Consider the following 56,739-nt stretch of genomic DNA (forward strand, 5'->3'; position numbering starts at 1 on the left):
GTTTGTGAGCTTGGCGGTTGGCAGCAGTATGCTGGAGGCGCGAGCGATTAATTTGCAAGAAGCAGCTGCGGCGAAATTGCATAGCGCTGAGCGGCGGCTGAAACACGGCGCGGCGAAAATTGTGCCGCGAAAGCGACGGTAATTAGTATTTGGATTTTTATTTTTGGGCGGGAGCGTTTACTATTGCGACATTGTTGCAATAAGCATTTTTGATTTCGCAGGCGCAATGGTGTAGTGATGTGCCGGGGGGGTTAGAGCTTGACGCTTATGGCTGAAATGTGATCGGATAAAAAGTCATGAATCATTGTTTGCGCCGTTGGGATGGTCCAATTTTTCAAAATAGTTAATTCATCGCTATTAAAATTCATCATAACAAAACGGTCGGTTGAGACTTGCCGCCGCAGTAGATTGTCTGTACCGATACGAATATGCCAAAAGTCAGAACCAATGTGAGCATGAAGCGATTTTAAGCCGTTGCTGCCAGCGTCGCGCCCGCCTTTACGGACGCGGATTTTACCAAAATCAAGGTCGGTGTCATCGTGAATAATTAGTAAATCATCCAGTGTCAGTTTATAAAAATCCATGATCGCCCGCGCGGAAATACCGACGTTATTGTAGTACGTGGTTGGTTTGACAAGGAGGACTTTTTCTCGTGGAATAGTAACAGGTAGTTTTGTGCTAGCGGCTGAATCGACCGTAAAACTGTTTAATTCGGCAATATCCGCAAAGAATTTGGGCTTGTTGCTAAAATGTGCACTCTGTCCTGCCGCCAACTGGTTAACCACCAAAAAGCCAGCATTATGCCGCGTGTGAACGTACTTTTCGCCAGGATTGCCAAGGGCCAGAATTACTTTCATAGCCTTAGTATAGCACCTTGGCTGTGATGACGTATAATAGATGTATGGCGAAACGCGATGATGATTTGGAATTTAGTGTTAATGCGGCGTTTGACGAGGCGCGGGCGGTTGTTGACAAAGTGCCGCTATATTTGGTGAACGGCTCGCTGGGTGCTGGCAAGACCAGCGTGTTGGAATTCTTATTGCAACAAAGTGACTATAAGGGCGCGCGGGTGATTGAAAATGAATATGCCAATGAAAATGTCGACGGCTATCGGCTGGAGGGATTGGCGGAGATGGTGACGACGCTGGCTGGCGACTGCGTCTGCTGCTCGTCGAAACACGCGCTAACGCGGATGCTGCTGGACTTTTGCCGGAATTCGCCGGCGCCAGTGTTTATCGAGGCGACGGGCGTGGCGCGAACGATGAACTTGGTCGAGAAATTGATTAATGCACAAATCTTCAATAAGTATGAGTTGATGCAGAGTTTTTATGTGATCGATGCGCACGAGATTTTGCGCGGGATTGAGCCAGCGCACGAAGTTGAACTGCAAGCAGCAGACGTGATTTTGGTGACCAAGGAAGATTTATTGAACGATAGCGAGCTGGCTGAATACGAAGCAAAACGCCGCGCCCTACCCTACGCCAAGGTGTTCAGTGCGCCGCACGGTCGGTTTGAACTCAGTAAATTAACCACGCCGTCGGGACTGCTTGCGTTTTTTGATACGTATGATGGCGAGCTGGCGGTGCCGGATAATCCGACGTATGCAGTACTGGATGTTTCGGGCATGAATATCGCGGCGTCGGCGCTAGAAAACATGTGGCTGGAGTTGTTCAGGGCGTATGGCCTACGACGGATGAAGGGGTGCTTTATTAGTGACAACGGCGCGCACCAGCATGTGGAGGCGACCGAGCAGCAAATTCAGATAACTCATGCCAAGCCTGAGGAGGCAGCAAAAATCGTGCTAATCGGCGAACGGGCGGATGAGATTACCCGTGAAGCTTTGGCGGCGCAACTAGTGATGTTTGAATAAATTGTTCGCTTTCGTCGTTTCCGACTCATCAGCATAGACATGCATCTATGGAGCGAACTGACAAGCAGAAGGTGGAGGAAAGTTAACTTTGCCCGCCAGTTCGTAAATGGTGTGTATTTATCAATCACCCCCCTTGGTGTGATTACGAATGGTTTAGACAGGGTATGGACCTATTGGGATATTTCTGTCTGTTCCGTATGCTTTACGGTATGCCTCCTCAATCCACGCTGGGTCAGAGTCGTGGTGGACTCTTATGGTGTACCCGTTGAACTTGAAGGTGACGAGCACCTTCTCCTTTACTGCTGCGGTCCAGCCATTGGACCGCTCCAGCCGCTCAGCCAACTGGATGGCCATCCATGCCGCATCAAGAACAAGCGTTCTTGATTTGACGATGAGTTCAACTGCTACGATACAGTAGTCGTCTGTCATAATGTTCTTCCTCCCCACCCGAGCGGATGCTCATGTGAAAAACACTGGTCGACACTCGGATGGGTCGACTCGAGATGGGGTGTTTTGGTGCTTCTTATGATACACCACGACATCCCACCTCAAATCGAAACTTTCTCTGCTTGTCAAACTACACTTTCGGACAAGGATGTACTCAACTCGTCAACAAAAGCTGATATATATATATCACTAATAGAACAAAATGTCAATGGATTTTGTCAAAAATGTGGTGTAATATTTTTTCTCACCCCTGTTATGATCATAGATAACTTTTTATAGAAAATAGTAGCCGGTGCTTTCTGATAACAGTAACTTGGCGCAGCATGATAAGAACGGGTCGGAATGTTGGTATTTCAAGAACATCAAAACGCCGACAGGTACATAAGCGCGTCGGCGTTTTGTTAGGATTTTTATAGCCTAGAAACACTTGATATCAAGCGTACAATTGTTACTGGGCTTCAGGCGGAAGAGGTGAGCGGTATCCACTTTGTCGCTCGCGTACTTCGTTATACCATCCTAATAGCTCTTGACCATGATCCCAGCCCCACGCTGAGTCTGGCAATAAATAACCAGTTACTGCATTAAACAATGGATCTGAGGTATTTACCCTGATATCCAATATTCTTAGGGCCTCTCCGGCAATATCTGCTACGGTTGCAGTCTCGTTATTGTTGAGATGATCTTGCATGAGCTTTGCCAATAGGAATGTGTAAGAGCTGTACATGACTCCTCTTGCCTCAAACTCACTCGTAAATGGCTCTGCTTGTATTGGGTTATCTCTGTCGCCATAGATATTAGGTGGTAGCTGCGCCGCCGCTGCTCCAGCAAGGCGTATTTCTACGTCCCAGAGTTTTTCTTTTAGCCCCTCATATTTTTCTTGTCTGTTGATAATGATATCTGCCCGCTGAATATCATAATCGTCTTCATCGTTGCGCCGAGCTTCATCTTCCCGCGCCTCAGCGGCAAGGACTTTTTCTGGTATATCGTCCAGAGTTTTTATCACGAGTGGATATGTCTCTGCCATTACAGGATGCTCGCTATACGGATCAGGAACTTTTATCTGCTGATCACAGTGTCCGCGCATAACTCGCGCCCAAGCTGCCTCTAGTTTTTCGGGATCAGAATTTTCATATACGGGAACACAAACACCACCGAAAATAAGTAGCACCGGCTGGCCTTCTTCTGGTGCTTCTGGGCCGTTACTGATAGCATATTTGGCTATATCTACTGCATCAGAGAAAAATATTCTGGCATCAGCAAGGTCGTCGCCCAGCGCAAGTAATGGAGCTTTTTCTAGTGGCCCATGATACATTTCAGGCTCGCTAGGCTCGAGGGTGACTTCGGCAGGAGTTTCTGGGTCTTCCTGAACTTCTTCCTTGATACCCGCAGGATTTTCCTGAAGCGTGTCCCAGCGGGTTGCAGCATTATTTTGCCCTTCGCTCGGCATTCCCTCAGGTGGCTTTGGTATTCCTGTCATAGTCATAACTCCTTTCACATGGATTTTAGTGTGCTGAGATTATATCAGCAGTGTAGCACTATGTCAAGGTTATGGGAACTCAGCTCCAGTTATTAATACGCCGTTGAGTTGGTTCACTTCTTGTCAAGAACAACCAAGTGCTCACTATGCGGCGTGCGCGGGAAAAAGTTGTAGCCGCGGTGATGGACGATGCGGTAGTGCTGCTGGAGCAAGGCGACATCGCGAGCTTGGGTGACGGGGTTGCAGCTGAGATAGAGGATGCGCGGCGGTAGCTGTTGCAACAATGTCGCAATAACGTCAGGATGTAAGCCAGCGCGCGGCGGATCAACGATGACGATTTCCTTGCCTGTAATGTGGTCGAGGGCTTGTTCGCTGGGGGCGAGGACAGCGCGAGCGTCGGTGCGGTCAAGTTCGGTGATGTTGCGCTGCATTTCGCGGACAGCGTCGGTGTTGATTTCCACCAGCGTGACGTTGCCGCCGCCAATGGTCAGACCAATAGTGCCGACGCCAGCATAGAGGTCGAGGGCTGGCTCGCCCGTCTCGCAAACATCTTTTTCTTCAGGCCGGCGCGCCGCTAACTGATCTAGCTGGCGCTCTTGGCGCGCCTTTGCCGGAAAGGCAAAGCCTTCAGAAAAAGAGTTTGACGAGTCGTGCTGCTTGCTTTCTCTATGTTGCCCAGATTTTTTCTGAGATATTACTCGCTGTTGACTATCAATGTCGCCATGTGCCGCCAACTGAGCCCGGCGCTCTTGGCGCGCCTTATTGTACGGCATCCACTCCTTCATATCGCGCAGCGCCTGCTCGTAAACCGGGATGTTGACTTGGAAAAAGCCTTCGCAGGCGTAGCGGAATGGTATGCCAAGGATAGCGTCAGTCAAGGTGGTGTTACCGAAAAGCGCCAAGCGCTCGGTGATGCGGCTGGCTGGCGAGCGCGGGTCGGAATAGATAATTTCCCCGCCCTGAGCTGGTAGCTTGGCGGCTTCAGTAGCGGTAATTATTTCGGGCAAGCGATCTTTAACATACAACTGCCATACGCAACTTCCCGATTGATCGCAGCGGACGAGCAAGGTCTTGAGCTGGCGAGCCGCGACGCGTTTATGGCGCAGCAAATTGCGGATCGCCCGCGCCAGGTTATTGATTGCAGGGTGCGCCAAGCTCGTGCCATCGATGACAATCTTGCCTTTGCTGCCGCGGCGAAAAAATGCTAAATCAAGCGTATCGCCAGATGATTCTTCACGGTCGCTATCCGCGTCTATATCTTGGTTATTATCAGAAAATAATTCGGGACCCGAGACAAGCCCAGATTTTTTCTGAGATACCGCTCGGGATACCACCGATTCGCTGTACCAGCTAAATTCAACTTTGTTGCGATAACCATATGCGACATTGTCGCAATAAATGTCAATCGCCGCCGGTAATGTAACATTGTGCAGTGTAAAGGCGTCGTCGATCAGTTGCCTTTTGTATATCTGCTCTATCTCGAGCGGCATAATTTGCCAGGGGCTGGTCGACAGGTAACTATCTGGATCGCGCGGCTGGATGCGGTCGGGGCTTGGCAAAATTACCTCCTCGACAATCGCTTCGACGAAGTGCGATTTCTTTTTAGTAATGCGAACAGTGACCGTCTCGCTGGGCAGTCCGCCCCATACAAAACATTTGCGGCCGTCGGTCAGCGTCCCTAGTGCTTGCCCGCCGCCAACGACCTTCTCCAGTGTCAGCGTCTCAAAACTCTGTCGTTTCATCAAGAGTTATTATAACAGATTAGAAATTACACTCTGGCACGCCGCCAAACCAGCCGTTCTGCATATTGCGGCCAGTGCGGCAGGTGGTGCCATCTGAGAGCAGCACCTTTATGGCGTAGCGGGTCGGTACGACGCTGGAAGCGTGGGTCGTGTCAGTGGCTGCGAGATACCAATAATCGCGGCCTTCGTGGTCTTTCGGCAGCTGCTTGATGTAGCGTGGAATGAGAAGTGCGCCGAGCTCACCACCATTACAAATCTTCATATTAGCGGTGTTATAAATGGTGCAGGCGCTCGTCGGCCATGGATATTCGCCGTTGTCCGAACGATATTTCTCGATCGCCTCTTTGAGCATTGAAATATTTGACTTGGTTTCGTTGTCGCGAGCGGTGTTGTAGGCATTGCGCCAGACGAGGCCGCCCAAGGTAGCGAGGATCGCGATAACCACGATAATGATGATAACCTCAACGATAGTAAAGCCATACTGCTTATGCATATGACGATTGTAGCGCGTTTTGAGCCCGATCGCAAGGCTGGTAATTGCGTAATTGTTATGATACACTAATCCTTGGTATTGGGCCGTCGCCAAGTGGTAAGGCACCAGGTTTTGGTCCTGGCATTCGGGGGTTCGAATCCCTCCGGCCCAGCCAAGCAAAGACACGTAATTATTCTAAATCTCCTCCGGCTTCCGGTTCAATCGACGCCGTGCATTATTACGCCGGCTACCACGGGTCGTTCCTATATATAAAACTGATCTATATTGGCCGACAGTGTCGAGTCAAGCTCAACCTGCCCCAGCTCATCGGCCCCAATATACCGCAGCTCGCTGACATCTGTCGTGGTTGTGGGTGGTGACACGGGGCGAACTTGATAGGCGATGATAAGCACCGGGGTGTTGAACTTTTTGCTCCATGTCGGGATGATGATTGGCGCTGCGCTTGCAATTTCTATCTCAGCGCCCAGCTCTTCTCGGCACTCACGCCGCAAGGCCTCGGCTATGCCCTCGCCGTGTTCCAGCCCGCCGCCGGGTAAATCCCATGTATCGCTCCTCTCGCGGACGAATAGTAACTTTCCGTCCTCATAGATCAGTCCCTTGACTGACACGCGATAGGCGGCTCGGATATGTTTGAGCTCAGGCATGGTCATTCCTCCTGCTTCGCCATTTGTGTATCTCGCAGGTGGTGATCGGGATAATGAATGAGGCGAGGCCGATGAGTGCGCCGTGCCAGAAGTTGATCGGCGTGATGTGGAGGATTGTGCCAAGCGGGCCGAAGAAGACGAGTAGCTGTAACATGACCGACAGGCCGATGCCAGCGTAAAAACTGGCGTTCATAACCTTGAGGCGAGTGAAGATTGACTCACTGTCAGAGCGGGCGTTAAAGGCGTTGGCCCACTGGCTGACCACCAGCGAGATAAAGGCCAGTGTTTGCGCGTAGTCGTGGCCATAATGCTTCTCGAAAAAGATATAGACCGCCAGCGCCATGACTGACATGGTGGCGGCGACGATGACCATCCGCCAGATCATTTGACGGCTGAGAATCGGTGCGTCGGGGCGTTCCGGCGGACGGTTCATGGCCTGCTTTTCGCCTGGCTCCAGGCCAAGCGGAATGACCATCGAGGTATCGGTCACCAGATTGACCCAGAGGATTTGCACTGGCTCCAGCGGCGTCTTGATGCCGATGAGCAGCGCGCCGAGCATGGTGATCAGCTCGCCGGTGTTAGTCGACAGTAGATAAAACAGCATGCGGCGAATGTTGGCGATGATGGTGCGGCCCTCGCGCATGGCGTCGATGATGGTCTTGAAATTATCGTTGAGCAGGATAATATCGCCAGCGTCTTTGGCGATGTGCGAGCCCGACCCCATGGCCACGCCGACATGGGCGTTGGTCAGTGCCGGTACGTCGTTGACGCCGTCGCCGGTCATGGCGGTGATGTGGTGCTTTTTGAGAATGGTCAGTAGGCGGTATTTTTGCTCGGGGATGACGCGAGAGAAGACCTTGGTTTTGGTGACGATGGCGTCCAGCTGATCATCGGACAGCTTGGTCATATCACGGCAGTCAAACACCTCATCGCGGCTCTCGACCATGCCAAGCTCTCGGCCAATCTGATAGGCCGTCTCGAAGTGATCGCCAGTGATCATCCGTACCGACACGCCCGCTTTCAGAGCAGCGCGGATGGCCCGCGGCGCCTCTGGTCGCAGCACGTCAGCCACGGCCACGAAGCCAGCAAGTGTCAGGCGCTGCTTGCCCAGTTGATCAAAGCTATCAATTGCCTCGTCCAGTTCGCCCGTCGCCAGCCCAATTACTCGGTAGCCGCGGGCGGTCATCTCATCAAGCATTTGCTGGGCGCGCTTTTTGGTGCGGGCCGACACGCGACAGGCCGCCAGGATGGCTTCGGGCGCACCCTTGACGTACAAGCGGAACTGCCGGCCGTGATGCCAGATGGCGGCGGACATGGCGTGGGCTTGACTGAATGGCAGGTCGCGAACTGGTGCGTGGCGCGGGCTGGCGCTCTGCTTGCGGGCGTATTCATTGAGGGCGATATCCAGCGGATCGTGGCTCTTGGCGTGAGCGCGGTTGACCACCAGCCCGATGATGCGGTCGATGTTCTCTGTCGCCTCGTCCGGCGTCCAAGTTTGCTGAACGGTCAGCTTGTTCTTGGTCAGCGTGCCCGTCTTGTCGGTGGCGATGGTGGTGATGACGCCGATGGTCTCGATGGCGCGCATCTGATGTACTAGCGCCTTTTTAGCGGCCATCCGCCGCATTCCTAAGACTAACACCACGGAAATCGCAATCGGCAAGCTCTCCGGCACGGCACTTACCGCTAGGGCCATGACGAAGCGCAGGCTCTCCAGCACATCAATGCCGCGCAGCAAACTCAGCCCAAAGGCAACGAGGGCGATGGCCGAGACGGCGGCGATGACTTTGGTGATGAGGGTGTCGATTTTTCGCTGGACTGGGCTTTGGGTTGATTCACGCTTGGAGAGCATGGCGAGATTGCCGAACTCGGTCTGATTGCCTGTGGCGACGACCACGCCGGTGCCGGTGCCGCTGACGACGAATGAGCCTTGAAACAGCATGTTGGTTTGCTCGTACATTTCTTTGGTGCCGGTGAGGGCGTCGGTTTGTTTGGAGATTGGCAGTGATTCGCCGGTCAGTTGCGCCTCGTCCACCCGCAAGTTGGCGCTACGAATGAGGCGGATGTCGGCGGGAACTTTCTCGCCCTCAGCCAGCGAGACGACGTCGCCCGGAACTAGCTGGCTGGCGTCGATGCGCGTGGTACGATTGACTCGGTGGACGTCGACTTTTTGGGCGTCGTGACGGGACAGGCTGCGTAGCACACGGTCAGTTGAGAAGCGCTGAATGTAGAAAATAACGGCCGAGATGGCGGCGATGACAAAGATGATGATGGCGTCAATGGCCTCGCCGTGCCAGAGGCTGATGATGGCGGCGATGAGCAGGACGAGCATAAAAATGTCGAGGAATGGCTCGAGAATGATGCGCCAGAGCGGTTCGGATTGGATTTTGATGATGTTGAGGCCATAGCGTTTTTGGCGGCGCTGGACTTCGGCCGCGCTCAGGCCGCCATCCGAGGAACTAAGTCGCCGCAGCGCCTCGTCGCTTGATGATTGATAAAAATGCATAAGGTTATTATAGCGTGAAGTGCTGTTTGGGGGAAATGGTAGCAAGCGGCTTGGGGTATAGCTTGAAATGGTGGGTAATCATCGTACCTAGTTATAGCTGAGGTCGCTATTCTGCAACAGTTAACTACAGGCAAAAAGGTGCGCCTCCGGCTTCTGCCTCGCGCACCTCTTGCTTGAGATGGGGGTTTTATGATTCTATCATCGTCGGTCGACCCGGTCGCTCCACGTACCGTAAGTGACGTGGGCTGCACCAGGCCTGACGCTATGCCCGTAGCTTCTTATCCTTCAGCTTCAACACCACATCGGCCTGCTTAGCCAGCTGTTTGCTGTGGGTGACGACTCTATTACTTATAATTATCAATGCGTTGAATCTCCATCTTTATCTGCGATTAAATCTATGATTTTACGAATCTCCCTTGCTCTGTCGTCATCGCTGTTTAGAAAATGATCCATCTCATTTTCACAAAAATCAATTACATGATCAATTCTTTTTTCCTTTCCAGTATACTGTTCGATGGCTCCTTTCTTTAGATAAAACTCATAAGATGGATATTTCGATTCTATTTTCTCATCTAGGTCAGGGTGCTCGTTTCTATATGCAATTATCTGCTCGTCTGTTTTTACTGGCGGTAGGCTCTTCTTTTGACTTCTGTAAAAGCCTCTATAGAAATCCGTTTTTGTAGTATCTAAATCCTTAATAAAATAGACTTTTAGTCCAAAAGATTCAAAAAATGATTTAAATGAGAACATGCTCCTCTCGCCATTCACACCGTATACAGTAATACATTGACTGGCTTCTTGATGCAGTATCTTTATAGCAGCCCTAAAGAAATACTCATCATCTTGACCTTCAACCAGCAATACTCTATCTAGAAATAGCACTCGAGCTGCCCAAGTATTGTTTAGGATTTCTATCAACTTTTTTTGATCTTCCCTAATATCGGGAGTACGCACCACGGAATTACGCTCTTCATTTAGCGAGAATCGTTTTATGTATCTTATCGTGTTATCGTTTATGAAACCTTCGGAATGCGTTACAAGAATGCACTGAATTTCTTGTTCTTTTGCTAAATCTTCAAGAATTTTTAGATATTTAGATTGGAACTGATAGTGTAAATGAATCTCTGGCTCGTCAATAATAATAAGACCACCTTTTACGTCATCTCGACCATACGCTTCAAAGATTAAGTGTATAATCGATTTTTGTCCAGCGCTAAGACTGTTTATGTCACCCAGCTCTCGGTCATTTTTTATATCACGGAATTTAAACTCGTACGACCATCTTCGTATACTTACTGGTTTTACAGATAGCTGTAAATTTAATATTCTAAGCTTTTCGTTTATCTTTTTGATTATTGGAGAATTATTGATTGTAGCTGTGGCATCATTAATATTTTTACCCTCTTTTACTCGCTTAAAGTGATCTTCACCGAGCTTTAATTTTATGAAATCAAAGATAGCAGGCATGCCTGAGGAGTGCTCGTTAATACTATGGGGGATTAGCCTATTTTTTACATTCTGAAATACATCACCCGAAGGACCATCGCCATTATATAAGTGTATCTGAGAGTTATCATTGCCGTAGTCACGGAAAGCTGATAGCATAGAAAAAGTATTTTCAAGAGGTGCTATGTGGTCGGTGTTATCTTCATTGTATACTGTTATAGCCTCATTAATTGCGTGGTAATATTCTAAATAGAATTTTATATAATCCGGCACTGGATCACGATAGTGGCTCTTATACGTATTATCTTCGTCGTATTTGGCTTGTTTAAATGTAATATCTATTTCTATATCCATATCACTATCTAGCGCACAAAACTCAGGCATTGGTATAATTGAGTAATTTTCAAGAGTCTTTTTTATGTGGCTATAGTTATCTACAATATGATCTATATTAGCCCTATCAATATTATCAAGCTTAATTGATACTCTTACTCTCTGCTGTGCTTCTTCTGAACTCCAATTAGGTTGGAGCCTAAGACCTAATGTTCTATTGGAGTAATTATCATCAATTTGAAGCATGTTCTTTCTATCTGTATAATATGAGCGATGACTGCTGTAGCTATTTGTTATGCGCTTAAATAAAGCTCTCGTAAAGACAAGATTCATAGCCTCTAAAACCGTTGACTTGCCAGATCCGTTTTCTCCAATAATGATATTAAGATCTGGGTCAAATTCAATCTTAAAGGCGTTGTTTATGTCCTCCTCATATTTAAAGCTAAGGATATTTGATAATTGCAAATAATTAACTCTCATGATGCTAATTATTATACACTTATCAGCTTTATTTATGGGTTTGGAACTATAAAAATATAGCTCTTTCGAGCTATATTTAAAACGTGTATTTTTTGGAGACTATTTTTACGCTTTCAGTTTTTTATCCTTCAGCTTCAACACCACATCCGCCTGCTTAGCCAGCTGCTTGCTGTGAGTGACGACGATGACGCATTTGTCATTTTCATGGGCGGCCTGGCGCAGGATATCGATGATGTCAGCAGCGGTAGTTTCGTCCAGGTTGCCAGTCGGCTCGTCTGCCAAGACGATCGGCGCGGAGGACACCAGCGCTCGCCCGATCGCCACACGCTGTTGCTGACCGCCAGACAGTTTCATAACATTGCGGTGAATGTGATCGTCGTCCAGACCCATGGTGTGCAATGTTTCGTTGGTGGCTTTAGGATTAACTAATTTCAAGTTTTCTAGCGGCGTCAAGTAGTCAATCAGGTTATAATTCTGAAACACCAGCGAGATATTGTGTTTACGATGGTGCGAATAACCCTGCTCGGCGATATCCTCGTCGTTGAACAAAATCTGCCCGCCAGTTGGCGTGTCCAATCCCGCTAGTAGCCCGAGCAGTGTCGACTTGCCGGCGCCAGAACTACCAACGATGGCGTAGAACTTGCCCTTTTCAAATTGATAATTGATGCCGTTGAGCACATTGCTGGTGCCATCAGCGTATGAGTAAATGATATCGCGTAACGTAAGTATTGACATAATAACTCCTAACTTAATTTTGCTAAAATTTGCTTTGGTGATTGGCGCATAATCGGCGCGGTGGCAGCGATGGCTGACAGCAGAACGACCATGTAGCCGAAGGTGAAAGCCTGTAGATAAGTTGCTATTGGCGCGGCTTGCACCACAATCTTTTCTACGCGCTGGCTTTGGTCGGTTTGCGCCGTCAGGGCAGTAGAAATCTGCGACGAGGCGACCGAACCGATAGCGAGCGCGAACACCGAGCTAACTAGAGCGGTGATCGCCAACTCTGCCAAGAACTGCCCGATAATCTGCCGCTTCGACGTGCCGATAGACAGCAAGATGCCAATTTCATGCAAGCGGCCGCGCACCCAGAACACCAGCACCAGTGACAAAACCGCCAGCCCTGCGGCGGCTGCACCGATGGTGGCAATCGTCAAGATATTTTGAATGCCAGCGATATTTTGGAGAACTCCAGCGAACACGGCCCCGTTGTCAGTCAGGCTGAATTTCTGCCAATCAATGTTTGGCAAGTTTTTGACGCGGTCTGTCAGCGACTTCAGCTGGTGCGGATTTTCGGCGAAATACGTCGCTCGCGTCAACTGCTGGCTGCCCGCTAGCTGCTGCGCCACGGCTAGATTGGTGATGAGATGATTCTCCGCCATGTCGGACTGCAAGACCGCTGGCTTTTCGCCTTTGCCGCTGAAGATACCAGCGACAGTCACCGTCACCCGCCGGCCGTCTTTGGTGATGTCCAGCTTGTCGCCTGTCTTGATACCGTTTTTCTCGGCAAACGCTTTGTGGATCAGCGCCGCGTTTTGATCGCGCTTGGTCAAGTGCTTGCCCTGCTCTAGTTGGTAAAATTTACCAGTGAACTCGCCGAGCAGATCGCTCTGTGTCGCGCCCGTCACCTTCGCCTCGCCAGCCACGTTAGAGTCCAGCTGCACGCCGCTGCCTGCCACGTCAATCAATTGCTTGCTTGGCAGTCCCGCAGTAGTTTCTGCCTGGAAATTGTGCGCTTTGACTTTGTCCAGGCGCTGCACCCGCTGCGCGATATCCATCGGCACCTCGCCCGACGGTTGCTTGTTAGCGATGCTAAAGCCAGCACGGATATTCCGCTCGACCGATTGCTTCAGCTGCGCCATCGTCTGCTGCACCGTCAGCGTGCCGATCAGCAGCGTGAAAATCAGCGTCATGATCAGGGCGATGGTCAGGCTGCGACGCCGCCGCCGCGCCACAGCCGTCCAGGCTCGTTTGATAATCGTCATCATTTGCCCCTAGTCCACTTCAGTTAGTAATTCTTTTGGCGTCGACTGGGTGATAGGCCGCGAAGCCAGCAGCACCGCAATGATAATCACCGCTAGCCCAGCGCCCCACACCGCCAGTAGATCCGTCGGCTGCACACCGACCGTCACCTTGTCCAGCGTACGCGATGACGTCACCGAATCAGCGTCAGCACCAAGCGACGCACCGTTGAGGGAACTGCCAGCTTGACGTGTGGCATTCTGCACCGCCTGCGACACCACGTGATCGCCCATTTGTTGCGCAATCAGGCCTGCGGTAAAGTACGACGCACCGAAGCTCAGCACTGCGATCATCACCAGCTCGGCGATGTATTGCAGCACAATCTTTGATTGCGGCACGCCCGTCGCCAAGAGTACGCCCGCTTCGCGCTTGCGCTCGTTCATCCACAAGTACAGCACCATGCCGATTACCACAACACTGACCAGCGCCGTCGCCCACAACATACCGTCGATCAAGCCGTACACGCCATTGACTGCACCAGTCACGCCAGCCAGTTCCTGACTATTCTTATTCAATTGATACTTTTGCCAATTGACCGGCAATTTATTCGCCCGCGCCATTACCTCATCCAACTGTTTGGTGCCCTTGGTAAAGAACGTAGCGTCCTGGTAAATCTCATTTTGCGCCGTATAGGCATTCAGCTGGCGGGTTGTCGTGAGGTCAGTCAAGAACAAATTCTCGAACAGCTCCACCTGATACGTCGCCTGCTTTGGGTTTTTGCCGTTAAATATACCGACGATTTCCACTTCCACCTCGTCCTTGGATGGATGCTCGTTGTCGGTGTCGTATTGATTGGCCTTTAACTTAATTTTACCGCCCAGCTTTAGGTTATTTGCCTTGGCGAAATCTTCGTGCACCAAAATCTTGTGCGAATCGTTCTCGGTGATGTGCCGGCCAGCGATGAGCTTGAGCGACTCAGCTCGAAACTTTTTCTCGGACTCAGATTTATTAACGCCGATGATAGTGGCGGCGTTGCCAAATTGCTTGTCTTTCTCGGCATCATAACCGCTGCCGCCACTCGGTAGTGGCACTAGCTTGGTATTGATAAAATCGACCGTGGCGTTCTGGCGCTTGACATAGTCCGTCACACCCTCCAGATTCTTCACCGCGTCGATGTCTTTGTTCGACACCGTCCCCGAGCCGCGGGCTGTTCCCGGATTGGTACGCGGATTATTGCCCAGTGTGAAACCGGCCTTGAGCGTTTTGTCTAGCGACTGCGCCGCCGCGTCGGTCGAATGCTTGATGGCAAATCCACTCAGCATAATCGTCGACATACACAGCAAAATCGCCAGCAAAATCAGCGTTTTGAGTTTTTTCCTGGTGATATACAACCAGGCACGTTGTACAAATGACATAGATCTCCTTTCTTGGTTCTATGTCAGTGTAGCAAGGGTATGTGAAGGGAATGTGAAATGGGTGGGGTTATCTGGCTATTTCTTCTCAAGCACTGCAACCCGTTTTTTCAAATCATCCAGTTCGGCGCGGAGTTCGCTTGTGCTTGCTGCGGGATTGTTTGGTTCTGTCTTTTTAGTTTTAGCGTCTTTCTCTTGCTTAGCTCTCTGTTCCTTGCCAGCTTTTGCGGCAATATGCATAGAGATGGCGCTACTTGATACTACGATAATAATACCTATCATAGATACGATGTCTAGGGGTTTGATTTCCATATATATTCCTCTGTTTATGATTTATTGTTAGGTTTATTATACATCCTGCTGTGGTATGCGGCTAGTAGGTTGACGCTAGCTGTGCATGCACTTTAGTTATAATTGGACTATCACCATAGTCAGACAAGCCTAAGGTTTCGACCGAACGCTGTTTCTGGCCTTTTTAATATCTCTTTTTTTGATGCGCAATCCCCACTGCTGAACAGTGACGTCTAGTGCATAGCCTTCGGGAAATAAGCCTTCAATCGTCCAGCCGTGTCGCTGCAAACAAGCTATCTGCCACGGCTCAGGAATGAGATGGACATATAGCTTACGACTATAACCAGCTAATAATTGTGGCAAGTTAGCTACCAGTACTTCGAAAACAGTCTCTGATTTCGCTACCAATGGCATGATTTTAATCGGCTGGCCTTTCTTTGGAGTTGCGCCGACAACGCCAACGACCTTTCTATCCTGCTCAGCGATAAAAATAAGCTTATATTTCGTATCGACATTTCGACCTTCACGCCGTCGATAACCAGCAAACAGTGTATCAATCCATGCATTATTAACGCCGTAAAAACTACTGCCCACCTGCGACAAAATCAGCCGTCTCGTCGCAGCGGTATGCTTTTTCTCGTCAAACGGGACGATTGAAATATCTGACAAGCCAGGAGTTGTGCTCTGACTCAGCGGCTTGTATAGCATACACTCGTCGATACCAGGTTTATAATGATCTTGCGCCTTACCAGCCAGATGAAAGCCTTTGCGCAATAGAAACTTGAACGTGGCTTGGTTTTGGGCAGCCACTGTACAGTAGAGTTGCCGAGTGTGGTGTTTGCGAGCAAAATCCTCAGCATGGCGAAGTAACTTACTGCCAATGCCAAATTTACCGCGATATTCTGGCGCAACGATGAGCGGACTAATTTTAACTGTCCCCTGCTTCTTGACAACTAAATGAATCATTCCAGCGGGATGATGATTGACTTCTGCAATAAATATGTACTGCAGAAGTGAAAACTGCCCGACAGAATCGACGTTATTATTGATATGCGCGGTAAAAATCCGCCGTGCGTGAGCTCGATGATCGCCATTGTAAAACGGCCCAAGTGTTTCTGTCATCAAGCGGGAAACGAAATCAACATCGCCTGCTTTGGCTTTACGGATATTCACAGTGACTGACGATTTCTTATATCGGTGCATGGGTTTATTGTCTTATACCCTATACAATAATACAAGTTATCTATTGCTACACATGCGTAATTTATGGCTATGGCTAGTCAAATTGGTGCAAATTCAATACCGGTAACACCGCCTTACAATTACTACTCAAGCGGATAAAGTTCATTATCCATTCATCGATTGGTAAAAATTATTTGGTCGCCGATTTGAATTTTCTGGCGCTTCTCATCATATAGTCGTGATTCGAGGTTTTGCTGCCAGAGGTGATAGCGTTAAAGAGTTCGGTAGCTTTTTTGAATTTGGTTCTTGATTTCTTTTTCTAGGACGGAACCTGCCGCAAAGTGGTTTACTATTACATTACTCAACCCGCTCGGCAAGCGACATCACCTGATATCCGTATTGATCAATGTCTTCTTGTTTCCAAAAATCGATTTCTTTCGTGCGTAAAACTTCGCCTACTACATGACGGACTTTGCGGCCGGTTGGCGTTCCTTCATAATTTATCTCAATCTGCTCCAGAATGTCACCGGGTTGGATGTCAAAATCGGCCACTCTCATATCAAACGTTTTCTCGCCCGTTAGGACTTTTTCGAATAAATCGGGGTAAGATTTTTTGGTGATAATTTTCATACCTTCTATTATAAAGTTATGCGACTTAGGCCACAAGCCGATGCTAAAATTGTGCAGCGAATACTATCTTGATTTATTGGGAGTTAGGTATTGGTTGTAGCCTTATTCTAGTGTGAGTGAGCAGGAAATTACCATGGTTTGTGGCGATTTTTGTAAGATTGCTTGACTTTGGGTACTATTATTGATATATATATCAGCGTTTTGGAATAATCCTTAACGCTGCTCCTTCTACTCGAGAAAGGCCTAAGTTATGGAAATTGAGGGCTATGTTAAATGCGGTGACAACTGTATCATCAGGAAGTTGTCCAACGGCGAGCACGCCGTTTTGATTCCTGACAATGTGGTCGGCGAAACATGGTACAGGTGCATGTACGATGTGTACCTGCGCTACCAGGTGCCATCACGCAATACGGTTGTCATTAGCAGACCGTCCTGCCAATCCAACTGCTGTTGTCGAGAGGAGTGATACAATAGACCCGAGCAAGTCTATAAACTGCTCACTTTCAAAGAGGGTTAAAATTAATGAATGATCCAATTGAGATATCAGTTGCCGAGGAATTATTGTTCCTGATAGATAGCGCCATAGAAAAAAGAGATATTAAGCAATTGACTAGTATTTATGGCATAGTTCATGAGTTTATTGGTAAACCTATTTATGATCCTCGGGCGGACTTTTACCGCTTTACCTCCCTCTCCGCGCCGCTATGGCAAACCACATAAAGTAATCCTCTAACGATTCGTCTTCCATGCCGGCGAATAGTTCGCGGGCGCGCAGGACTTCGCGGAGTTTTGGTGATTTTTGGTGGGCAAGCTGCTCGGCGGTGGCGTCCAATAAGTCCAAGCCGCGCTGCCAGGCGCCAGTCATTGCAGCCGTATCGCCGCGGCGCCGGGCGGCAAACGCTCGCCCGACCTCTGAGCCGATGTTGCCCATTTGCTCGAAAATCGTCAAGCTTTGCCACTTCTCTCGGTCAAAGACATGTTCACTCACGGACGACTCCGGCGATGATATCAATGATTTGCTGCCGCACCGCTGGGTCGAGCACATCACGCGACGGATTATTTTGCCGCGGACGAATGTTTATCATGCTATCAAACTCGATAAATTCATCTGTACCAAACTTATCCGGATGTAGGTTAATCCCCCATAGATCGGCTTGCTGCGATCCGCGTTCTAGCAAATACGCCTCGCCATCAGCATGCATATCCATGTCGATTACCACAATTTTCTTAGCAATATCGACATCCGCCTTGACCATCGTCCCGTACATTCTCTCGGCCATCGGGTGAAGCTCGGCGAGGGTTATGGTATCAATAATCTTCATGGTTTAATTGTAGCACAGACAGCCAGCGCTTCAGCATGATATGCTGACGGCGGAATCTTTATGTAAAGCAGGAGTTGAGAGTCTGTTTGACGACTTTAATATGCACAATTTAGGAAGACCTATTCTTGGACCCGTATTTTTCTCTAGCTATTTTAGTATACTTTCTGATAAAATCGCTTTTTGCATCAGTATATCCATCTCTGTCATGCTCAAATTCCTTCCAAAGTTGTAGTTTCAATTTCTCGTACTGTTTGGCAATATCGCCATTCTCAATTAGATAATCCCTAAAGTAGATCTCATCATTATCCCCCACGATCCTAATATGAATATGAAATACCTTATCCGCGAAGCCCTGTTTGGTATATCCCTTATTCAATGAGATTCGTTTTGCTTTCTCACTCATGCACAACCAATTATTTTCAACAAGAATATTTTTTACAGGCTCTAATTCTTTCTCCGACGGGACTTCAAGCAATATATCTACTATATTCTTTGCCTGTATATTTGGGATGGCCGTGCTGCCAATGTGAGATATTCGTGCTATGTATTTTTCTGGCACCAATGAGGAGATGACTTTCACCTCCTCATCATACCAGTGTACCCATTCTCGATTGTGTTCTACAAGAAATATAGGGAATAGTTGCCACAATTCTTCCAAACTCATTTTCTCTAGTTCTCTATCCATCACATCCTCCTACTCAAACCTCACCACAAACCGCATGCCCTGCCCGTGCGGCGTGAATTTGTAGTCTAGGCCCTTAGCGTCGAGCAGCATTTTCACGGTATAGAGACCAATGCCACTGCTGTCAGTGTGTTGCTTCGTGGCGGCATTGCTCCGATAAAACGGGTCGAAAACGTGCTGTAGTTGTTGTTTGGTGAGTGGTTTGCAAGCGTTTTCGATGGCCAGCTCATGCTGATCGCAGGTAATTGTTATCACACTCCCCGCGTCGCCGTGGCGCACCGCGTTTGATACCAGGTTCGAGATGACGTGGCGCATCATGTCGCGGTTAGCACGAATGGTCGCCGGACGGGCGTCAACTGTGAAAGTCATGCCGCGCGTTTTCGCCAGTAGTGTATAATCATCAACCACCTCGGCGATCAGCTGATCAACCCTCAGTCGCTTTTCTTGGCGCACGGCTTGCTCAGCCACGTTTCCAGAGCGCAAGACGTTGTTCACCATCGTCGTCAATTGATCAACCCGTGCCACCGATTTCGCCAGGTACTGATCACGGTCTTTATACTCGCCGATGTTGAGTTGCATATTCTCAAGTATGATCCGGAGCGCCGCCAATGGCGTCTTCAACTCATGCGAGGCTGCACGGAGGAAAGCAATTTTTTCCTTCTCCAGCTGGGTGATCCGCTTATTCTCATGCTCCAGTGAGCGAATCGTCTGCCACAGATTTTGATAGAGCTCATTGATATTTCGCCCTAGTACGCCGATCTCGTCATGACTGTTCACTGGGTAGTGTACGTCCTTTTCCAGTCGCTGCATGGTCGTGGTCACCGCCGCCATCTTACGAATCGGCCGCGTCACAAAACGGCTATACATGTACGAGAACACGAGCGCCACCAACAGTGAACCAAGCATGGTATACGGCAATACGTGCAGCGTGGCGAGCTTGGCCTGAGTAACGGGCGCTACATCGGCCAGTAGCTTGATTCTGGCCGTTTGTCCGCGATTATCCGCCACACTACCCTGCTCTAAAATCACCGAGCGCGGATCGACCGTTTGCCCATCAGCGATTTTCACCACGCTGGTATCGACTGGTTTACCGCTGTCTGTCACGATATTGACAGATTGAAAGCCTTGAAAATACTGATCGCGCCCGTCAATCGTCAGCGTGATGTTGACATTTTTCATACTCGCAAATTCCTGGCTGAGACGACGCATTTCCTCAGTCGATTTACCGCGTAGCTCAGCCACGAGCGCCGTGAGATTGTCCGCCGCCTCGCGCTCTTTTTGCTGTAGATAAAATTGCGGCATCAAGGTGTAGACCAGCGCATGCACCAGGATGATCAACGCCGCAAACAGGCCAATTGACACCAAGAACGTTTTGGGAAATAATTTAAGCCGCTTCATAGCGATAGCCCACTCCCTTCACCGTGATGATGCAGTCCAGGTGCAATTTTTTGCGTAAGTTTTTGATGTAAACGTCGATCACCCTGTCAAACGGCACCTCATCGTCACGCCACAGCTTGTCAATGATAGCCTGCCGGCTCCAGACCATGTTTGGATTATCCACGAGCAGTTTGAGTAGCTGCACTTCCTTAGGCTTGAGGTGCGCATCAGTATCATCATAAAATCCCTGATAGGCCGCGAAATCCACCGAGGCCAGACCATGGCGCCACAAGTTTTTTTTGACAGACTGTTGGCGACGAAGCAGCGCCCTGATGCGCTTTTCCAACAGCACCAGTGAAAACGGCTTACTCATATAATCATCCGCTAGCTCGTCAAAACTCGCAACCTGCGTCGGCTCATCATGTAGCGCCGTCAGCATCAGCACCGGCACGTCGCTAGTCTGGCGAATACGCCGCAGCACTTCAATGCCACTCATCTTTGGCAGCATGATATCGAGAATAATCACATCTGCCCCAGTAAATCTCTTCAGCGCTTCCTCGCCGCTGGTCGCCGTCACCACCGCAAAGCCGCGCTGGCGGAGGAATTGCTCAGTGCCAGTGCGTAAGGTGGGCTCGTCTTCAACAATAAGAATCGTTGATGTCATATAAGTAGTATACCGAAAATGCCGCCCGTGGTAAACGAGCGGCATGGGGCGCGTGGTCAGCGTCGAATTGGGACGCTTGGGGCGCGTTAGTGGACGCCGACCACTTGCAGGCGCCGAGTGGTGCGACCGAGACCGAGAGAGATGGTTTCGGTGGCGTGGCGGTTGAGGAGGCTCTGTCCGAGGGGGCTATCGACCGAGATGCGGCCGTCAGACGGATCAGCCTCAAGGCTGTCAACGAGGGTGTAGCGAAAGAGCTGACCCTGCTGATCAATGAGATCAACCACCGAACCGATGGCGATGCGTAGCCGATCGCGCTTACGCGGTAGTGGTTTGGCGGTCTTGAGCGCAGTGCGTTTCTCGGCGAGCTTGCCATGGACGTTTTCGAGATTCATGATAATGTCGCTGCGGCGGAGTTTGTCGTCGCGAGACTTGGCGCGGCCGATGTCGCGTAGTTCAGCTGAGAGTGCTTTTTCGCGGATTTCGAGTTCGTTGATTTGCTTGTGTAATTCTTTGAAGCCTTTTTTACTGAGATATGTTGTCGTATTCATCCTTACCCTTTCTGGTGAGGCTCACCTCACCGTAACTTATTACACCATGGCATTCTGAAAATTAGCTGAAAAATTGTAAAAATGTCAAAAAAAGTCACGCCACCAGAGGTGAATTACAGGGTTTTTGGCAGCGAAATGGTGAACGTTGTCGTGCCTTTACGGCTGGCGGCGGTGAGTTGGCCACCGAGGGCGCCGGCCAGTTGCTTGGCGAGGCTGAGGCCGAGGCCGTAGCCGCCGGTTCGCTGATCGCCAGAGAAAAATCGCTCAAAAATATGCGGCAAGTCGCGCGCCGCGATTTGGCCATCGTTCGTCAGACAGACAGTGATACGGTGATGGACAGCCTTGATGTCAACCTGGACGCGAGACTTACGCGGGCTGTGACGCAGGGCGTTGTCGAGGATGATGGCGATGAGTTCGCGGACGATGAGACGGTGGCTGGTCAGGGTGATGGCCTCGTCGGTGATTAGCGTGGTGCGCGCATCGACCTTGCGTTCAGTGATCAGCTTTTTGGTGAGGTCGGTGATGTCAAAGATCTCGGTGGTGGTTTCTAATTGTCGATTGGCAGACGACAATTTGAGCAGCGTCTCGGTCAGTTGCGTCAAACGGTCGGTCTCTTCGAGCGTACTTTGGAGCGTCTGGCGAAGCGATGCTTTGCTGGCGCGCTGGTCGGACAATGCCAGCTCGGCCTCAGCTTTGATGACGGCCAGTGGCGTGCGCAGCTGATGACTGGCGTTGGCGGTAAAGCGCGACTGGGCGTCATGTGCTGCCTCGATCGGCTCGAGCGTCCGTCGGGCCAATATATAGGCACACACACCGCCGCCAAGCAGTACGATGAGGTTGAGATAGCCGAGGCTGATCAGCAGGTTGGTGGTCGAGATTGATGGATGGTCGCGGATGATGGTGGTTTCGGTGTTACCATCAGTTTTGTGATGCTTACTCCAGTTATTCAGCTGGACGTCAAGCTCGGAGCTAGCGACTTGAAAGATGATGCCGCTAAATAGCAAGCTGACGGTCATCAGAATGAGCAAGTACCAGCCGGCGAGCTTGAGCGTTGCTGAGAAAAATAATTTCACTCGCCAGCCTCCAATTTATAACCAAAGCCGCGCACGGTGTGAATCAGTGGCCGGCGAAATGGCTTGTCGATTTTCTTGCGTAGCTGCTTGATATAGGCCTCGACGTTGTTGGGTAAAATATCGGCATCAAAATCCCACACATGGGCGATCAATGTGTCTTTGCTAAGCGTCTGGCCGGGGTGGCGCGCCAGGTATTCGAGGAGCGCGTACTCCTTGCTGGTCAGGTCGATCGAGGTGCCGGCGCGAGTGACGGATTGCGTTGTCTGGTCGATCACGAGATCAGCGATCTGGAGCGTGTCCGGTTGCTGAATCGGCGGGCGGCGAAGGAGCGCTCGCACGCGGGCGGTGAGTTCGGCGATGGCGAAGGGCTTGACGAGATAATCATCAGCGCCGCTGTCCAGGCCGAACGTCTTGTCCTCAGTCGTCCCCAGTGCCGTCAATAGCAGAATCGGCATATCCTTGCCCTGCCCGCGTAAATCCTGCACGATGTCCGTGCCGCTCCGTCCCGGTAGCATCCGATCAACGACCAACAGATCGTACGGCTCGCTCATCGCCATATTCAGCCCCTCATCTCCGTCATGCGTCACGTCCACGGCATGATGCTCACGCCGCAGCGCCTCAGCAATGATCCGGGCAATCTTTCGTTCGTCTTCGATGATAAGGAGGCGCATGAGTATATTATATCAAGGTATGGTAGTATAATAAGCAGAAAGAAAGGGAGATATATGGGACGAGATACAGCAAAACAGCAGCAGCCGATTGTCGAGATTCGTCATTTTCAGATGGCGTTTGGTGACAAAACGGTCATCCAGGACCTCAGTTTTGAGGTGCGACGTGGCGAGGTGTTTGGATTCTTAGGCAGCAACGGCTCGGGAAAGACGACGACACTCAGGGCGCTACTGGGGCTATACGAGCCGACGGGTGGCGAGCTGCTGGTTGATGGCAAACCGTATACGGTTGAGGATAGCGTCAAGCTAGGCTACCTTCCGGAGGAGCGTGGCCTGTACAAAAAAGAAAAAGTCATCGACACCATGATTTACTTTGGGCGACTAAAAGGTTTGAGCCAGGAAGAAGCTCGTACGTTCTCCATGAACTACTTGGAGCGAGTCGGTCTAAGCGACAAGGCAAAGACTCGGCTGGACAAATTATCAGGCGGCCAGCAGCAAAAAATTCAGCTGGGCGTGACCATCATGGGTGACCCAGAACTGCTTATTTTGGACGAGCCGACCAAGGGTTTTGACCCAGTTAATCGCCGACTACTAATGAACATCATTGAAGAGCGCCGCAAGGCTGGCGCGACGGTGATATTTGTCACCCACCAGATGGAAGAGGTTGAACGGCTATGTGATCGGCTGATTCTATTAAAAGACGGTCGATCAGCGGCGTACGGTACGCTGGCAGAAGTGAAAAAACAGTTCGGCGGTGCGTCAATGGATGATATTTTCGTCAAGGTTTATGGCGGCGAGAAGCAGGAGGTACGTCATGAGTAAGATGCATAATTTGGGAATGGTGTTCAAATTTGAAGTGCTGCGCACTCTGAAAAAACCGACCTTCTGGCTGATAGCGCTGGGTTTTCCGGTTATGATCGGATTGATTTTCGGTATTGTTCTTTGGTCAAATCAGGCGACTAAAGAGGCGGCCGATAAGCTTCAAGAACAAAAATTTAGCATTACTATGACAGATCATTCAAAGCTAATCAAGCCGGAAGTCGCAGCGGTGATGAAAGTCCAATCAGTTGACTCCGAAGCTGAAGGTATCGAAAAAGTTAAACGCCGTCAGACGGATGCTTATTTCTATATACCGAAGAATCTTGAGAAGGACACGATCAGGATATACGGCCAAGATACGGGGGTTTTTGAGAACAATAAGTACGAGGCAGTTGTCCGCACACTACTGAATCAGTCGGTTGATAGTAGGGTCACCGGATCGGAAGCGGCAGTGATCAAGCAGAAAATTAATTCGTCACTCAAGACCTATAAAGACGGTAAAGAAAGCGGCGGTGTGAACGAGATGATCGTGCCAGGGTTCTTCCTGGTGCTGTTTTATATGCTCGTTGCCTTCTTTAGTAATCAGATGCTGACGAGTACTGTCGAGGAGAAAGAAAATCGCACTGTGGAGATGTTGCTGACAACGGTGCAGGCCAGGACGTTGATTATCGGCAAGATTTGGGCGTTGATCGCTCTATCGCTGATTCAGGGGATGGTTATCGTTGTGCCGGTGTTGATTGGCTATTTTGGATTTGGTTCGCAGCTGCACTTGTCTAACTTTGATCTATCGCAAATTGTGTTTGATCCGACGAGAATCGCTGTTGCCGCTGCGCTGTTTGGTGCGAGCTTTACCATGTTGACTGGTCTGTTGGTAGCTATGGGGGCAATGATGCCGACCGCCAAGGAGGCGAGTTCGTGGGTTGGCCTGGTGATGATACTGCTGTTTGGGCCGCTGTATGCCGCGTCAGTATTCGTTTCATACCCAGAGTCAACCTTCTCAATGGTTATGTCATACTTCCCGCTTACGGCACCAATTCCGTTGATGATTAGGAATACGGTCGGCAATTTGTCGCTCATTGAGGCCTTGATCGGCGTAGCGGTCTTGGTGGTGTCTGCGGTACTGATCATGATGCTGGCGGTGCGGATTTTCCGCTACGGTGCGATGTCCTATGACAGCAAGCTATCTCTGTCGGCGTTGCGGATGAAGCGAAAAGCTGATAAAGTTTAAGTATGAAAGTACGCATTGAAATAGACACCAAAACATTTGTGCGGTTTTGGCTGGTGGTGATTGGCTTTGGGCTGGCGGGGCTGATGATTTATTCGGCGCGGGATGCGCTGATGGTGCTCGGGACGGCGTTGTTTCTGGCGCTGGCATTGAACGCGCCGGTGCGTAAGTTGGCGTCGTGGCTACCTGGCAAGAGTCGGCTGGGCGGGACGGCGTTGGCGTTTATGCTGCTGATCATTATCTTGACTAGTGTGATTTGGTTTGTGGTGCCACCGCTGGTGCAACAATCGGCTAAGTTTGCCGAGACGCTGCCTAGCCTCGTTAATGGTGTTAACGAGCAGTGGCACGGGCTGAAGGGCTTTGTCGAGCAGAATGGTCTGCAGCCGCAAATTGATTCGCTGATGAATAATATCCGCGGCCAGGCATCCAGTTGGGCGGCGAGTTTCGGCGCGAATATTCTCGGTAGTATTGGCTCGCTGGCATCATTTTTGGCATCGGCCTTTCTGGTGCTGGTGCTAACGTTCTTGATGCTGCTGGAGGGTCAGGAATGGATGGAGCGGCTGTGGCGGCTGTATCGGGATGAGCAGCGGCGCGACCATCACAAGGTGCTGGTTGGCAAGATTTATAACGTGGTGACTGGCTACATCGTCGGGCAGCTGACGGTGTCAGGGATCGGCTCGCTGTGCGCCGGGGCGTTTGTGTTTGGCATGAGCTGGTTCATTCCGGAGATCGCGGCCAACTTGGCGATGCCGACGATTCTGCTGGTGTTCCTACTCAGCCTGATCCCGATGTTTGGGGCAACGATCGCCGGTGTGGTGGTGGGACTGATGCTGATGCTCAATAGTGTGTCGGCGGGCGTCATCTATCTCATCTATTTCGTGATCTACCAGCAGATTGAGAATAATTTTATCGCGCCAGTCATTCAGGGCAAGAAAGTCGAGCTGTCGGCGCTGGCGATCTTGGTGGCGGTGACGGTGGGGCTGTATGTTGGCGGCCTAGTTGGTGGTGTGGTGGCTATCCCGATCGCTGGGTCGCTCAAGGTGCTGATGGATGATTATCTGGCGCATAATCGCGAGCCGCAGGCGCCGCCTCGCCGCTCGCCGCTAAAAAAGGCGCTCAAAAAAGCCGCCAAGGAAGCCAGCTGAGTAAGCGGCCGAGAGATTATCGGGATTATCGGTACGACCAAACTTGACCAGATGGGGTGTCGCGTAGCGCGATGCCCTTTTCGTCGAGTTGAGCGCGAATATCGTCGGCAGCTTGCCAGTTCTTGGCGCGGCGAGCCTGCCGACGCTCAAGGATAAGCCGCTTCGCTTCATCATCAATGTCTGGCGTGCCGTCCATCAGCCCTAGGCCCAGCACCTCGTCGACCGCCTCGAGTAGCTGCAATAAACCACCGCGGTGAATTTTCTCCAACGGCGCATGATCCAGCCGTGAAAAGGCCTCGTCGATCAGCGCCACGGCTCCTGGTGTATCCAAATTATCATTCAACTTTTCAACAAGCGCCTGCCGCGCTGCCAATAGTGACACCGTGCCCTCCCGCTCATCTTTCTCGTCGTCATCATCCAGCGTGTCGTGCGTCTGGTGTCGCAGCGCCGCATAGCCGCGCCAATGGTCCAGCCGCGCCTGGGCTGCCTCCAAAATTTCCCAGGTGAAATTGCCCTCGGTTTGGTAATGCTTGCTGAGGATTGCCAGCTTAAAGGCCATCGGACTAAAACCGCGCGCCGTGATGTCACTGAGAGTGATGATGTTGCCGAGCGACTTACTCATCTTGCGGCCATCTACCTTGATGTGGTTATTGTGCAGCCAAATTTGAGCAAATTGCTGCCCAGTCAGACTCTCGCTCTGAGCAATCTCGTTGGTGTGATGTACCGGAATGTGGTCGATGCCGCCGGTGTGAATGTCGATTGTATCACCTAGCGTCTCCCGAGCGATCGTCGAACACTCTAAATGCCAGCCCGGAAAACCGACGCCCCATGGACTATTCCACTCCATGTCGCGCTTGGCGTCTGTCGGTGAAAATTTCCAGACAGCGAAGTCGGTGATGTTGCGCTTGCCCTCGACGCTGACTCGCGCGCCGGCTTCTAGTCCGGCTATGTCCAGCCGCGCGAGTTTGCCATAATCCGGCAGCCGCGACGTATCAAAATACATACCGTCGCCGTCAATCTTGTACAAAAATCCCTTCTCGTCTAGCCCCTTGGCAAAGTTAATTTGCTGCTGGATATAGTCCGTTGCCCGGACTAAGTGGTCGGGCCGTACCAGTTTCAGCACCTCGTAGGCTTCGTGGTCGGCGATAGCGATGTACTGCTCGGCCACGTCCCAAGCGGTTTTACCCTCGCGGCGCGCCCCCTTCTCCATCTTGTCCTCGCCATTATCATCATCGCTGGTCAAGTGTCCAACGTCGGTGATATTTTGCGTGCGAATAACCGAGATGTCCTGCCAGCGCAGTAACCGCACCAATACATCCCAGTAAATATAGCCGACCCAATTGCCAATGTGCGGCTGTGAATACACCGTCAGCCCACAGGTGTACATGCGAACCGTCTGCCCGTCGAGCGGCGTCAGTTTGTCTTTACGGCGAGTGAGGGTGTTATGGAGATTCATAGAAATATTGTAGCGCAAAACGGGTGGGTTGGCGAGTTACTTCGTCGCTTGGACGACTAGGGCCACTCTACATCAGCGAGAACTGGAATATGGTCAGACGGCACCTGGTGGTTTGGCTTGGCTGGGGAATATAGTGTCGGTACTAGGTATCCGGCGGCCCCTCTAAGAGCGATCATATCAATTGAAACAGCCTCGCCGCTAATCCAGGCAGTCGGCATTTTCCCAACTAGGTCGCCAAAACCTGCCTCCGTAAGGCGCCGTCGGACTGGCCCGCCCGGTTGATCATTGCAATCAGCCAGGATAATCGCGGGCTGTTCACCGAGATGCTCGAGAAGCTCACGTGCCTGTCCGAGGCCTTTATGCTGCGGGTCATCAGTCGGCGACCACTTAAGGTGAGTATTAACGACGGCGATACCACCAAGTTGTATAATTTGCGCGACATGACCAGACTTATCACCAAACGCAAGCATCTCAGATGAATCGACAGTAATATCGGGGTGTACCAAGGTTAGGCAGCCATCCGGCTTGTTATTGTCCTTTTGTCGCCAAAAGGTTTGCCATGCTCCATCCCGATTGATTGACTTGGCGAGTACATCATCAACCTCTTGGAGTGCAAGGACATCGACGCCGAGAGAGTTAATAAGTGTCTGTAGTGGCTCAATTCGACTGCCAGGTGCTTGAAGTTTAAAGTCGGGCGGCAGTGAATCTCCGTAGTGAATATATTTATCCGCTAGAACGTTGAAGGTGCCGACGCGCATAGAACTCCTATCCCTTCACTGTATACGCTACACCGATTTCCAGTGTGGCGCGTTCAATCCAATCGTCATGACGATCAACTTGTTTCGAAAGTGCCAGATGCTCGGTTTGGTTAGTGTCGAATATGCCGGCTTGACGGTCGAGGGTGGTGTAGATGTTGTCAATTTTTCGGTTAAGTTCGGCAAAGCTTGTCTTGTTCTCCTCGCGAAGCTTGCTGAAGAGGTGGCATAATTGTTGCATGGTTGGATCACCCATATATCCAGTATAATACATTAATGAAAATAGCCCACCGAACGAGCTCAAACCAGAACTGGATATATCTCAACCCAGGAAATGCAAGTAATGCATCTCAACCAGTTTGAGCCCAGTCGGCGAACTATTTTCGGCGGGCGGCCCTGCCCCCCCGTCGCAACTGAGCGCTACCCCCCGTATCCCAGTCGTTATCTGGGTGGCTGTAGGATCTACCCGTACCTATGGTATGATGACTCTAGGAAGTGTAAGGCGAGAAAGGTGATATATGGATACAACATTGTTTCAGTACTGTCAAAAAATAGTGCTATTCAATCAAGACGGCTCTGCTGTGCTGCTCGCTAGGCGCCGCGGGGAGGCTGATTATGATGGCGTGTTCTCGTTTATTGGCGGTAAGTTGGAGTCGACGGATGGTGGCCTGGTGAATGGTCTTCGGCGGGAGAAAAATGAGGAAATTGGCTCGGCTGCTAAAATTGCGGTGGTAACGAGTATCAGTGTTAATGAATATTTTGTCAAAACTAATGGACAGGCCATGGTGCTGCCGCACTATTATGCCCGGTTTATTGGCGGTGAAATTACGCTCAATGATGAGTATTCTGAGTATCGGTGGGTAAACCTACGTGAGTTAGATCGGTTTGAACCAAAGATTGAGACAGTTGCCCCTATGATTGAGGCTGTCCAAAAAATTATGCGAGTTGCCACCGAGGCGGATTATCGAGAGATATAGACATGTATTGGCCGCCCCCGCTCGCTTAAATGCCGGCCTAGATTTACGGTATTTTCTGTATCGAGTTCGCTTTCGTCGTTTCCGACTCATCAGCATAGACACGCATTCATGGAGCGAACATGACAAGCAGAGCTGACAGAGGTTCGCGGGAGGCTAGTCTTTCGGGGGCCAAAAGGCTACAATGAGTACCCATCCTGTGTCCTTTGTCTTGTAGCAGTTTGCATGCGCTACGGGCAGGATAGTTTCCAGACAATGTCTTAGGCCTCCCTCCAAGAGACCTCTTGCTAATTCTAAGGGGTGTTGACCGGTTCCTGGTATAATCCGCATCCGTCTGCAAGACGGCTCCACTTTCGCCGCCACCGCCATGGCATGTCGGACAGGGAGATTGATGCAGATATAGTTGTCTCTTCTTTGGAGCCTCCCTCAGCAAGGGTTTGTATCACCCGGCGGCGGAGCTGCGCGATTGCTTGCATCCACTTAGGGGTCGGCTCCAGTTGGCGTCCGAGCTCGGCGGCCTCACCTCTGACACGCTGCAGGAAAGCTTCCTCCTGTCTGCGCCGTTCGGCGATGCGCCAAGCCTTAAGTTCTTCTTGGTCATCGCGGTAGTCCTCAATAGCCTTGCGTGAAATTTGCTCCATACCTGTTATATATCACTAATAGAATAAAATGTCAATGAAATTGAGGTAGAAATGTGGCATAATAGCTATTTTTCAGCGTTTTTAGCTTGTTTGTAGGCTTTGGTAACTGGTGCCAGGCCGCGAGCGACGCGTTCGCGGTTGGCTTTCAGTTGCTTTTCGTCGCGGAAAGATAGTTTAATGGGCGTGCCGGCGAAGTTGAAGGCTTCACGCAGGGTGCGTTCGAGGTAGCGTTTATAGCTCCAGTGGACGAATTTGAGGTTGCTGCCGTAGATGACGAACCATGGCGGGGCCGTGTCGGTCTGGACGATGTAGCGGAGCTTTGGATGCGAGTTCTTTAGGCCGGCTGGCGGATGAGCGGCGACGGCTTTTTGCAAGAGGTCGTTGAGGACGCGGGTCTTGCATTCTTGGCGGCGGCGAGTGTGGATATCGAGGGCGAGGTCGAACAATTTGGCGACATTCTGCCCAGTGACTGATGAAGTGAAAATCAGCGGTGCGTAGGGGGTGAATTTGAAATGATAGCTGATTTGCGGTGCTAGTTTGTCGTGAGTGTAGGCATCTTTGCCTTCGACGGAGTCCCATTTGCTGACGACCAGGACTAGCCCCTTGCCTGCTTCGTCGATGATGCCGGCTAGGCGCTGATCAAGTCCAACGTTCAATTCGTTGACGTCCATCAAGAGGAAGCAGATGTCGGCTTCGTTGATGGCCTGCATAGTGCGTAGGACGGAGAACTTTTCGATGCCGGTTTCTTGTTTGCCCTGGCGGCGGATGCCGGCGGTGTCCAGTAGTTCGATGGTCTGGCCGTGGTAGCGGACTTGGACGCGGTTGACGTCGCGGGTGGTGCCGGCGACGTTGGCGACGATGGCTTGCTGCTTGCCCGCTAGGGTGTTGAATAGGTTGCTTTTGCCGACATTTGGCCGGCCGATGAGGGCGACGCGAATGATGTCGTCAGCTTCGGTTTGAGTGGCTGGCGGAATGAGATCGGCGATGTTGTCGAGCAGCTCAGAGATGCCGATGTTGTGTTCGGCGGAGGTTTTGATGATGGTTTTGATGCCGAGACGCTTGAATTCGTCGGTGTGGAGCGAGCCTTTGAGGTCGGCTTTGTTGGCGACGAGGAGGACGGGCTTGCCGCTTTTGAGGGCTTTTTTGGCCAGTTGACGGTCGGCGTCTGATGGATAGACGGTGGAATCGACCATGACGAGAATGACGTCGGCAGCGGCGGAGGCATCAGCGATTTGGTCTTGGATGGTGGCTTCAAATTCGTCTTCGGTGGGTTTGAGGCCGGCGGTGTCGATGAGCCAGAATTCGGCGTGCGTGTCTGCTGCAGCGCGCCCGCCAGCCGTCTCCTCCGCGTCGAATGCATCCGGCAACGCCGTCCGCAGAGCTATCGACTTGTCGGAGAGGCTGGCGGTTGTGTTCGCGCCAGGCTCCAGCGCAGGAGGTGTGGCGCTTATCGCAGTCTTCTCAGGAGATGAGACGCGGCGTTTGTATGAGACTTTGCCAACAACGTTGTCGCGGGTGGTGCCGGCTTCGCGGGCAACGATGGCGGTGCGGGCGCGCGTCAAGCGGTTGAATAGCGAACTTTTGCCAACGTTAGCTTGGCCGATGATGGCGACGGTAGGTAATGTATGAGACATAATTACGCCTATTATACCAGAGGTGTGGGGTTTTGGCGAGGATGAGCGTTATGAGGCTTAATTACTATTTGTTGGGGTGGTTGTCGCTTCAATGCTTGGTACAGGACTAGTTGGTGTTGGCGGGGTGTAACCGCATTCAGGGCTGTTAGGGATGGCGGTGATGCTGCCTGTTCTTGAATTAGCGTTGTAATATCGATACAACAGCGTAGGTCCATTGCAGGCTTTTGCTATATGTGAGTAAGCACTCAATTCCCCTTCCTCGCAGTCGTCGCCACCAGCACAGCCTTTATCAACAATCTTCCAATCAAGATCGGGGTTGCCTCTTGAATCTGTCTTCGTGTCAGCCGCAGGGCTTTCCTGCTCTTGTGCTGTACTGGTTACTTCCGTCTTTTCTTTTGGTGCGCAGCATCCTGACATAAATAGTGCAGTGGTGGCCACAGCACCAAGTACTGCTCCCGCTTTTTGCCATAATGATTCGTTGCCACTATTTGGAAATTCTGATGTATTGCTCACGACTACTCCTTTGTACGCTCTGTATTTATGATATTAGATTATACAATTTGTGTGAGGCTATAGCAAACTAATTCGTTAGAATTCCCTACGCTTACTGGTGGCCGTGGGTAATCTGCAGACGTGCGTAATAGGGGCGTGGGGTTTTGGCGAAAGGCAATGAAAATAGCCCACCGAATGAGCTCAAACCAGAACTGGATATGTCTCAACCCAGGAAATGCAAATGATGCATCTCAACCAGTTTGAGGTCAGTTCGGTGAGCTATTTTCGGTGGGCGTTAGCCCTATCTCTTTGAAGCCTCCTTTCTCTTGATGTCGAAGAGACTCAGCATCGTGATCACCCCCGCAGGGGCGATCACGATGACGATGTAGATCGTCATCGCAATGATGAATCCCCATCCTCTTGCCCAGGTGGCGAGGAGTAGCGGGAATAGTGTGGCTGCGAACCAAAAGAGGATCCCCGCTCCCCGGAATCTCAATTCGTCGGTGACGGTGCAGACCGCGGCCGTTGCCGCGATGGTCGCCCCCACAAGGAGGATCGCGATCATAATGATCATCGGCGCAAACTGATTCACAATCTTTCCTTTCGGTAGAAGAAAAAGCTCAAAGCTAAAGGGCGACTTCCCGCTCTTTATCGAAAACTTTGAGCTGAAAGCTGATATATATCACTAATAGAATAAAATGTCAATGGATTTTGTCAAAAATGTGATATAATATGCGTTTTTTGGCACCTGAGGAGGCCTAGTTAGTCAGTGGACCTTCGGTAAATTCCCCGCGTTTGATGTCACCGAGGGTGTAACTACCAAAATCTGTTCGGTGGAGTTTGGTGACAGTGTAGCCAAGGGCGGCGAAGGTGCGGCGGATTTGGCGGTTGCGGCCTTCGCTCATCTGGACGATCCAGCGGTGGTCGTCGCCGTCGTGCTGGCGCTCCAGCGTCAAGCGGCTGGGCCCGTCAGGTAGTTGCACGCCAAAGTCATTGATCATTTGTCGGTGGAGCGGCTGGAGTGGCTGGTCGAGTGTCACCAGATAGCGCTTCATTTTATAAAACGACGGGTGCGTCATCTGATGGGCAAAGTCGCCGTCGTTGGTGAGGAGAATCAGTCCTGAGCTATCTTTGTCCAGGCGACCGACGGGCTTGAGGTGATGAAGGTTTTTTGGCAATAATTCGTAAATGGTCGGTACGCCGCCCTGCGAGGCGCGCGAACAGAGGTAGCCGATGGGTTTATGGAGGAGGATGAGTTGGTGGGTTTGGGCGGTGAGTCGTTTATTGCCGTGGCGAACGATGTCGGTGGTGGTGATGCGCTGACCGAGCTTGGCGGGCTGGTCGTTCACGGTGACCGTGCCCTGCTCGATCAGTTCGTCAGCCTGACGGCGCGACACGCCAAGTGCCAGCGCCACGAATTTGTTGAGGCGCTGGGCGGATGAATCGGCAGAATCGGATGCTTGCGTTGGTGTAGTCATACTAGGAGGCTACTGGTGGCTGCGGCGGAAAGGCGTTGGTCGGCGGCTGGGGGGCTGTTGGCTGTGCTGGCTCTGTCGCGGGGGATGGCTCTCCTTTAGGGGTCGAGGTCTGCTCTGGCTCAGGCGTTGGGGTCGAGGTTGGATCAGTTGGCATCGGTGCCGGGGTGGGCAGGACGAATGGTGTATCGTCATCTTGTGGCTGTGATGATGCCGCGTTGGCGAGCTCGGCATTGATTGCGGTACCGGCATCAAGCGGCTGGTCATCGGCTGGCGTCGGTAGCGGCTCGAGTGCATCAAGCGTCAGGTCGCCGTGCGGCCCCGCCATGGCATCAGACGTTGGTAGCGTGAAGTCGTCTGAATCTGGCGTTGGCTGCGGCGAGGCCTGTATAGACTCGAGCTGGTCGCTGAGCTCCTGCTCCATCATCTTGGACATGTCCGGCTGTGGCTCTTGGCTCAGCGGCTGGATCACCCGCTCACCACCGTGGCTGGTCGGCTGTGGCGATGGTGATGAGACTGGCGCTGTTGGCTCTGGCAGGGCGTCGGCCGGGGTGGTCGGTGCTGGCCCAGAGACCGGAGGTTGCTCTACCTCGGGTGCTGGAGTTGGCGCTGGGTCGGTTGGTGTCACTGGTTCTGTGGTGGCCGGCTCGGCGGTTTGCTCAGTCGATGCGGATGGAGCTGCCGGCGTCGGCGCGGCGCTCGGCAAGACGAACGGCGCCGGGTCAGTTGCTGGAGGGGTCGAATTATCTGGATTAGCTTGAGTGGGCGTGGTAGCTGAGCCATCCTGAGTTAGCGGGGCCATCGGTGCAGTCGGTGCTGGGGTGACAACTTGTGTGGCGATTGGTCCAGCGAATTTATCGCTTTCGAGGACTGTGCGCTGCTCGGCGGGGACGGCAGAAATTTCATCTAAAAACTGTCGAGCCTGCGCGTCGGCAGCTGCTATCTCTGTCGGTGATGGTAAGGTGACTGCCGGAGCGTCTTGCTGGGTGGTTGGCGCGCCAGCTGCTGCTACGGGTTCTGCGGCCGGCTCGGGTGCAGGAGTCGGTTCTGGCGCGTCGCCGAGTACTTCGTGGACCGTGCGCACCACGTCCTCGATGCCGACTTGCGACTTGACGAGGTAGCGATCAGCGCCGAGGGCTTCGCCGCGTTGCCGCTGGTCCTCGGATGAGAGTGCGGTCATCATGATGACTTTCACGTCGCGTGTCTCGGTGGTCGAGCGCAAGATATCCAGCATGTCAAAGCCAGAAATCTTGGGCATCATCACGTCACTGACGATCAAGGCCGGGCGTTCTTTGATAGCCATAGCCAAGGCCTCTTCACCGTCGCCCGCCGAAACGATGTCGTAGCCCTCAGCTAGTAACCTGACGCCGTAAATCTCGCGCAGGCTTTTGTCGTCTTCTACTAGTAAAATCTTTGTCATAACTACCCCTACTATACCGAAGTTTGCGCCAAAATACTATAGTGGTTATGGTTTTTGTTCGGCGGTTGGCGGCTCTGGAGCGGTAAGCGGTGCTGGTGTAGCGGCTTGTTCAGGCGGTGCGGAAGGTATGGCGGATTTGACAGCGGTCGGTTCAGATGATGTCGTAGGCATCAGCGACAGCGGAGTAAAGTTTGGCGGCGGTACCGGAGGCGTGGCTGATTTAGTGAGGACAGTGGCAGTGGCGTCTGGTTGCGTGGCGTTGATCGGGACGGTCGGCTGGACAGCGACGGCGGTTGGCGGCTCGGTGGTTAGTGGTGGAGCAGCCGGTGCGGGAGTGGTTGGTAATTGGCGCATAGCTTCGTCGGTGCGGGTGCGAGGAATCTCGAGAAAGAAGGTGCTGCCTTTGCGGTATTCGCTGATGACGAATAAGCGCCCAGACATCGCCTCGGTCAGGCGGCGGCTGAGATACAGGCCGAGGCCGGTGCCACCGATCTCGCGGGTGTCGGAATTGTCGACGCGGTAGAACTTTTGAAAGAGGTGCGGCAGGTCTTCGGCGGGGATGCCGATGCCGCTATCTTGGACGCTGATGGTGATTGTTTTGTCATCACCAGTGATATCTACAACCACTTCCCCGTCGGGCGTGTATTTGATGGCGTTTTCGATCAAGTTAGAAACAACTTCGCGGAGGTGATCGGCGTCGACGTTGGCGTAGTAGGCTGGCTGGATGGTGGCAGCGGTGTCCGGGCGGAAGGTGCAGACGAGGCCTTTTTCGGCGGCACGTGGTGCCAGGCCCTCAAAAATCTCGCCGACGAAGGTGGTGATATTGATAATCTGTGGCTCGTTCTTGAGGCGTCCGTCTTCGGCGCGGCTGATGTCAAGTAGATCCTGGAACAGTCGACCGAGGTGCTGGGCCGAGGCGTGGGCCTTGGTGATGAAATCGCGCGCCTTGTCGTCGATGTGGGCGGTGGCTGGGTTGAGGGCCAGGCCGAGATAACCCTCGATGGAGGCAACGGGGGTGCGCATTTCGTGGCTGGCGGTAGAAATGAATTCGGCTTGCTGGCGCTCCTCGGCTTTTTCCTTGGTGATGTCGCGAAAGACGACGATGATGCCTTCGCTATCTTTACCAACTGGTGAGGCGACGATGGAGACGAGGATTTGCTTGTCCGAGGCAGTGCGGAGGAGTAATTTGTCGGAGTGTGCCGGCCGATTATTGATCAGTGATTGCATGACCGGGTTTTCGGTGACGGTGACGTCTTTGCCGTCGGCGGTGACGAGTTGAATGACGCTTTGCCATTTGAGGCCGAGGGCGTCGCCTTGATTCCAGCCGATGATCCGCTGAGCCGAGGGGTTGATTAGCTCGATATTGCCCTCGCGCGAGATGGCCAGCACGCCGTCGTCGATAGTATTGATGACAATGTCAGAGGTGCCCTCGGCGGTGGATAGCTTGGTGCGGAGTTCAGAGATGTCGCCGAGTTTGCTGACGCGCGGCTGATGGCGCCAGATGATAAAGCCAAGAGCTAGTGGCGCCAGGCCAAAAAATAGCGCGCCAATCGTGGCGATAGGGCTGGCGTGCTGGGTGATGGCGGCAGTGGTGATGGCGGTGACGACGAGGAGGCTGATGCCGAGGACGACGGGCCAGCCAAAGAAGCCGGCGAACACTGCGGCGCTGAGCCAAGCGGCGGCGAATGGCGAGGCCAAAAAGCCGCTGGTGGCGACGAGCGAGCCGACGGCGAGGATGATTAGGCCGTAGACGGCGATGGATACGGCGGTGATGGCTTGTCGTGGTAGCCACAGGCAGAGGATGAGCGCGGTGAGGCTAACAAGAGCGCTGATAGCGGCGGCGAGGTCAGTGATGGCTTCGCCGATGGGTAGCCGGTAGCCGGTCGGGATAAAACGCGCCCAAGCATAGAGGAGGACGATGACTAGCCCGACGAACAGAGCCGCCTCGCATAGTCGCCGCAGCCAAAATCGCGACAATTCACCGACCTGCGAAATATCCCCCGCCCACTTCATGCTTGTATTATAGACCGAGACGAGCAAAAATGATACCCACATTGAGCCACGTCACGGCAGGTACGTATTCAGCTGCCCCGAGAGGTGCACTTAGCCCTTCCCCAAAATCGCCTCGAGCATTTTCATCCGCGAGGCCATGATGGCGGGGATGGCACCACTGATGATGGCGACCACTAGCACAACCTCGGCACGGAATAGCAATTCCCACCACGATATGTTGAGCGTCACGTCAGCAATTGGCAGACTGAACGGATGTGCCACCACATATGGCACCAGCCCACCGAGGAAAATTGCCAAGCCGACCGCTATACCGCACACCGCATAAAATAGCGCCAATAGGACATAGCTAAAGACGATCACTCGCGGCTTGACGCCAATCGCCCGCTGAATGCCGATTTGCCGCCGCTTGTTGATGATGTCAACGTAAATCACGATGAAGATCGTCACCGCCGCAATGATAATGCCGACTATCAGCATAATAGCGTTGAGCGACTGAAAACTACCGGTAATCGTATCCATAACCGTCGCTCCGTCGCGCCAATCGTGAACGCGCAGGCCCGGATAGTTCAGGTCAGTAAGCGCTCGTTGCACCGACGCCTCCTTGCCGCGGCTGGTGCGCACGACGATCATGCTGGCATCGTTTTCGCCAGCTGTCAAATGGCTCGGTATGCCGCTGGTGAGCTTGCGCCACAAATCGCGCGAGATGTACGCTTGAATATCTGCATTATAAAACTTTGTCGAGGTAATACCGCCGACCTTAACGTCGACCTTTTTACCGTTAACATTTATCGTTACCCGATCGCCAACTTTAACCCCCTCGAGCGAACCTCTCTCGAGCAGCCGGCTACCCAGCACGATCTCGTCGTCACCCACCAAAAACGTTCCGTCCGACACGCGGTTAGCGACCTCCAGGGTTTGGCGAAAGTCTCGTGGATTAACGACATTGATCCGAGCCTGTACCTGCTTGTCATCGTTATATCCTAAGACCGCCGGTACAGCCAGGATTTTGTCAGCCGCCGTCACGCCGTCGATGCGTTTGATTTCAGCCAGCTTATCATCAACGTTGGTGATGTACTCGCCGGGCTTTTTGACATCAATATAGGCCTCGCCGACCATCAGATTCTTGATCTGCGATTCAATCGCCGACGTGACGCCAGCTAGCAGCGACGATATGAAGGCCAGATTGATGAATGCCACCGCCACCAGCAGCGTCGTCAGGCCCAGCGTCCACTTACGGCCGCGCACGATGTACTGCCGCATCAATCGCCAGCCTAGCAAGAACTCGCGCCACAGATTGTTCTTGGGCTGGCGTGGCGTTTGCGTTTCCTGCGTTTTGCGAGCCTGGCTCATAGTAGCCTCCCGGCTGAAGGTTTGCGCTCGCCTTTTAGTTTGCCGTTTTCAAACACGATTTGCCGCTTGGCATAGGCTAGCTCATCAGCTTCATGCGAGATCATCACCAAGGTTATGCCGCTGGCATTAATTTCCTTCAATGTTTCCATGACATTTGTTGAGGCAACCGTATCTAGGTTAGCCGTCGGCTCGTCGGCAAAGATAATGTGCGGCTCATTGACCAGAGCCCGGGCAATCGCCACGCGCTGCTGTTCGCCGCCAGATAATTGCGATGGCAGATGGCGCGCTCTGTCCTTCAAACCAACACGATCCAGTTCGTGCAAGGCTTTTTGTCGGGCAATCTTCGCCGAGCACCACATCAGCCGCGGCAACATGACGTTTTCTAGGGCGGTGAGCTCACGAATCAGGGCGTACTCTTGAAAAATATAGCCAACTTGGCGCAGGCGCAGTTCAATTCGCTGTTTTTCTGGTAGCTGAGTGATCTCTATCGCCGGTGTCTCGTCACCCCTACTATCAAACCAAATCGTGCCGCTATCAGGGCGATCTAGCATCGCCACCTGATGCATAAAGGTCGATTTGCCCGAACCATTGCGCCCCGTGATCATCAGAAAATCGCCGTGACGAATCGAAAAACTGACGTCCTTGAGCGCACGCGTGGCACTATCACCCGAACCGTACGTCTTGCTGAGATGCTCAATGGTAAGAATTTCGCGGGCCATAGTATCAGTATAGCGCGCGGTGGGGCGCCGCTTCAAGCCGAGATCCCGAAAAACCTACCACAGTTTTGTTATCATTTCTACTTCGCGGGCCGTAAGACCATATTTTTCATAGAACGCTATGGCGGGCTGATTGCCGCTCAGCACTTTTAGCCGCAAGGTATCGCAATTTTTACTCTGGAAATAGCGCTTCATTTCGTCCAGCAAGGCTCGCCCGATACCGCTGCCGCGCTGTTCTGGCTCGACATAGAGCAGCCCGATCCAGCCGTCTTTTCGCGGCTCATGCACCGCATCGAAAACGGCGTCCTGACCAGGCCGATGATCAATAATCACGCCCTGAATAAAGCCGACCACCTGGCCATTCTCCTCGGCAACATACATCGCGCCGTTCATATCCTCGCTATCGTCAATCATCCGCTGCATATAGCCGTGCGCGTCTCGCGGGCTAGCGAACGGCAGCGATTCCGCTGTATCGTCAACCTGCGCAAAATGTGCGTGCAGTTTGATCGCCAGCTCATCGATTGCGGTACGGTCTTTGGGGTGGAAGGGGCGGATTGTCATAATGAAATCATACTATGGTGGAGTATCAATGGCAAAACTCATGTTGTCGCTAAAAAGGCTCACCTAACTAGAACGATTTGATTTTTATTCTTTAGCAAAAATCAATTATTATATCATTGTATATAATTTTTTAATTGTTTTACTAGGGATGAATTTGATTTATTCCCAAAACTTATCTTCTTCGTCTTGTTGTTCTGCAAAAGTCCACACTTCTTGTATCTTGCCATTATCTATTTTGAATAGGTCAATACCCGGGTCATTTAGTTTTTCACCTTCTTTTTCAGCTAAAGAAACGACACTGGCAGCCACAAAACAGTCATTACTTGCAGCCCAATTTGTAATTACTCTAAATGTACCATTACTTCTTTTGATAAATTCTCCTAGACGCTCTCCTAGCGCCTGTTTTCCTTTAACAATTCCTGAAAGTGGACCCTCTCCTCCCATGTGCCATACAATATCATCGGACATCGTTTCAAAAACTGCTTCAACGTCTCCCTTTGATAATGCTTCTGTATAAGCATTAAATACTTTCATGACCTCATTTTTCATAGCTGTTCTCCTTTCATTTTTTGAGAAATGTTTTTCTCTTACTGTCACTATACATTACGACTCAGAAACTTTTACAAAGAAAACGGGCGATTATAATCTTATATCACCCAAGTGCAGGTATGAAAAGGTTTGGTGACCCTACCGGGAATCGAACCCGGGTTGCTGGGATGAGAACCCAGTGTCCTAACCGCTAGACGATAGGGCCGCGTTAAAGCTACCGGGTCATTATAGCATGGTTAGCCGGGGGTGTCTAGCCCATCTTGTTGACGACGTCGATCAGCTTGCGGGGCGTGATGTCGGCCTTGATGAGGTAGCCGTCAACGCGGTTCATGATGGCGGATTTGGTGGCGTCGTCCTGCTCAAAGTTAGTCATGATGAGGATTTTACTGTTGGGAATCAGGTCGGTATCATCAGAGCGCAGAGCGTCCAAGATTTGGTCGCCGCGCTGTTCAGGTAGCATTAGATCAAGGATGATCAAGTCAAACGGCTGACTCCGGGCCATGACTAGCCCGTCATTACCATCGACCACCCACGTCACGTCATAGCCAGCTTTTTGCAGGCTACGCACATACATCTCGCCGATAAAGCGGTCGTCCTCAACGCACAAGATTGTTTTGATCGCCATACTTCCCTCCTCTTATCCTCGATACATAGCGTGATTTTTTATCCAGCCACCGCCCTGGCGGATCAGATTGCGATTGAGCTGTCCGTCCTCGAGCAGCTTGTCCTTGACGGCGGCGTACACCGGCACGGTAAACGAAAAGACCGAGCCTTCGTTCTCTTTGGAGCGAGCGGTGATGTGGCCGCCGTGACTCTCAATAAAGGCCTTGCAGATATAGAGGCCGATGCCGGTGCCGGAGACGGTTTCGCGGCTGCGGTGCGAGCGGTAGAATTTGTGAAATAGATTTTTGACGACGCTCGGTGGCATGCCGACGCCGTTGTCGGTGACGGAGACTTCGATAAAATCGCCTTTTTGTTCGGCGTTGACAGAGACGGTGCCGCCCTCAAAGCTGTACTTGATGGCGTTATCGATGAGGTTGGAGATGACTTCGCTGATGCTGGAGCGGTCGGCAGCGACGGTCGGTAGGTCGCTTGGGATGCTGATGTTGAGCAAGCGGTGCTGCGTCGATGCGCGCAGCTGCATGTCGTCGGCGATCGAGCCATAGATGTCAGAAAGCGAGTCCTCGGCAAGGTGGATGCTGAGGTGGTGGCGGTCGAACTTGGCGACGTTGAGAATGTTATTGATATAACCAGATAGGCGGTTGGCAGAGACCGTCAGTCGCGCCAGCAGCTGCGGTTCGTCACCCTTGAGTCGGCCGGCCAGCTCCTCGGCGAGGACGTCGAGATAACCGCGGATGATGGTGATCGGGCCGCGGAGTTCGTGGGCGGCGAAAGAGATGAAATTGAGGTCTTCTTCCTCGGGCAGATATTGGGCTGAGCGGTCGATGAGGACGATGACGGTCTCGCCGGGTGCGTCTTTTTGGTAGGAGGCGATGATGTCAAAGAAGCGAGTTTTTTTGAAGGCACCGTTGGTAGTGGCGACATGGCGCCAGGTCCGCTCGGCGGAGACTTGGCGGGCGTCAGCGTCGCTGAGCCAGGCGTCGAGCGACTGCTCGTTGAGAAAATCCAGCGCCAGATACGGCTGGCCGTCGGCGTCAGTGGCAATTGGTGCAGCCTTGTTGGCGGAGATGATGCGTTTGGCGGGGTCAAGGACGATGATGCCGCAGCTGGTGTGATTGAGCGCTTGGGTCAGTAGCGCGTCGGGGCTTGGCGGTGGTGCGGGTTGAGTCGGCTCGTCGTAGATGAGTTCAAGGACGGTCTTGAAGCCGGTTTTGGCGTGTTGCTCGGCGTTCGGGTTTGGTAGCGGCGTGGTGGTGCGCTCGCCGCGTTTATGGATCAGGGCGGTCAAGATATCATCAAGCGGCCGACCGGCAATGATGATCAACATGGTCGAAAAAAGACTGCCGACGATGAAAATCGTACCAGTGATTAGCCAGAACGCTGGGTGACTCCACGAGGTGACGCTGGTGACACTGAGAATCACACCGCCGATGAGCGCTACGGCTGCCTGCCCGGCCAGTGTGCAAGCGAACAACATGCGCCGGTGGTATCGTCGAAAGCTGCAAATTGACGTGCCGCCAGCTATCATCGCCACGTGACGGATCCCCGCCCGGGCGTAAAGACGCCGATCCATGTTTGGCCGCGATTCAGGGTAAAGTCTTTACCATTTTCATCAAGCAGTTTGAGCGGTGCGGTGAGACTGTCTTTCTTCCAGGTGGCAGCCGTAGCGGTACCGTTTTGGAAGACGGTCGCCTTGCCCGAGCCAATGGTGACGGTGTCCTCGTAGCCATCTGGCCCGACGCGTCGCTCGAGCGGTGCTTCGAGAGCAATGACGACGCGTGGGGCGATCTGGCCGCCTTCCCGATCGGCGTGCGGCGCGCCAGCTAGCGAGCGTTTATAGGTGTTGGTTGCCTTGTTATAAGCATAGGCGGTGTTGTAGGTGGCGCCGCTAAAATTGAGCTGGATGGTAGTGGCGTTCGGTGTTTCGGCCGGTTTGCCATCACCGCGCTTGAAGCCGGTAAATGATGACTCTTTGAAGCCTTTAGCGGCGTTGAGGGCATCAAGTTTCTCACCGGATGTGTAGACATTGTGTGGGGCGCGGCGGTCGCTGGCCCGCCAATAACTGCCGCCGTTAAAGAATTGGTCGATGTCGCGGTAGCCGCTGCTGCGGACGGTGTCGAGGGCGTTTGAGCTGCCGCCAACATGGGCGATGGAGGCTTGGTATTGTGCCCCCCAGCTGAGGTAATAGAGGCGAAGGCTACGGACTGGGCCGATGAGGGCTGGCTTGGCGCCCTGATAGACAGCGAGGAAGCGCGTGATGCCGCCCTCGGCAACCGCCTCGTAGACAATGCCAGCTCTTGATAAGCCGGACTGTGGGCGAGCGTCGGGACTGTTCTCGATCATGACACCAGTGACGGGTTGCTTGGTGGCCGCTTCATCAGCGACCTCGAGGCCGGTGAGCGGTGAGTAGAATTTGGTTGGCTTTTTCTTGGCAGTGAAGAACGGTAGACCGCCGTCGTGCTGGACAGAATTGATAGCGACGATGAAAATACCAGCGATAACCAGCGAGGCGGTGATGAGGACAATCGCCCACAAGTGCTTTTTACACCATTGGGCAAACGAGCGTTTTTTGGCCGGGGCGTTTGGTGATGCCGGCTCAAGTTTAGCTGATTTTACCGTCGGTTTTTTGGCCGCGGTGGCTGGGCGAGGATTCTTGATGTGCATGGGTTTAGTATAGCATAAGCGACATGCGGTGGTAAACGGAGCAGTGTGCTGGCCAGTTGGTGTCTATGGCGTAGCAATTACTGATAGACTCACGCCCGCCGAGAACGCGGTAATTCCCCGCTCAAGCCGCGCCAGCGTGCGCTCGCGGCCGATCAGCGCCAGCGTGTCATTCAGCTGCGGGCTAAACGGCGCCCAGGTGATGGCGATGCGGATGAGACTAAAGAGAATGCCGGGCTTTTGGCCTGTGATTTCCAGCAGTTCGTTTAGCCGAGTTTGAATTGTGTCTGGTGTCCAATCGGTGAGCGTGGTGAGTTCGTGGTGGGCAGTCTCTAGCAGCCTGCGCCGTTCGCTCTCAGATAACTTCTTGAGCTGCTTGTTGCCGTCAATAAGTTCCATGTTAATCTCGGGCTCCGCAAAAAAGTAGCCAAATCCACCGAGGTCACGCAGGGTTTTTACGCGGTCTTGCGCCAGCGCTAGGACGCGCCGGCGATACTCCTCGTCTGCCCCAACTGCGCTGTCCGGCCAAAAATCATTAACCCGCTCGGCCAAATCATCCAGCGTCAGCGAGCGGATAAACTGCCCATTCGTCCACAGCAGCCGCTTTTCGTCAAAGCGAGCGCCCGAGCGCTGCACGCGGCTGAGGCTGAATTTGGCGGTCAATTCGCTCATGGTGAAGGTCTCTTGCTCGGTGCCGTCGTTCCAGCCCATGGTGGCGATAAAGCTATCCAGCGCCTCTGGCAGATAGCCATCACGGATATAATCCAGCACGTCTTTGGCGCCGTCGCGCTTGCCTAATTTCTTGTTACCCTGCTCGTTCATGATGTGTGGCAGATGCGCGAACACGGGCCGCGGCAAGCCCAGTGCTTCGTAGAGTGCCAGATAATTTGGCATGCTGGAGATGAATTCTTGGCCGCGAATGACGTGAGTGATATTCATCTCGGCGTCGTCGATGATGTGGGCAAAATTGTAGGTCGGGTAGCCGTCAGACTTGATGAGGATGAAGTCGTCAACGACCTCGGGGCTGGTGGTGACGTCACCCATGACCTCGTCGTGATAGGTGTAGCTTTTGGGCTCAGCCTTGAACCGCAGCGGCGTGGTGCCATCCCAAGCTGGTGGATTGTCGGGGCGATGGTCGCGGTAGCGAAAGGCACGCTTCTCGGCCTGAGCGGCGTCACGAAACGCTTGGATTTGCTCGGGCGTGTACGGATCAGCGTAAGCGCGGTCGGCGTCAATTAATTTTTGTGCCCACTGGCGGTAATGCTCGAGCCGCTGGCTTTGGACGTACGGTCCGTGTGGCCCACCAATGTCTGGCCCTTCGTCGTAGTCGAGGTGCAGCGCCTTGAGGCTGGCGATGAGATGCTCGCGGCTGCCGGCAACTTCGCGGGCCTTGTCAGTGTCTTCGAGGCGCAGGATAAATTGGCCGCCGGCCTGCCGGGCGACGAGAAAAGCAAATAATGCCGTGCGAATGCCGCCAACGTGTAAAAACCCTGTTGGCGAGGGTGCGAAACGAGTGCGTGTAGTCATGGGGTGATTATAGCATGAGGCCGCAGCGCTGGTAAACGTGAGGGGTGTGCGGTGCTTACGGGGCTGATTATAAACTAGTGGCAATTTTGGTGATCTGCTCGCTTGACAATGCCCCGCCGAGGGTGATTTGGTAGAGGACGCCGCCATTGATCCAGCTGGCCGTCCGGTCGGTGCTGTAAATAGTCAGACCGCCGGCGGTGGTGGTCTGGACGTCGCCGCCGTCGGCGGTCAGGGTCTCTTTGAGGGCGGCGGAATTGAGCGAACTTTTTTGCTGGGTGATGGTGTAAGATTGGCCGCCGTCAGCGTAGGCGAATTTCATGCGGACTTCCCCGCTCTTGAAGGTAATCGGGCCGCTGAGGGCATAGCCGGTCGGTCGATAGCCGGGGTATTTGGCGTTAACACCAGATTGGATGGCGGCGATACGGGTGGAGATGTTAGGCATGCCAAGATACGTAAAATAACCACCGATCAGCATGATAGCCAAGCCGACGGAGGCGACTTGCAGCCAGCGACCGATGCGGCTCTTTGGTTTTTTAGCGCGGCGCGGTGCTTTTTGCGGCGTGGTTGCACGCTGCAGGGCTTCGGTGATGGCTTCATTTTTGAGAACGGCGGCTGGCTTGGGTGCGAGGATCGCCGGATGCTGTTTGGCTGGAGCTTGGTTTGGCTGGATGATACGAGTCGAGTGATGAGGCGGTGTGGTCGGACTGCGGCGAGTTGCAGTTCGGGTGGTCTGATGAGGCTGCTCGGCAGCACGAGCCTGGGCGCGCACGACAGTCGGGTGCGGTTCGGCTGGACGGTCGCGTTTGGTTGGTTGTGGCGGGATGGTTGGCGCGGACGGTGCAAATTTATTGACATGAACGCTCATCGGGACTGTAGTGTTTCGTGTGACGTCAGGACGGCTGGCCAGGCGACGCTTGGCGTGCGACGGCGCAGCAACATGGCGGCGACTGAGCGTCGTTGACTTTTGACCGGCAGTTTTATGGACGGTTTTATGGATGATTTGTTTGTTCATGAACCCCTCGTATTCCTAATGCTTATTGTTTATTGTACAAAGAGGACATGCTTTTTGCAAGGGGCGAAATGTGGTATAATCTCTCATTATGTATCGAAAGCAAAAGCGCGGCCTAGAACTTGCTCGCAGGACGCTGATCTACACAATTATGGTACTGGCGGTATGTACGCTGGCATTTATTTTGATTTTTCATACGCTTGGCTATCAGCTAGATCTCAAGACACAGACAGTTGAGCAGCGGGCGCTGGTGCAGTATGATTCGCGGCCGCAAGGCGCACGGGTGTCCGTCGATGGCATGGAGCTCGGCAAGACGCATATCAAGGGCATGCTTCCCGAGGGGCAGCATCAATTTTCCATGCGGCTGGATGGCTATGACGAGTGGCGCAAAGTTGTCGAGGTCAAGGCCGGCACGCTGACCTGGCTATCATACGCGCGGCTAGTGCCGAGCGAGCGAGTGGTGAGCTCGGTCAAGGAATTTTCGTCGCTGGCCTCGGTGCGATTTTCGCCAAATTGGCGGTTCATGCTGGGTGTGATGCAAGCGACCGATGCGCCAAAGATCGTTTGGGGCGATTTGCGCGATTCGGATAAGCCAAAGTTTAATGAGGTGACGCTGGATACGTCGGTGGTGGCAGGCTATGGCGGTCAGTCGACGGCGCATGCGCTCAAGATTGTTGAGTGGGATTCCGGTAATCGCTACGCCATTCTCAAACACACCTACGTGGTCGAAGGCCAAGGCGAAAAGGTCCAGTGGCTGAAAGTCGACCGCGAGAATAAGACAGTGGTTGATATCGCGAAAGTGATCGGGCTGGAGCTAAAAGACGTGCGCTTCCTCGGTGAGAGCGGCAACGAACTGTATGTACTACAATCGAGCGGTGAACTGCGGCGAGCGGACTTAAACGCGGCGACGATTTCTGCGCCGCTGATCAGTCATGTGCAATCGTTCTCGGTGTATGGTACGGATTATATCACCTACGTCGGGACGAATGGCACGAGCAAGCTGCAGCTGGCGGGTATTTGGCGTAAGGACTGGACTGAGCCAGTGGTCGTGCGGCGACAGACTGAGGCGGAGGCTTCGACGCCGTTGATGATCAAGTTCTCGCGCTATGATAATAAAGATGTGCTGGTGGTTGGCGTTGGCTCGGCGGTGACGCTGCACATGGGCGCGGCGCTGGACGGGTCGAGCTCGTCGGCATCAAAATTACTCAGCCGCGTCAAGTCGATCACCGCCGGCGAGCAACTGACTGAACTAGATCTGAGCGGTACCGGGCGGTTTGTCTTGATGCGAACGGGGGCTGGTTTTATGAGTTATGATATTGAACGGCAGTCGATGTCGCACGATACGGCGCTGCCGACGGGGACGGTGCTTGACTGGCTGGATGATTATCACGTGTGGAGTGTTGAGGGTGGCAAGCTGGTGATGCGCGAGTTCGACGGCGCTAATCAGTCAACGATGCTCGAGGCCAGCGAAGGGTTTGATGCGTCACTGTCGCACGACGGCGACTGGTTGTATGCTTTCCGTCGAGCCGATAACGGCACGGTGACGATGTCGCGGCTGCGAATGACGATCAAGCGCTAAGTGCTAATTTGAATCTTATTGTGCTTTATTCTTTGGCGCCGAATAATCGCTCAAGCAGTGTTGGCGATGGCTTACCCGGGATAGCGGCGGATCGAGTGGTGACTGGCTCGGTCGATTTGGTAGCACCAGATGGGTCGGGGCTGATTTGCTCGGCAAAGACCAGCAGGCGTTTTTCGGCGGTGCCAAGCGGTACACAGCTGATCAAAGTGAGCATCGGCTTATCGGTTTGAATTTGGACACGGCTGACCTCGTTTGGCAGGACGACTTCTTTTTTGGTGACGGCGTAGGTGTAGCGCTTGCCCTGGTAGTGCATGTAGATGATGTCGTCTTTGACGAGCTTTTCGTTTTGGGCAAAGACAAACTTATAGTCACCGGCAGCGAAGGCATCGTTAGAAGAGTGTGCCGAGAAGACGGCATTACCAACTTGGCCAGGCACGGCGTTAGCGCCAGCGATCGCAAAGTGAGCAGCGCCCTTCTCCATTGCTTTCATTTGAGCGTTATGGTCGGCCGCGTTTACGCCATAAATGACCGGCACATCAACGTTGAGCTTGGGGATGATCAGCCGTGGGTCGGGGCCAACAGCCGCGCTGCTTGCTGGATTAACGATGATGTTTTGTGGATCAACATTGCCCGGGGTGGTGTAGGCGGCGGCGATACCGAACAGAACGCGGTTGTACTGCAAAAAGACGAATGCTAGCAGCACCAGTACGCCTGCCAGTGCCGGGATGAAATGGCGTGACTTGGTGACTTTTTTGGCCTTGTCGCGGACGGTCTGCTGGATCTGGGCACGGAGGCGCTTGATGGGGCTTTGGGCGGACAACATATCGGTCATGGCCGGCGCGGCAGCGGTGTTGGCGTCGCGAGCAGACTTGACCAGCCGGTCAAATTCCTGTTGCTTTTGATCAAGGTGCGAGGCATAATAGCGCTCGTAGTACATCTGGTAATATTTTTGCCACGAGCTGTGGTACTGCTTCCACTGATCGGCGGTGATTTGCGGCTGATGAGTGGGAGTTTTGGCCGGGGCGGTCGGTTGCGGCTGTGTGGTTGGTGGCGCGGCGGTGGGCTTGTCCGTTGACTTGTTCGCTGGTTGGGGCTGGGGTGACTCGGTGATGTGAGCGGGATGAGCGGGAGATGACGCTGCAATCGGCTGGGTCGGTTGTGCTGCCGGTGGCGCGGTGTTCAGGGCGTGCGGGCTTGGCGTGCGCGGTGGCGGCGTGACAGTGGTGCGCTCGGTCGGTTCTGGATGTGGCTGCTCTATAGGGCGCGGTTGAACCACCGGTGTGGTGTGTGGCGTTGATTCGGTGCCGCGACCGCCGTAAATAGCATTGATTTGATCACGAATAACATTGGCGGCAGCAGCTTGCGAGCCGGAATAATCACGTGGCGGCGGCGTAAGCGGACGAGGTTGACTCGAGATTGGCGCTCCCACTCGCCTGCCAAACTGATCGTCATGAGGATTCATCACCTCTTATTATACGGGAAAACGCCGGAAAGATAAAGCATTCGGGCTCTTGCTGATGTGGTAGCGGCCGTGGTATAATTACCCTCGGATGACTTGGGGCGTTCTCTCGTGCCGCGGTGGCGGAATTGGTAGACGCGCTAGACTCAAAATCTGGTGAGCAATCGCTCGTGCCGGTTCAAGTCCGGCCCGCGGTACCAGAGGTCGCCTCACAATTCATTTAATTTTTATTCCCGTTTTTGTAGCGGGAGTTTTATTGATGGCAATACTTCACAACAAGGTAGCGCTAGGGACGGGAGTGGTGGCTATTCCTTCTGTTTCTTTGGTCTCGTTGTGGCGGAGGTGTATGGTCGGTAGCTCGTGGAATAAAGTGGCCTTCATTACCAAAAATGAACTTGATAAAGGGTTTTTCGTCAAACTCTTTACCCAAGAGGTTGTTCTGCGTGATGCCGCCAACGATGATGGTTGGGTCTGTTGGTAGCATATTTTCTGTCCAGTGGATTACTTGTCGTCGACTAACTCCTCTAGGAATCTTGGCAATGGTGACGTGTGGCTTGAATTTTTTATGGTGAGGAGTGGTAGCCCCTGCTTCTATAAATGCTTGCTTGATACATCGTCTTTCTTCCCGCGGTAAAGTTTGGCTGAGGTCGTTGAATACCAGAGTGAGTGCACACCCTCCTAACATACGAGCACCAACTACGTTGAGCTCAAGGCTCTTTTGTGATTGCTCTGGTAGATGAATGCGCAGTCTAGATGGATGTAGGACCTTTGGGTATTCTCGTGCGCCTAGGATAGTAAGATGACGCTCCTCGGGTTGCGTTGGTTTTATGGGGTTGTCATTCAGTCTACTAAATCGTTCCTGTATCTCTTGAGTAAAATCTGGATCTGACAGAGGAAATTCAGCCACAGGATGGTAAATCAGGCATTTTCGTGACATAGCTATCCTTGTTATACCGCGCAGTTTATAAATCGTCAAGAGCTGGTGGGAACCGCCCTGGTTTATACGCTAGCGGCCATGCTGGTGCTGATGGCTGCCAGCGGTGCCTCCGGCGACCACAAGAGGTAGCTGGCGGCGCGCGCAGCGGTTTGTCCGCGCCAAAGCTGCATTGGCTCGGCCCAGGCTTGGGTGATGACTTCCCCGCCCCGTGCGATGACCAATTGATCGGCGTGAAAGACTGCTAGCGTGACTGGATAGGTGATGGTGAATTTGTGCAGCGCCTCGACTAGTTGCGCCAGCTGCATGCTGAATGTCAGGATTTTTGGATAGTAGACGCTGCGAAACAGTTTCTGTACTTGGGCGAACGAGGCGACAAAGACGACGTGGGGATTATCGAGGATGGTGGGAAAGCTGTTTTGCACCAGGTCGATGGCGTCGCGGCTCAGTACGATCGGCCGGTGGTACTGGCGCACAAACTGCTCGTACAGCGCGGCCGTTTCGCTATTTTTGCCGGCGTCGCCGATCAGCAGCATGACGTTAGCCCACTCGCCGAGGGCGGCTAATTCGCCTGCTGCCGCGCCACTGAGGCCGCCGGACGGATTGGTCGGCGCAAAGAGAACGTCGGTCATCGCTGCTGGCACGGTGCGGCGCAATGTGTCGGGTAGCACGACTCGCACTTCGCCTGCCCCGGCGTCACGTGCTGCCTGGTAGCTGGTTGCCACCGCCGCAAAGCCGAGTTTGTTGCCGCCAACGATCCCCAGCCGCCCGGCCTGGTCGCGGCGCTCTGGCCGATTCCATTCAACGTCGGGAAACAGCGGCTTAGATTTTTCCTGCTTGCGCCAAAAAGTATCCATGTTTGCCTTTCTTGAGTTCAAACACCACGCTTTTACGCTCCAGGACAATTGGCCAGCCGTTGGTTTTGGCAATTTCAAGTAGTTTTTCCGTTGGATTAAAGACGACGGGATGCTCAACCATCGCCAGGAGGTGCCGATCGCCTTCGCTGTCACCAAAGGCATAACTACCAGTGAGCGTTAGCCCGTGCTTATCAATAATTCCTTGGAGGATCTTGTCTTTATTGGTATACGTTTTGGTGATGATTGTGCCGGTAAATGTGTCGCCGCGTCGTTCATACACCTGAGACGCCCAGGCGTCAAAGCCGTATTTTTTAGCAAATGGCTCGACTAACTCTTGCTGCGAACCAGAGATAGCGATCAGAAAATAGCCCGCCTGCTTTAGCTCGCGTAGGCGATGCCGCGTGTAGGTGTAAACGTGGTCGAGCTCCCTCTCGACAATGCTACTTACCACCTCGTCAAACACCGCGGTCGGGATGTTAGCGAGCGAGCTGGCAATAGCGTTGACCAAACTCAGTTCGTACTCATCATAGGCGTCTTTTGACTCTCGCCGTTTCCAGCTGAGCAATTTTTGCTGAATGATCGAGGCGTGGACCTCGGGGATGGCGCCAGCATCAATCAGTCCAAGCACCAACTGCCGGTACAGCCCGCCACGAATAAGCGTACCATCGATATCAAAAACTGCGAATTTCTGCTGCTTCATCGCTTGATTATCTCGTATTTTTGGCTTCTTGGCAACTTAGCTGGCGCGCTACATTGATAGGGTTTGATGTATGCTCTCTGGTAGCCGAGGCTGATGAGGCTGCCATGGATCATCAGCGTGAGGCCGTGCAGTCTGAAGTGTTGCCAGGCTGTCGGTTATGGTGAGGTCATAGCAAGCTTTGCGTCCAAGGATAGCCGCGATGATCCAAAGCCTGTCATTTGGCCACATTGTTTCCAGGGGCAAGTGGTTGACGAGTGTTCCGTTTGTGAGCTTATGGCCGACAGTAAACCATGCTGGCCGCATCTCCTCCGTCTCCTCGGGCGTTCCCTGCCAACTGAGGCAGCGCGACAAGTAAATGACCATCGGCTTGCCGCTTCCCATAACAGTCAAGATGCCCGTCGGCTCAATGGCACTGGGGTCTGCCTCGAGACCGGATTCTTCTTTGAGCTCACGGACGGTGGCGTCGAGTGGAGTCTCTCCTGGCTGAAGTTTACCGCCAAACCCATTGAGATAGTTGACGCCATGCCCACGCTTTTTCATACCGAGTAGCACCTCGTCATCCCTAACAGGAAAGGTAATGGTCGCTTCTTGGCATCGTGTGCCAGGCGACGCTTCGGTGGCTAGTTGAGTAATCACGGGAGGGGCGAGCTCTGACATGAGCTTACTATATCATGAATGAGATTACTTGGCAACTGATGTATTGTCGCGTAATTTGACCATGTTTTGGTACACTTCGTCAAAGGTCAGCCCTGATTCGTGGATGAGGCTGGCTAGGTCTTTGCCGACATAGCGGAAGTGCCAGGCTTCGCTGGCGATGCCGGTGATTTTTTCCTTGCCCTTCGGATAGCGCAGAATAAAACCGTATTCGTGGGCGTGGGTGGCGAGCCAGCCGGCGGTTTTTGGATCAAGTGCGCAGTCGCTGAAGCGGGCCTTGCATTTCTCGGAAAAGCTGGTTAAGTCAACCGCTAGGCCCAGCTGATGCTCGCTGTGGCCAGGCTTGGCGACATATTCGTCAGTGTGGGCGGCGCCGTTTTTGGCGGTGGTTTCAGTGCGGACTTTGGCTTGGGCGGTGCCGGAGCGGTAAGCGCTAGAGACGAGGACCGGCAGCTTGGCTTTGGTTGCAGCCTGACGTAGTTGCTCCAGTGGCTCTTTAACCATCGGTTGCACGCGCTTATCATCTATCCACGCTGGTGTGCCATCAGTAATATCAGTCAGCGGCGGCTCAAAGGCTGGGTCGATGCCTTGCTTGCCCGAGACATAAGACCAGATTTTCCCGGTTTGTAAATACTTCCACGACGGAAAGGTCAAGTCGCGATTGGTGCGGTCAAGGCGGATGGTGACCGGCTGAAAATTATACAGCGGCGAATTAGCGACCGACGCCGACGTTTGGTTGACGAGCTGCGTGCCGCCATTGATCATCAGTAGTGTTAGTGTCGTCCAGGCCGCCAAAACCATGGCCACGACTGCGCGCCCCACCCCGTGCTTCATTTATTGTGTTCCTCGCTGTTTGAGTTTGGTCATTGCTTCTTCAATATACGACCAAGCCTCCTCCATCGTCAAGCCCGACTGATGCAGAGCGCCCGCTAGTTCCCGCCCGACGTAGCGAAAATGCCATGGCTCGTATTGATAGCCGGTGATCGATTCCTTACCCTTCGGGTAGCGCAGAATAAAACCGTATTCGTGGGCATGAGCGGCTAGCCATTTGCCGGCGGTGGTTCGTTCGAAACAATCATCCACCCAGCAGGTTTGATCGGCGCCAGCAAAGTCGACGGCTAGGCCTGATTGGTGTTCGCTGTGGCCGGGGCGCGAGCTAAAGCGGCTGGCTTCGGCCTCGCCATGTCGGCGGGCGTAGCTGGCAAAGAGTGAGGCTTGGGTGGCGTAACTGCGGTAGCCTGAGCCGACGCGGAGGGTGACGCCGGCGGCGCGGGCAGCGGCGACTAATTTCTCGAGATCAGGCATGAGGACGGCGCGGAGCGAGCGCTCATCCTGACCGCGGCCGGGTAATGTCGGCACGCTGACGAGGCGGAGGTCGCTGGGCTGATAGCGAGGATTGGCGAAGGCTCGGGATTTGTTAGCAATTTTCCAGAGATCGGCGTCATCGGCACTGTTGACAATGCGAGCGGGGATCGGTGTAGCGTTTGGCAGAGCGATGGTAATTGGTGCAGCTGGTGCTGGAGTTTTCGGGCTGTCGGGATCTTTTTCTTTGGGTGTCGGCGCGGGCTGCTCTTGGCTGATAGGCTGCTGGGCAGTGGTACGCGGCGGGTTGAAATGACGGAGGGTGAAATAAGTCGCTACAGCACTACTGGCGATGATCAGCACGGCACCCAGGCCAAGGAGCAGCTTACGTTCCCTCAAGCGTTTGGTAATTTTCATACCTCAACCTCGATGCTCACCGGGCAGTGGTCACTGCCCATTTGTTCGGCGTGAATCTCAGGATTTTTGACACGCCCGGCGATTTCGCGCGATGCTAGCCAATAGTCAATCCGCCAGCCGACATTGCGCGCCCGGGCGTTGGCCCAGTGCGTCCACCAGGTGTAAGCTTCGGTCTTCTCAGGGAAAGCTGCCCGGAAGGTATCGACAAATCCAGCGTCCAGATAATTCTGAAAACCTTCCCGCTCCTCGTCAGTGAAGCCGTGCTTGCCGACATTAGGCTTTGGATTTGCCAGGTCAATTTCTTGATGCGCCACGTTCATATCGCCGCAGTATAGCACTGGCTTGACTAGCTCCAATTCCTCCAGATAGGCCAGCACTGCCGGATCCCATTGTTCATGACGTAATTTCAGCCGGCTTAAATCCCCTTTCGAATTTGGTGTATAACAGGTCACCACCCAAAAATCGTCGAACTCGGCAGTGATGATACGCCCCTCGTCCGCCGGATTGCCATACTGATCGCCGGTTAAATTAAACCGCTCAATGATGTGTGGCGGCAGCCCGTCGCGCCAGTGTAGCGGCCGGATTTTTGAGAAAATCGCTGTGCCGGAATAGCCTTTTTTGGCGGCTGAATAGAAATGCTCGTGATACTCGGGCAAATCGATTTCTACCTGGTCGCGGGCGGCCTTAGTTTCTTGCAGGCATACAATGTCTGGATCGTACGTCTGCAGAAAACGGGCAAACTCACCCTTGTTGATGACGGCGCGGATGCCATTGACGTTCCAAGAGAATAATCGCATAAACCTATTATACCGTACGTGCTATCAAGTCGCGGTAAATTGTTAGATATTGGCTGGTCATATGTTCCGGGCTGAGCTCAGACGCCAGGCGTGATGAAGCGTGCGCCATCTGACGGCGCCGTGTATCGTCGGCCATTTGACACATCGCCGCCGCCAATTGCTCGACTGACGGGTCGCGCGCTAAGATACTGTTATCTTTCGTGGTGCCGACGGTTAGTCGCGGGTCGCAGTAGATGATCGGCAGTCCCGCAGTCACCGCTTCACCGATGGTCATGGCCTGAGTGTCAAAGCCGTGTGAGGCCAGGACAAAGACGTCGGCATTGACGAACGCCTCAGCCATCTGCTTGACGCACGAGACATGTCCGTGAAAGACAATGCCCTGGTGTTTTTCGGCGAGCAGTCGGAGCTTGAGCTGTTTGCCGTCACCGATGATGTGCAGTTCGGCGTTTGGCAGGTCGGCTTTGACAAAGGCGCGGATAATGGCGTCGACGCGTTTTTCAGGCGCCAGGCGGCAGACGCTCAAAAAGCGGATGGTACGGTCGGTGCGGTGGCGTTCTGTATGGGCAATGGCGTGGCTGAGAGTAGGGTTGACACCGGTCGGTACGATGTGCGAGCGCTCGTCCAGCCACGATGCGCAGTCGCTGATTCGTTGGGTCATAAAGTCAGCCGGCGCAGTGAAAGCATCGACGCGCGAGGCGACGGTCGCCATGGTGTGCCAGTCAAATCGGGCCAAGATCCCCGGTGCGTCGGGGCTTTTCGGTGCAAAGAATACTGGCTGGTCAAGCCGTTTATCAGCGATCATCGAAATCATTGGATTGATCAAAAACAGATAAGCCATCGACCCCCAAAACGCACCGAACGGCTGCGACGTGTGGGTGCCGGCGAGATTGGCGTGAAAGGTGTGAATGTGAGGGATGTCCTGCTCTTTGGCGATGCGCGCTGCCAACATCAGGCCGCCCCGCTCCGTTTGGCTGTGGATGATATCAAAGCGGTGCTGGCGGCAGATACGCCAGGCGCTACGCCGGCCGCATTTGAGGACGCACATGTGCGAGGGCGTACCGGGGATGTAGAATGAGGGCACAGCGATGGTTGTGCAGCCAGTTGGTCGCTCCAAAAAATGTCGCGGCGCGAGCAGGGTCACCTCGTGCCCCAAGCTAACCAGTTCGCTAATTTGCGTCTGGATCGACCGTCCGATACCGCCAGATGCCGGATAAAAATCGTCAGTCACCAATGCGATCCGCAGTCGCTGCTGTCTCCTCATAACTTACCCTATTATACCATCTTGTGATATAATGGCAGAATTGTATGCGTGTAGGTTTATTCACTGATACCTATCGACCGTCGATTAACGGCATCGTCTTTGTGGTCGAGTCGCTCAAGCGCGAGCTCGAGGCGCTGGGTCATGACGTCTATGTGTTCTGCCCCGCCAAGTCGATAAATCCGGCCAAGCAGGCTGAGCTGCTCAACGAAGATCCGGATTCGCACATCGTCCGCTTTCCGTCGATCAAGGGTGCGTTTTTTGATGATTACGATACGTCGGTGTTCTTCCCGCCGGCGGTGCAGCGCCGCATCAAAGAGCTGGAGCTGGACATCGTGCACATCTTTACGCCGTCGCAAATCGGGCTGGTTGGCGTCAGCGCAGCGCACAAGCAGCAGATCCCTTTGGTCATCCAGCACTGCACCGACATGTACGAATTTGCCGAGCACTATCCGGCGGTACTGCCGGGGATTTTGACGCTGGCTGGCGTGGTGCT

The 56,739-nt window shown here is 53.0% G+C and carries 58 protein-coding genes and 3 tRNA genes (2 of these 61 cut by a window edge); 10 read left to right on the forward strand and 51 right to left on the reverse strand.

What is annotated here, in order from left to right:
- Positions 1-142 carry the end of a DUF475 domain-containing protein gene (locus tag GWK78_01440; protein ID QHU93697.1) on the forward strand. It extends 980 nt beyond the left edge of the window, so the window shows 142 of its 1,122 coding nt (coding positions 981-1,122); the start codon falls outside the window, past its left edge; it ends in the stop codon at positions 140-142.
- Between the two features lie 109 nt (positions 143-251).
- On the opposite strand, the gene GWK78_01445 is transcribed toward GWK78_01440, so the two are convergent.
- Positions 252-857, reverse strand: coding sequence for an aminoacyl-tRNA hydrolase (locus tag GWK78_01445; protein ID QHU93698.1), 606 nt, complete (start codon positions 855-857; stop codon positions 252-254).
- 44 nt (positions 858-901) lie between these two features.
- On the opposite strand from GWK78_01445, the gene GWK78_01450 reads away from it, so the two are divergent.
- Positions 902-1,870, forward strand: coding sequence for a hypothetical protein (locus tag GWK78_01450; protein ID QHU93699.1), 969 nt, complete (start codon positions 902-904; stop codon positions 1,868-1,870).
- 153 nt (positions 1,871-2,023) lie between these two features.
- Here the strand turns inward: GWK78_01450 and GWK78_01455 are convergent, their stop codons facing one another.
- The 4 genes from GWK78_01455 to GWK78_01470 all read right to left on the reverse strand — a co-directional run bounded on the left by GWK78_01455 (position 2,024) and on the right by GWK78_01470 (position 6,029).
- On the reverse strand, positions 2,024-2,299 hold the full coding sequence (locus GWK78_01455) for a hypothetical protein (GenBank protein ID QHU93700.1): 276 nt from the start codon (positions 2,297-2,299) through the stop codon (positions 2,024-2,026).
- A 466-nt stretch (positions 2,300-2,765) separates the two neighbouring features.
- Positions 2,766-3,794 (reverse strand): hypothetical protein, encoded by a 1,029-nt coding sequence (locus GWK78_01460; protein ID QHU93701.1) that lies wholly within the window; start codon positions 3,792-3,794, stop codon positions 2,766-2,768.
- Positions 3,795-3,907: 113 nt separating this feature from the next.
- On the reverse strand, positions 3,908-5,536 hold the full coding sequence (locus GWK78_01465) for a hypothetical protein (protein QHU93702.1): 1,629 nt from the start codon (positions 5,534-5,536) through the stop codon (positions 3,908-3,910).
- A 19-nt stretch (positions 5,537-5,555) separates the two neighbouring features.
- Positions 5,556-6,029, reverse strand: coding sequence for a hypothetical protein (locus GWK78_01470; protein QHU94257.1), 474 nt, complete (start codon positions 6,027-6,029; stop codon positions 5,556-5,558).
- A gap of 79 nt (positions 6,030-6,108) precedes the next feature.
- Between GWK78_01470 and GWK78_01475 the strand changes: the two genes are divergently transcribed.
- Positions 6,109-6,183, forward strand: a tRNA-Gln gene (locus GWK78_01475).
- Between the two features lie 88 nt (positions 6,184-6,271).
- Here GWK78_01475 and GWK78_01480 read toward each other — a convergent pair.
- The 17 genes from GWK78_01480 to GWK78_01560 form a co-directional block, all read right to left on the reverse strand.
- Complete coding sequence (locus GWK78_01480; GenBank protein ID QHU93703.1) at positions 6,272-6,673, reverse strand: NUDIX domain-containing protein; 402 nt, start codon at positions 6,671-6,673, stop codon at positions 6,272-6,274.
- The gene (locus tag GWK78_01485) at positions 6,666-9,176 is read right to left on the reverse strand and encodes an HAD-IC family P-type ATPase (GenBank protein ID QHU93704.1); all 2,511 of its coding nucleotides are present in this window, start codon (positions 9,174-9,176) and stop codon (positions 6,666-6,668) included. Before GWK78_01485 ends, GWK78_01480 begins: the two co-directional genes overlap by 8 nt.
- A gap of 357 nt (positions 9,177-9,533) precedes the next feature.
- On the reverse strand, positions 9,534-11,435 hold the full coding sequence (locus GWK78_01490) for an AAA family ATPase (GenBank protein QHU93705.1): 1,902 nt from the start codon (positions 11,433-11,435) through the stop codon (positions 9,534-9,536).
- 105 nt (positions 11,436-11,540) lie between these two features.
- Positions 11,541-12,170: an ATP-binding cassette domain-containing protein gene (locus GWK78_01495; protein QHU93706.1), complete on the reverse strand. Its 630-nt coding sequence runs from the start codon at positions 12,168-12,170 to the stop codon at positions 11,541-11,543.
- A gap of 8 nt (positions 12,171-12,178) precedes the next feature.
- Positions 12,179-13,417, reverse strand: a complete 1,239-nt coding sequence (locus GWK78_01500) for an FtsX-like permease family protein (GenBank protein QHU93707.1) — start codon at positions 13,415-13,417, stop codon at positions 12,179-12,181.
- A 9-nt stretch (positions 13,418-13,426) separates the two neighbouring features.
- Positions 13,427-14,809: an FtsX-like permease family protein gene (locus GWK78_01505; protein QHU93708.1), complete on the reverse strand. Its 1,383-nt coding sequence runs from the start codon at positions 14,807-14,809 to the stop codon at positions 13,427-13,429.
- A gap of 75 nt (positions 14,810-14,884) precedes the next feature.
- On the reverse strand, positions 14,885-15,118 hold the full coding sequence (locus tag GWK78_01510) for a hypothetical protein (protein QHU93709.1): 234 nt from the start codon (positions 15,116-15,118) through the stop codon (positions 14,885-14,887).
- 129 nt (positions 15,119-15,247) lie between these two features.
- Entirely contained in the window at positions 15,248-16,300 is a 1,053-nt protein-coding gene (locus tag GWK78_01515; protein ID QHU93710.1) for a GNAT family N-acetyltransferase, read from the reverse strand.
- A gap of 336 nt (positions 16,301-16,636) precedes the next feature.
- Complete coding sequence (locus GWK78_01520) at positions 16,637-16,909, reverse strand: DUF3850 domain-containing protein (protein QHU93711.1); 273 nt, start codon at positions 16,907-16,909, stop codon at positions 16,637-16,639.
- Between the two features lie 682 nt (positions 16,910-17,591).
- Entirely contained in the window at positions 17,592-17,897 is a 306-nt protein-coding gene (locus GWK78_01525) for a hypothetical protein (protein ID QHU93712.1), read from the reverse strand.
- Complete coding sequence (locus GWK78_01530; GenBank protein QHU94258.1) at positions 17,890-18,189, reverse strand: hypothetical protein; 300 nt, start codon at positions 18,187-18,189, stop codon at positions 17,890-17,892. The genes GWK78_01525 and GWK78_01530 overlap by 8 nt, the downstream gene beginning before the upstream one ends.
- A 151-nt stretch (positions 18,190-18,340) precedes the next feature.
- Positions 18,341-18,916, reverse strand: a complete 576-nt coding sequence (locus GWK78_01535) for a GrpB family protein (GenBank protein ID QHU93713.1) — start codon at positions 18,914-18,916, stop codon at positions 18,341-18,343.
- A gap of 9 nt (positions 18,917-18,925) precedes the next feature.
- A complete protein-coding gene (locus GWK78_01540; GenBank protein QHU93714.1) occupies positions 18,926-20,311 on the reverse strand; it encodes a HAMP domain-containing protein in 1,386 nt (461 codons plus the stop codon).
- Positions 20,298-20,954 (reverse strand): response regulator, encoded by a 657-nt coding sequence (locus GWK78_01545; GenBank protein ID QHU93715.1) that lies wholly within the window; start codon positions 20,952-20,954, stop codon positions 20,298-20,300. The genes GWK78_01540 and GWK78_01545 overlap by 14 nt, the downstream gene beginning before the upstream one ends.
- A gap of 86 nt (positions 20,955-21,040) precedes the next feature.
- Positions 21,041-21,502, reverse strand: coding sequence for a hypothetical protein (locus GWK78_01550; protein QHU93716.1), 462 nt, complete (start codon positions 21,500-21,502; stop codon positions 21,041-21,043).
- A 113-nt stretch (positions 21,503-21,615) separates the two neighbouring features.
- Entirely contained in the window at positions 21,616-22,575 is a 960-nt protein-coding gene (locus tag GWK78_01555; GenBank protein ID QHU93717.1) for a hypothetical protein, read from the reverse strand.
- A complete protein-coding gene (locus GWK78_01560) occupies positions 22,572-23,246 on the reverse strand; it encodes a response regulator (protein QHU93718.1) in 675 nt (224 codons plus the stop codon). The genes GWK78_01555 and GWK78_01560 overlap by 4 nt, the downstream gene beginning before the upstream one ends.
- Before the next feature lie 111 nt (positions 23,247-23,357).
- Here GWK78_01560 and GWK78_01565 point away from each other — a divergent pair, with 111 nt between their 5' ends.
- Genes GWK78_01565 through GWK78_01575 form a run of 3 tightly spaced genes read left to right on the forward strand, consistent with a single transcriptional unit; the run spans position 23,358 to position 26,432 of the window.
- Positions 23,358-24,065, forward strand: a complete 708-nt coding sequence (locus GWK78_01565; protein QHU94259.1) for an ATP-binding cassette domain-containing protein — start codon at positions 23,358-23,360, stop codon at positions 24,063-24,065.
- Positions 24,058-25,290 carry an ABC transporter permease gene (locus GWK78_01570; protein ID QHU93719.1) on the forward strand — a complete coding sequence of 411 codons (1,233 nt, stop codon included), beginning with the start codon at positions 24,058-24,060 and terminating at the stop codon, positions 25,288-25,290. The genes GWK78_01565 and GWK78_01570 overlap by 8 nt, the downstream gene beginning before the upstream one ends.
- Before the next feature lie 2 nt (positions 25,291-25,292).
- Positions 25,293-26,432, forward strand: a complete 1,140-nt coding sequence (locus GWK78_01575) for an AI-2E family transporter (GenBank protein QHU93720.1) — start codon at positions 25,293-25,295, stop codon at positions 26,430-26,432.
- Between the two features lie 25 nt (positions 26,433-26,457).
- Here GWK78_01575 and GWK78_01580 read toward each other — a convergent pair whose 3' ends face one another.
- Genes GWK78_01580 through GWK78_01590 form a run of 3 tightly spaced genes read right to left on the reverse strand, consistent with a single transcriptional unit; the run spans position 26,458 to position 28,899 of the window.
- Positions 26,458-27,894 (reverse strand): cysteine--tRNA ligase, encoded by a 1,437-nt coding sequence (locus GWK78_01580; GenBank protein ID QHU94260.1) that lies wholly within the window; start codon positions 27,892-27,894, stop codon positions 26,458-26,460.
- A 50-nt stretch (positions 27,895-27,944) separates the two neighbouring features.
- On the reverse strand, positions 27,945-28,646 hold the full coding sequence (locus GWK78_01585) for a hypothetical protein (protein QHU93721.1): 702 nt from the start codon (positions 28,644-28,646) through the stop codon (positions 27,945-27,947).
- A gap of 7 nt (positions 28,647-28,653) precedes the next feature.
- Positions 28,654-28,899 (reverse strand): hypothetical protein, encoded by a 246-nt coding sequence (locus tag GWK78_01590; GenBank protein ID QHU93722.1) that lies wholly within the window; start codon positions 28,897-28,899, stop codon positions 28,654-28,656.
- A gap of 262 nt (positions 28,900-29,161) precedes the next feature.
- On the opposite strand from GWK78_01590, the gene GWK78_01595 reads away from it, so the two are divergent.
- On the forward strand, positions 29,162-29,620 hold the full coding sequence (locus tag GWK78_01595; protein QHU93723.1) for an NUDIX domain-containing protein: 459 nt from the start codon (positions 29,162-29,164) through the stop codon (positions 29,618-29,620).
- Between the two features lie 290 nt (positions 29,621-29,910).
- On the opposite strand, the gene GWK78_01600 is transcribed toward GWK78_01595, so the two are convergent.
- The 17 genes from GWK78_01600 to GWK78_01680 form a co-directional block, all read right to left on the reverse strand.
- Complete coding sequence (locus GWK78_01600; protein ID QHU93724.1) at positions 29,911-30,258, reverse strand: hypothetical protein; 348 nt, start codon at positions 30,256-30,258, stop codon at positions 29,911-29,913.
- 65 nt (positions 30,259-30,323) lie between these two features.
- A complete protein-coding gene (der, locus tag GWK78_01605) occupies positions 30,324-31,892 on the reverse strand; it encodes a ribosome biogenesis GTPase Der (protein ID QHU93725.1) in 1,569 nt (522 codons plus the stop codon).
- Positions 31,893-31,949: 57 nt separating this feature from the next.
- Complete coding sequence (locus GWK78_01610) at positions 31,950-32,405, reverse strand: hypothetical protein (protein QHU93726.1); 456 nt, start codon at positions 32,403-32,405, stop codon at positions 31,950-31,952.
- Positions 32,406-32,685: 280 nt separating this feature from the next.
- Positions 32,686-32,976: a hypothetical protein gene (locus GWK78_01615; GenBank protein QHU93727.1), complete on the reverse strand. Its 291-nt coding sequence runs from the start codon at positions 32,974-32,976 to the stop codon at positions 32,686-32,688.
- Between the two features lie 166 nt (positions 32,977-33,142).
- On the reverse strand, positions 33,143-33,862 hold the full coding sequence (locus GWK78_01620; GenBank protein QHU93728.1) for a pseudouridine synthase: 720 nt from the start codon (positions 33,860-33,862) through the stop codon (positions 33,143-33,145).
- Position 33,863: 1 nt separating this feature from the next.
- Positions 33,864-35,279 carry a response regulator gene (locus GWK78_01625; GenBank protein ID QHU93729.1) on the reverse strand — a complete coding sequence of 472 codons (1,416 nt, stop codon included), beginning with the start codon at positions 35,277-35,279 and terminating at the stop codon, positions 33,864-33,866.
- Positions 35,280-35,324: 45 nt separating this feature from the next.
- Positions 35,325-37,292, reverse strand: coding sequence for a PAS domain-containing protein (locus GWK78_01630; protein QHU93730.1), 1,968 nt, complete (start codon positions 37,290-37,292; stop codon positions 35,325-35,327).
- A 90-nt stretch (positions 37,293-37,382) separates the two neighbouring features.
- Positions 37,383-38,642 (reverse strand): FtsX-like permease family protein, encoded by a 1,260-nt coding sequence (locus tag GWK78_01635; GenBank protein QHU93731.1) that lies wholly within the window; start codon positions 38,640-38,642, stop codon positions 37,383-37,385.
- Positions 38,639-39,361, reverse strand: coding sequence for an ATP-binding cassette domain-containing protein (locus GWK78_01640; GenBank protein QHU93732.1), 723 nt, complete (start codon positions 39,359-39,361; stop codon positions 38,639-38,641). The genes GWK78_01635 and GWK78_01640 overlap by 4 nt, the downstream gene beginning before the upstream one ends.
- A 54-nt stretch (positions 39,362-39,415) precedes the next feature.
- Positions 39,416-39,919: a GNAT family N-acetyltransferase gene (locus GWK78_01645; GenBank protein QHU93733.1), complete on the reverse strand. Its 504-nt coding sequence runs from the start codon at positions 39,917-39,919 to the stop codon at positions 39,416-39,418.
- A 159-nt stretch (positions 39,920-40,078) separates the two neighbouring features.
- Positions 40,079-40,468 (reverse strand): nuclear transport factor 2 family protein, encoded by a 390-nt coding sequence (locus tag GWK78_01650; protein ID QHU93734.1) that lies wholly within the window; start codon positions 40,466-40,468, stop codon positions 40,079-40,081.
- A 130-nt stretch (positions 40,469-40,598) separates the two neighbouring features.
- Positions 40,599-40,673 (reverse strand) — tRNA-Glu (locus GWK78_01655).
- 45 nt (positions 40,674-40,718) lie between these two features.
- Positions 40,719-41,093: a response regulator gene (locus tag GWK78_01660; protein QHU93735.1), complete on the reverse strand. Its 375-nt coding sequence runs from the start codon at positions 41,091-41,093 to the stop codon at positions 40,719-40,721.
- 12 nt (positions 41,094-41,105) lie between these two features.
- A complete protein-coding gene (locus GWK78_01665; protein ID QHU93736.1) occupies positions 41,106-42,662 on the reverse strand; it encodes a hypothetical protein in 1,557 nt (518 codons plus the stop codon).
- The gene (locus GWK78_01670) at positions 42,614-43,753 is read right to left on the reverse strand and encodes a DUF3048 domain-containing protein (protein QHU93737.1); all 1,140 of its coding nucleotides are present in this window, start codon (positions 43,751-43,753) and stop codon (positions 42,614-42,616) included. The genes GWK78_01665 and GWK78_01670 overlap by 49 nt, the downstream gene beginning before the upstream one ends.
- Positions 43,754-43,816: 63 nt before the next feature.
- Positions 43,817-45,277 carry a glutamate--tRNA ligase gene (locus tag GWK78_01675; GenBank protein ID QHU93738.1) on the reverse strand — a complete coding sequence of 487 codons (1,461 nt, stop codon included), beginning with the start codon at positions 45,275-45,277 and terminating at the stop codon, positions 43,817-43,819.
- Positions 45,278-45,344: 67 nt separating this feature from the next.
- On the reverse strand, positions 45,345-46,289 hold the full coding sequence (locus tag GWK78_01680) for a DUF4367 domain-containing protein (GenBank protein QHU93739.1): 945 nt from the start codon (positions 46,287-46,289) through the stop codon (positions 45,345-45,347).
- Between the two features lie 88 nt (positions 46,290-46,377).
- On the opposite strand from GWK78_01680, the gene GWK78_01685 reads away from it, so the two are divergent.
- Positions 46,378-47,865, forward strand: a complete 1,488-nt coding sequence (locus GWK78_01685) for a PEGA domain-containing protein (protein ID QHU93740.1) — start codon at positions 46,378-46,380, stop codon at positions 47,863-47,865.
- A gap of 25 nt (positions 47,866-47,890) precedes the next feature.
- Here GWK78_01685 and GWK78_01690 read toward each other — a convergent pair whose 3' ends face one another.
- Positions 47,891-49,327, reverse strand: coding sequence for a sortase (locus GWK78_01690; protein ID QHU93741.1), 1,437 nt, complete (start codon positions 49,325-49,327; stop codon positions 47,891-47,893).
- Positions 49,328-49,437: 110 nt separating this feature from the next.
- Here GWK78_01690 and GWK78_01695 point away from each other — a divergent pair.
- Positions 49,438-49,524: transfer RNA gene (locus tag GWK78_01695), tRNA-Leu, on the forward strand.
- A gap of 86 nt (positions 49,525-49,610) precedes the next feature.
- On the opposite strand, the gene GWK78_01700 is transcribed toward GWK78_01695, so the two are convergent.
- The 8 genes from GWK78_01700 to GWK78_01735 form a co-directional block, all read right to left on the reverse strand.
- Complete coding sequence (locus GWK78_01700; protein ID QHU93742.1) at positions 49,611-50,261, reverse strand: hypothetical protein; 651 nt, start codon at positions 50,259-50,261, stop codon at positions 49,611-49,613.
- 62 nt (positions 50,262-50,323) lie between these two features.
- Positions 50,324-51,115, reverse strand: coding sequence for a hypothetical protein (locus GWK78_01705; protein QHU93743.1), 792 nt, complete (start codon positions 51,113-51,115; stop codon positions 50,324-50,326).
- Positions 51,081-51,815 carry an HAD-IB family hydrolase gene (locus GWK78_01710; GenBank protein QHU93744.1) on the reverse strand — a complete coding sequence of 245 codons (735 nt, stop codon included), beginning with the start codon at positions 51,813-51,815 and terminating at the stop codon, positions 51,081-51,083. Before GWK78_01710 ends, GWK78_01705 begins: the two co-directional genes overlap by 35 nt.
- 48 nt (positions 51,816-51,863) lie before the next feature.
- Entirely contained in the window at positions 51,864-52,472 is a 609-nt protein-coding gene (locus GWK78_01715; GenBank protein QHU93745.1) for an NUDIX domain-containing protein, read from the reverse strand.
- 24 nt (positions 52,473-52,496) lie between these two features.
- Positions 52,497-53,303: a hypothetical protein gene (locus tag GWK78_01720; GenBank protein QHU93746.1), complete on the reverse strand. Its 807-nt coding sequence runs from the start codon at positions 53,301-53,303 to the stop codon at positions 52,497-52,499.
- A complete protein-coding gene (locus GWK78_01725) occupies positions 53,304-54,188 on the reverse strand; it encodes a D-alanyl-D-alanine carboxypeptidase family protein (GenBank protein QHU93747.1) in 885 nt (294 codons plus the stop codon).
- Positions 54,185-54,985 carry an exodeoxyribonuclease III gene (gene xth, locus GWK78_01730; protein QHU93748.1) on the reverse strand — a complete coding sequence of 267 codons (801 nt, stop codon included), beginning with the start codon at positions 54,983-54,985 and terminating at the stop codon, positions 54,185-54,187. The genes GWK78_01725 and xth overlap by 4 nt, the downstream gene beginning before the upstream one ends.
- Positions 54,986-54,992: 7 nt before the next feature.
- A complete protein-coding gene (locus GWK78_01735) occupies positions 54,993-56,246 on the reverse strand; it encodes a glycosyltransferase (protein ID QHU93749.1) in 1,254 nt (417 codons plus the stop codon).
- Positions 56,247-56,290: 44 nt separating this feature from the next.
- Here GWK78_01735 and GWK78_01740 point away from each other — a divergent pair, with 44 nt between their 5' ends.
- Positions 56,291-56,739, forward strand: partial view of a glycosyltransferase gene (locus tag GWK78_01740; protein ID QHU93750.1) — the 5' portion only. 874 nt of this gene lie beyond the right edge of the window; only the first 449 of its 1,323 coding nucleotides appear in the window; its start codon is at positions 56,291-56,293; the stop codon falls past the right edge of the window.

This window comes from Candidatus Saccharibacteria bacterium oral taxon 488 (assembly GCA_010202845.1).
In the GTDB taxonomy this organism is placed as follows: domain Bacteria; phylum Patescibacteriota; class Saccharimonadia; order Saccharimonadales; family Saccharimonadaceae; genus Nanosynbacter.

Excerpts from the sequence above, each read along its gene's own strand:
- GWK78_01485 (QHU93704.1), bottom strand. The coding sequence starts at position 9,176 with ATGCATTTTTATCAATCATCAAGCGACGAGGCGCTGCGGCGACTTAGT.
- GWK78_01630 (QHU93730.1), bottom strand. The coding sequence starts at position 37,292 with ATGAAGTGGGCGGGGGATATTTCGCAGGTCGGTGAATTGTCGCGATTT.
- GWK78_01690 (QHU93741.1), bottom strand. The coding sequence starts at position 49,327 with ATGAATCCTCATGACGATCAGTTTGGCAGGCGAGTGGGAGCGCCAATC.
- GWK78_01650 (QHU93734.1), bottom strand. The coding sequence starts at position 40,468 with ATGAAAAATGAGGTCATGAAAGTATTTAATGCTTATACAGAAGCATTA.
- GWK78_01530 (QHU94258.1), bottom strand. The coding sequence starts at position 18,189 with ATGGCCGAGAGAATGTACGGGACGATGGTCAAGGCGGATGTCGATATT.
- GWK78_01735 (QHU93749.1), bottom strand. The coding sequence starts at position 56,246 with ATGAGGAGACAGCAGCGACTGCGGATCGCATTGGTGACTGACGATTTT.
- GWK78_01575 (QHU93720.1), top strand. The coding sequence starts at position 25,293 with ATGAAAGTACGCATTGAAATAGACACCAAAACATTTGTGCGGTTTTGG.
- GWK78_01600 (QHU93724.1), bottom strand. The coding sequence starts at position 30,258 with ATGGAGCAAATTTCACGCAAGGCTATTGAGGACTACCGCGATGACCAA.
- GWK78_01465 (QHU93702.1), bottom strand. The coding sequence starts at position 5,536 with ATGAAACGACAGAGTTTTGAGACGCTGACACTGGAGAAGGTCGTTGGC.
- GWK78_01515 (QHU93710.1), bottom strand. The coding sequence starts at position 16,300 with ATGCACCGATATAAGAAATCGTCAGTCACTGTGAATATCCGTAAAGCC.
- GWK78_01505 (QHU93708.1), bottom strand. The coding sequence starts at position 14,809 with ATGTCATTTGTACAACGTGCCTGGTTGTATATCACCAGGAAAAAACTC.
- GWK78_01545 (QHU93715.1), bottom strand. The coding sequence starts at position 20,954 with ATGACATCAACGATTCTTATTGTTGAAGACGAGCCCACCTTACGCACT.
- GWK78_01675 (QHU93738.1), bottom strand. The coding sequence starts at position 45,277 with ATGACTACACGCACTCGTTTCGCACCCTCGCCAACAGGGTTTTTACAC.
- GWK78_01510 (QHU93709.1), bottom strand. The coding sequence starts at position 15,118 with ATGGAAATCAAACCCCTAGACATCGTATCTATGATAGGTATTATTATC.
- GWK78_01715 (QHU93745.1), bottom strand. The coding sequence starts at position 52,472 with ATGTCAGAGCTCGCCCCTCCCGTGATTACTCAACTAGCCACCGAAGCG.
- GWK78_01565 (QHU94259.1), top strand. The coding sequence starts at position 23,358 with ATGGCGTTTGGTGACAAAACGGTCATCCAGGACCTCAGTTTTGAGGTG.
- GWK78_01670 (QHU93737.1), bottom strand. The coding sequence starts at position 43,753 with ATGCACATCAAGAATCCTCGCCCAGCCACCGCGGCCAAAAAACCGACG.
- GWK78_01720 (QHU93746.1), bottom strand. The coding sequence starts at position 53,303 with ATGAAGCACGGGGTGGGGCGCGCAGTCGTGGCCATGGTTTTGGCGGCC.
- GWK78_01480 (QHU93703.1), bottom strand. The coding sequence starts at position 6,673 with ATGCCTGAGCTCAAACATATCCGAGCCGCCTATCGCGTGTCAGTCAAG.
- GWK78_01665 (QHU93736.1), bottom strand. The coding sequence starts at position 42,662 with ATGGATCGGCGTCTTTACGCCCGGGCGGGGATCCGTCACGTGGCGATG.
- GWK78_01560 (QHU93718.1), bottom strand. The coding sequence starts at position 23,246 with ATGCGCCTCCTTATCATCGAAGACGAACGAAAGATTGCCCGGATCATT.
- GWK78_01640 (QHU93732.1), bottom strand. The coding sequence starts at position 39,361 with ATGGCCCGCGAAATTCTTACCATTGAGCATCTCAGCAAGACGTACGGT.
- GWK78_01500 (QHU93707.1), bottom strand. The coding sequence starts at position 13,417 with ATGACGATTATCAAACGAGCCTGGACGGCTGTGGCGCGGCGGCGGCGT.
- GWK78_01710 (QHU93744.1), bottom strand. The coding sequence starts at position 51,815 with ATGAAGCAGCAGAAATTCGCAGTTTTTGATATCGATGGTACGCTTATT.
- GWK78_01625 (QHU93729.1), bottom strand. The coding sequence starts at position 35,279 with ATGACAAAGATTTTACTAGTAGAAGACGACAAAAGCCTGCGCGAGATT.
- GWK78_01725 (QHU93747.1), bottom strand. The coding sequence starts at position 54,188 with ATGAAAATTACCAAACGCTTGAGGGAACGTAAGCTGCTCCTTGGCCTG.
- GWK78_01450 (QHU93699.1), top strand. The coding sequence starts at position 902 with ATGGCGAAACGCGATGATGATTTGGAATTTAGTGTTAATGCGGCGTTT.
- der (QHU93725.1), bottom strand. The coding sequence starts at position 31,892 with ATGTCTCATACATTACCTACCGTCGCCATCATCGGCCAAGCTAACGTT.
- GWK78_01455 (QHU93700.1), bottom strand. The coding sequence starts at position 2,299 with ATGACAGACGACTACTGTATCGTAGCAGTTGAACTCATCGTCAAATCA.
- GWK78_01470 (QHU94257.1), bottom strand. The coding sequence starts at position 6,029 with ATGCATAAGCAGTATGGCTTTACTATCGTTGAGGTTATCATCATTATC.
- GWK78_01635 (QHU93731.1), bottom strand. The coding sequence starts at position 38,642 with ATGAGCCAGGCTCGCAAAACGCAGGAAACGCAAACGCCACGCCAGCCC.
- GWK78_01645 (QHU93733.1), bottom strand. The coding sequence starts at position 39,919 with ATGACAATCCGCCCCTTCCACCCCAAAGACCGTACCGCAATCGATGAG.
- GWK78_01535 (QHU93713.1), bottom strand. The coding sequence starts at position 18,916 with ATGGATAGAGAACTAGAGAAAATGAGTTTGGAAGAATTGTGGCAACTA.
- GWK78_01660 (QHU93735.1), bottom strand. The coding sequence starts at position 41,093 with ATGGCGATCAAAACAATCTTGTGCGTTGAGGACGACCGCTTTATCGGC.
- GWK78_01495 (QHU93706.1), bottom strand. The coding sequence starts at position 12,170 with ATGTCAATACTTACGTTACGCGATATCATTTACTCATACGCTGATGGC.
- GWK78_01445 (QHU93698.1), bottom strand. The coding sequence starts at position 857 with ATGAAAGTAATTCTGGCCCTTGGCAATCCTGGCGAAAAGTACGTTCAC.
- GWK78_01705 (QHU93743.1), bottom strand. The coding sequence starts at position 51,115 with ATGGATACTTTTTGGCGCAAGCAGGAAAAATCTAAGCCGCTGTTTCCC.
- GWK78_01490 (QHU93705.1), bottom strand. The coding sequence starts at position 11,435 with ATGAGAGTTAATTATTTGCAATTATCAAATATCCTTAGCTTTAAATAT.
- GWK78_01460 (QHU93701.1), bottom strand. The coding sequence starts at position 3,794 with ATGACAGGAATACCAAAGCCACCTGAGGGAATGCCGAGCGAAGGGCAA.
- GWK78_01595 (QHU93723.1), top strand. The coding sequence starts at position 29,162 with ATGGATACAACATTGTTTCAGTACTGTCAAAAAATAGTGCTATTCAAT.
- xth (QHU93748.1), bottom strand. The coding sequence starts at position 54,985 with ATGCGATTATTCTCTTGGAACGTCAATGGCATCCGCGCCGTCATCAAC.
- GWK78_01520 (QHU93711.1), bottom strand. The coding sequence starts at position 16,909 with ATGAAAATTATCACCAAAAAATCTTACCCCGATTTATTCGAAAAAGTC.
- GWK78_01620 (QHU93728.1), bottom strand. The coding sequence starts at position 33,862 with ATGACTACACCAACGCAAGCATCCGATTCTGCCGATTCATCCGCCCAG.
- GWK78_01570 (QHU93719.1), top strand. The coding sequence starts at position 24,058 with ATGAGTAAGATGCATAATTTGGGAATGGTGTTCAAATTTGAAGTGCTG.
- GWK78_01680 (QHU93739.1), bottom strand. The coding sequence starts at position 46,289 with ATGAACAAACAAATCATCCATAAAACCGTCCATAAAACTGCCGGTCAA.
- GWK78_01550 (QHU93716.1), bottom strand. The coding sequence starts at position 21,502 with ATGAATACGACAACATATCTCAGTAAAAAAGGCTTCAAAGAATTACAC.
- GWK78_01590 (QHU93722.1), bottom strand. The coding sequence starts at position 28,899 with ATGGGTGATCCAACCATGCAACAATTATGCCACCTCTTCAGCAAGCTT.
- GWK78_01540 (QHU93714.1), bottom strand. The coding sequence starts at position 20,311 with ATGAAGCGGCTTAAATTATTTCCCAAAACGTTCTTGGTGTCAATTGGC.
- GWK78_01685 (QHU93740.1), top strand. The coding sequence starts at position 46,378 with ATGTATCGAAAGCAAAAGCGCGGCCTAGAACTTGCTCGCAGGACGCTG.
- GWK78_01585 (QHU93721.1), bottom strand. The coding sequence starts at position 28,646 with ATGCGCGTCGGCACCTTCAACGTTCTAGCGGATAAATATATTCACTAC.
- GWK78_01700 (QHU93742.1), bottom strand. The coding sequence starts at position 50,261 with ATGTCACGAAAATGCCTGATTTACCATCCTGTGGCTGAATTTCCTCTG.